The sequence below is a fragment of the Acinetobacter sp. WU_MDCI_Abxb74 genome, from assembly GCF_025513915.1.
GTDB lineage: Bacteria > Pseudomonadota > Gammaproteobacteria > Pseudomonadales > Moraxellaceae > Acinetobacter > Acinetobacter calcoaceticus_C.
Window position 1 is genome coordinate 1 of record NZ_JAHPRP010000009.1, and the last position, 57671, is coordinate 57671.

Below are 57671 nucleotides of genomic sequence, written 5' to 3' on the forward strand. Positions count from 1 at the left end.
TATATATGGCATCAATCGATTCATTAATATGCAAAGCAACTTGATTTAGTTATATGTTTAGCTAAAATGAACAAAATTAAAGTAAGACTCAATCAGCCCATCTGTAAAGATTTGGAAAACGCATCGGCAACCAATAAGACCAATGCAAGTATCCATACCAGTTGTGCTGGCGACCATAGCAAGAGTGAACCACCTGATCCCTTCCCGAACTCAGAAGTGAAACCTCTTAGCGCTGATGGTAGTGTGGGGTTTCCCATGTGAGAGTAAGTCATCGCCAGCTCATTATTCTAAAACACCCTCAACTGATGTTGGGGGTGTTTTTTTATGGGCGAAGTAAACTGAAAATGATAGAATAATTTTGGGATGAATTATGATATAAACCAAATACCTTAAAATGATAACAAGAGTATGAATAATGAAATTTGTAGGATTAAAAATATTTGTGTGTATGCTAGCTATAATATTTGTTAGTAAATCTATCTATGCTAATGAAGCTGTAGAAAGTTTATTTAGCACAAAAGCTTTTTTAAATATTTGTGTTAGTTCTAGAGGAAATCCAGAAATAATAAATAAACAAGCAAAAAATATGGGTTTTACTCAAATGCCTGATGAATATGCTGCACATTTTTTAAAACATTATAATGGGAACGCTTGGATGATAAGCTCTTCAGAAGGAAAGTTTGTTATTACTCAAATCGATAACGGCGTATGTTCATTATTTATAAATAAAGGAAACTCAACTGAAATTCAGAAGAGTTTAGAAAGTTGGTTGCCCCCAAAATCTACTGGTTTAACTTATAAAAAGGAAATATCTAAAGATAAAAATTTGACTACAACAAATTATATTATTTCTAAAGATGGAAAGGCTTTAGAGACATGGATATATACTAGTTCATCTGAAAAGAATACTTCACTAGTTGCGGTTATTTCACATCAAATGAATTAATTAAAACAATTTAATGTATAGAAGAGCCAACTTTTATTAAAGGAGCTCTTCTAAAATTGATCATTTCAACTGTCTACGAGCATGTTTTAAAGCAGTGCGAAGACCTTCTTCTAGAGTTGGGTGATAAAAGGGTTTCCCTAAAATATCATTTAAAGTTAAACCTTCACCTATTATCCAACTTAATAGATGGGCCATGTGTTCTGTGGCTTCTGTAAATAACTCGGCACCAAGAAGTTTTTGGCTTTTTCTTTCGATATAAACCTCAATGCCACCCTTATTTTTTCCAAGGACGATAGCTCTGCCTTGTCGTTCATAAGAGGCTTCACCTGTAATAAAGCCTATACCAATGTCTTTTAGTTGTTTAAAACTTTGCCCAACGATTGCCATTTCTGGATCACTAAATACAATTCCTAATGGGGTAAGAGTCTTAATTGAATTGATTTGTGGATAGTTCAAACAGTTATGAACAACTTTCTTCCCCTCATGTGCTGCTTCATGTTGTAATGGTGTTGAGGTATAAGCATCACCGACAATAAAAATTGGATATTGTTCTAATTGCTTGGTTTTTGCATTTATAGGTAATAACTTAATATCTTCAAAAGAATCATCAATATTTTCTAGTTTTAAAGTATCAAGTAAACTTGAACGGCCTGTTGCAGCTAGAACATATTCAGCCTTGAGAGTTTTCTCTTTTTCTTCAAGTTTATAATTTAATATAACTCCCTCAGAATTACACTTAACTTCACTTGGTAGAGTCTCGAATAGAATTTTTAACTCTTTGCCTAATTCTTTTTGCGCAAGTTGTTGAAGTTTCGGGCTAGTCAGTACTCCAATTCGTTTACTGCGAGCAAAAATTGTAGTTTCTACACCTAAACGATGCATTGCTTGAGCAATCTCAAGGGCAATCACACCACTACCAATGACAGCAATAGATTTAGGTAGTGTTTTCAATTCAAATATTTGATCTGTTGTTATAAGCCGATTACCAAGTTCTTCTTTCCAAGCTTTATCGTAATTAGGAGTTGAACCAACTGCCAGAATAAAACTTTTTGATTGGTACTGTTGCCCATTAATTTCTATAGTTTGTGCATCAATAAAATGTGCTTTACCAGAAATTTTATGTTCGGCAGGCCATTGTTCTACATCTTTTAAAGTTGCTTGTGTAAAACGATCACGCAATGTTTGTACGTGCTGCATCATTTGATCAGTATTAATTTTTGCAGATACGTCCAAAGCAACCTCTTGAGCATTTTGAATGTCAAACATTCGATTTGCTGTAGAGATGAGGATTTTACTGGGCATGCAGCCTACACGAGCACAAGTGGTATCCCAAGGGCCATCATTTATAATTAAAATATTATTGGTATGTTTAACGGCTTCTTTATATGCGCTAATACCAGCAGTACCTGCGCCAATGATAATAATATCGAACATTTTCATTAAGCTATTTTAATAGATATTTAGAATATATAGAAAAACCCTCTTGAGCAGAGGGTTTGGTTCTAATTATTTAGCTTTAAAATGTAAATTTTTGCATAAAAGGTGTTTTTATAGTGGTGGAAACAGTCCCATTTTGATTAGTAGATTGACCTTCGATGCTTATACCATTAATGACATGCTTAAAGTTTAATGTAGTTCCATTTAAGCTTTGTTTAAAAGTAAAAATATTTTGTCCTTCCAGATAAATACTGCCATTAAATTTTTGTGCATTCGTTGTTGAAGATTCATTTTCAACACGACTTCCTTCAAGGCTAGTAATATTAGGTAAGCTCAATATTTGGTTACCATTTAAACTTACTTTGTATGTCGCATTGTTTGTATTGCCTGGAGTCGAGTTCACAACAAATGAAATTGGCTCTGCAAAAGGAACATTAGGGTTATCATTGATAAGTACGTTGAAGCCAGAACCACCTTGAACTACGTAGAGATCACCATCAGTTGATGTATTATCTTTATATACGCTCATTGCACCGGTAGTCACTTCTTTTTCAGCTGGTTGGCCTGTCTCTGGATCTTGAACAATAGTAGTTGTAGTGATTTTATAATCACTTGTTGTGGAGTTGATTAATACAAATCTTTTTTGTTTGGTTTGTTCAAGTCCCCATGACTGTTGGAATGGATATGCAAAGGCCCCAGTAATTGTCACATCTTGGAAGTTTTTATCATTATTTTCATTTTGAAAAATATAAATTCTGGTATTTGATTGATAATCCTCTAAATTTGGAGATGTATTATCGCTTGCCAGTTTAATATTTTTTAAATCATCTGCTGTAATATCAAAGTCCCAGTCACTATAACCAGTGAGTAAAGTTTTAATTTCTTCACCTTTAAATACGTAGCAGGCGCGGTAGTCTGTAGTACTCTTAATGAAGCATTTCTCACGATAATGGTCAGAGTACTTGGTAAGATCTACTTTTCGAATATCTAATGTTAACTTGAGTGGACCTTGGGCGAAGGTGTCTAATGCGTGATCAATGTAACCTTTTGATAGATTTTCATTATTAATATCATAGGCACCAAATAAATATTTTCCTTCTTGTTTTACGCTATTTAAAACAGAAGTCGCCAACTCTTGATTTGTTGATGGTGTGGTTGGCGTTGTTGTAGAGCCAGAATTTGAATTTTGGTTATAGTAGCCATCACTGCCACCCCCACCACAAGCTGTCAAAAAAGCAGCCAAAGTAATCCCACATACCCCATGAGTAAGTTTCATCATTATCCCCAATTAAAATGATAAGTTATTTAAAATAATTTTTTAGATTTATAAAATAACATATATTTCATGAGGTTGCTCATTATATTTATGGGGAAGTTAGCTAATTAAATTCGTGTACCCATAGTTACTCCAACGGTAGGTTTTACTTGCATTGAAGAACACGCTGTAAGAATTAAACAACTTAAAAGAGCGAATATAAATTTATTCATAAAAATTAATAAATGATTCAAAAAGATTTAAATAGTTTAGAGCAATATTATTTTTAGTTCTGTTGAATTCGTGCAGAGATATGCAAAATAAGTTATCAAAAACCCTATTTTAAAGAAGAAATAGGGTTTTATAGGATCTTAATTTTTTTAACTTAGTCGTCTAATAAATCCATTTGTTTTGCTAATTGATATAGATTATTTGAACGGTTTCCTGTGCGGCAAAACATAAGTACAGGCTTTGGCAACTCGTTGTAATGATTCGCGAAAGTACGTACATCGAGTTCTGTAATTTGCCCGGCTACAACAGGCTGATAAACATAGTCTAGTCCTACTTGGCGTGCTGCTTCTTCAATTTGAGCACTTGTAGGTTGTTCTGGGCCGCCTTCCATATCTGGTCGATTATTAATAATCGATTTAAATCCTTTTTCTACAACTTGGCCAACATGTTCTGGACCGATTTGACCTGCGAAACCAACATTCTCTGACATTTCGTCACTCCAAAATTTAACAAAACCTCTTATGCTGTATCATAGCATTAAGCTTAACCTGAGATACAAGACACTCGTGTGTTGTTCTGACTGAGAAAGTTATGTCTTATAGCTGAGCTGTAAATTTTAAAATGATCATCAAGTTATTTTAAAATTGGTTATTCATATTCTATTTCAACGGAGCACATATGCACGCTTATATGGTTGAGCCTTTATATGTTCCATGTGGTCAGGAAACGATCGCAGCTGATTTTTATATTCCAAAAACAAATAAGAAATCTGCCGTTATTATTATGGCTCATGGTTTTGCTGCGTTGCGTCAATTTAAATTAGTTCAATATGCACAGCGATTCGCACAGGCGGGTTATGCTGTTATTTTGTTTGATTATCGATATTGGGGGGGGAGCACTGGTAAGCCCAGAGAAATGGTCTCTATTAATTCTCAGTTAGAAGATTGGAAGACAGTTATTCAATATGCTTCGACTTGTAAGCTTGTGGATAATCGAAGGATTGTGCTGTGGGGAACTTCTTTAAGTGGGGGATATGCGCTAAGTCTGGCTTCTGAGTTAAAGAATATTCAGGCGATTTTAGTACAAATTCCTTATGTAGATGGGGCTGAAACTGCCAAGCTCTATCCTTTGCAACGCTATCCTCAAGCATTGAAGTTATCGAGTCAGGACTATATGGGATCAAAAATGGGGCTTAATCCCAAAAGATTACCTGTCGCTGATCAACATAATTTGTGTTTTATGCCTACTGCAGATAGTTATTATGGTTATTTATCGATTGTAAATCCTGACTATTATTGGAGTGGGGAAGTTCCCGCGCGTGTCTTTTTTAATTTGATGAGATATCGCCCAATTCAAGTTGTACGGCAGATTAATATTCCGGTTTTATTTATTGCAGCTCAAAAAGATTCCCTTATTCCTATTGAATCAAGTCGTGAAGCTGCGACAAATATTGCGCCTTTTGTGAGTTATCATGAGTGGGATATGAAACATTTTGATATTTATCACGGTTCATGGTTTGAAAAAGCAGTGATAACCCAATTAGAATTTTTACATCAGCATATAGGAGTGGTGTAAATGATTATTGTATGTGCATCGTGCGGTGCAAAAAATAGAGTTCCTGAAGAAAAAATTCCTGAGCAACCGAGCTGTGGGCAATGTCATCAGCCATTACTACCGCTTACGCCTATTGAGCTAAATGAGCAAAATTTTAGTAACTACATCACGAATAGTGATTTACCTATTTTCATAGACTTATGGGCAGAATGGTGCGGACCTTGTAAAATGATGGCGCCACATTTTGCACAGGTTGCAAAACAGAATCCAGGCGTTATTTTTGCCAAGATTAATACCGAAGAATCTCCTCGCTTGAGCCAAGCTTTTCATGTGAGAAGTATTCCGACACTTGTCTTAATGAACAAAACGACAGAGGTCGCGCGTATTAGCGGCGCATTACGTGCGCCTGAATTGCAGCAGTGGCTTGATCAACAACTTCAAACGAATTTCGGGAGCTAAGGTGTCAGAAGCTTATACCAAACCAGAAGGAATTTTATCCTTACAAACGATTGCCATGCCAGCCGATACAAACTGGAGTGGTGATGTATTTGGTGGATGGATTGTGTCACAAATGGACTTGGCTGGAGCAATTCACGCAGAACGTTTCAGCCGTGGCCGCTGTGCTACGATTTCCATTAATCAAATGACCTTTTTGGTTCCGGTAAAGGTTGGCTTTGTCATTAGCTGCTATACCAAAATCTTAAAAGTTGGAAATACTTCTATTCAAATGCAAATTGAAGTTTGGGATAGTCATGATGACTCTCGTGAACCAATACGCATTACTGAAGGAGTCTTTACCTTTGTAGCAGTTGATGTAAAAGGTAATAAGCGTCAAATACCTGAAGAAGCAAAACAAAAGTTTTTAGCATCTTGTGCATAATAAAAAAGCCCAAATTCAAATTTGGGCTTTTTTATATCTTTATTTCTTACGTTTAGGTAACCATGCCCACAGCATTTGGCACTGGATTGGTTCATTGCCTCCATCATCAATGACAATAACCGGAATCACAAGTTCACCTTTTTCATTATCCGCAATAAACTTTTGCTGTTCAGCGGATAGCGTTGCTGTAGCAGTCAAACCACCTTCAACCACTTTTAAATAATCTACATGCAATGATTTGATTAATAAAATGCGGTTATCAGGAATGTGTAAACCCGTTAGAAAACCTGTTGCAGTTTCAGCTAAAAGAGCCATAGCAGCAGCATGGACTCCTTTAATATGGTTCTGCATATTTTTTTGGTTATCTAAGCGGACAGTAACGTGGTTTGAGTCTACTTCCAGATAGCGAATATTTGCTGTACCCACCATTGGCACGATACGACCAAACGCCTTGCTCCAAAGTGTACTCCGAATACTTTTAGGGAATTTTGAAGTCGCTTTTACCAGTTTTGATAGACGATTGGATTGAGACATGGAATTACCTTAGCTTTGAATGTCACGACAAGAGATTAATCTTTAAAGTTATTAAACTGTAATGGCACACCAAATTGTTGTTCACGTAAAAAGTTCATCACTTGTTGTAGAGTGTCACGCTTTTTATCCGTTACACGAATTTTGTCGCCTTGGATAGAAGATTGCACTTTAACGCCACTTTCTTTAATGGCTTTATTAATTTTTTTTGCAGTATCCGAGTCAAGACCGTCTTTAAGTTTAATTACTTGTACAAAATTTTTGCCTGAAGCAGCAGCTTTTTGCGGGTCTAGAGCTTGTACATCAATTTTACGTTTATAAAAATGATTTTCTAACATGTTGTAAACTTGTTCACACTGGAAATCGCTTTCGGTACTGATTTTAATTTCTTTATTTTTTTCGTTTATTTCGACTGAAACATCATGACCACGAAAGTCAAAACGTGTTGCAATCTCTTTTTGTGTGTTCTGTACGGCATGATTAACTTCAAAAATCTCTAATTCAGAGACAATATCGAAAGAAGGCATAGTTTAGACCTTTACAAAGGGAAAGAATATTTGAGATGCTAAGAGGGTTTTCTTCATTTGCCAAGTGTTGTTTACATCAAAGGAGTGCACAATGATCCGTAAACAAGAAATTACAACATTTGAATTCCCAGAAAATGCTGTTATCTGGGATGTCCGTGATACAAATGCTTATGCAGAAGGGCATGTTAAAGGTGCGGTAAATCGCCCGATTAATGATTTGAATGCTGATATTTTGAACCAGGTCTCTGCGGGTCAGCCGATTTATATTTTATGTGGTGGTGGTAGCAAAGCTCCTCGTGCAGCTGAGACACTAGAAGGATTCGATGCCTCGCGTGAATATGTCGTGCTGATGGGGGGGACACGTGCAGCTCGTGATGCCGGCTTGCCTCTAGAGCAGGGCGCATAAAAAAAAGCACCTTCGGGTGCTTTTTTATGGAATTAAACTACTGTGTTTTGAAATAAGGCTTTTTAGGTTTTACTTTTTTTTGGAATCGTTGCGGATTCAATTTTTGTAATAAGCGGTCCGGTACTGGACAAGCTTCTTCTAACATCTGGGCAATTAAGATCTCACTGCATAGCGGAGCAAATAAGAAGCCCTTAGAACCAAGACCAGCAAAAGTAGCAATTCGGCTATTCGCCTGCATTTTTCCAACGAGAGGAAAATAATCTAAGCTTTGTGCGCGGATAGATGCTCGGCCTTGCCAAGTAGTCGTAGGAGGCAATTGTTGTGCATATTCAGGAAATACGCTGTGGATTAATTCAAAGTTATGCATATGGTCGTCGGCAAGTACTTCTTGATCCTCTCGATTTGGATAAAAAGACGCACCTAAAATCATCTGTGAAGCATTAAGTTGCATACAGTAGCCGCCATAGCTATAAGCTTCCTGTAAAGGCAGCGGAGCAAAAGTATTATCAACCCAGCTTACTTGCCCACGTATTGGTTTTAACTGTGGATAGCTTTCAAAAAAAGTCGTGCTTTGACGCGCACAGCACACAACCACATGGTCTGCCTCTGCAATAACTTCATTGCTAGTCTGCAATTGAACTTTATTTTCAAAAGAAACCAGTGCTGTGATATTGGCAATTTTTAGATCAATTAAGGGATGTTGCAAAATTTCATCACGTAATTGATGTGGTGAAACAGAACCCGCTTCGGTAAGTAAAACACTTGAATATACAGTTTCAAGTGAGTTCGTTGAGTGAGTAACAACCTGAGCTGGATATTGATTTACAAGATCCAGAAGCTCATCTGCATTTTTCAAGGCGATTTGTTGTATTTTTAGTGGGCGAAATGCTTGAAAATTTTTATAAAAATTCAAGGCATGTTGCCAACTTAAGGTCATGAGATGTTCATGGCTTTGTTCAATTGGACATAGTTTTGGATTAAGTAATGCTAAAGGGTTTCCAGAAGCGCCAGATAATGCTTCTGTTTGCTCATATAGGGTGACTTTATGCCCACGTGCTGCAAATGCCCACGCTGTAGTTAAACCTGCTATACCGGCCCCAATAATCGCAATATGCTGTTGTCCCTTACTTAATGAGTGAACTAAGCCTAATGGAGAGGACTCATCATCAGATTGAGGTGGATTCCAGATTGCTTTGAGCATTTCCCGTTTATGCCGAAAACCACGTGGACGTGAAATACTAATGCCGTGTGCTTTTAGCCCACGTTTTAAAACACCCGCGACACTAAAAGAGGAAAATGTACTGCCATAGTCAGAAAGACGGACGATATGGTTTAAAACGTTTTGTTCCCACATGTCTGGATTGCAAGAAGGTGCAAAGCCATCTAAAAACCAAGCATTCACTGCTTTAGTTTTAGCCATGCTTGGGAAAATATCTTGTGCATCCCCTAGCCATAAGTCAATGCTAAAACGCTCTTCAGGGAAACTTAAACGATGACATCCGGCAATAGGTAGCGGATATTGTTCAATTAACTGGTCTGCAAATGGTTTAAGCTCATCCCAGACATTTAAAGCGCGAATGAGGTCAGCTTTACTTAGTGGAAATTTTTCAACACTAATGGCGTGTAAATGGCTTTGATTATCAGGACGGACTTGTTGCCAAAGTTGCCAAAGTGCAAGAATGTTTAAACCCGTACCAAAACCGGTTTCTCCTACACTGAAATATTCAAAATCTTTTAGATTGGCTAAGCGTTCTGATAAGTCGTTACCATTTAGAAAAACATGCCGTGTTTCAAGCAAGCCATTATCTTTAGAGAAATAGACATCACCAAATTGTTTGGAAATGGGAACCTCGATACCATCGATGAGTTCCCAGTCCAGTTCTGCTGTTTGTATACGGTTTGATACGTTCATTTAGTTTAATAGATCGCTTGGATTTACCACTGGCGTCGACGTTTTGTATGAATATAACTAGCAATAAAAAATCCTAGCAATACGCCACCAGCTAAGGTAACCGCGCCATATAAAAACATTTGTGCGCTACGTTCGCTTTGTAAGACTTGAACCTGAACAGAGAGGCTGTCGTTTTTTAACTGTAACTCTTGGTTCTGAGCGAGTGCTTCAAGATTGGCATGTTCTAACTGTTTTAAACGAGATGCTTGATCTTGAACTAAAGCTTTGATTTTTGCATCTTGCTGTTGTTTATTCTTTACGAGCTGTTCTGCTGTAAGTGGTTTTGTTGCGGTCGACGCCGTGGTAGCAGCTGTTGGTAATGTAGCGGCGGGGCTAGCGGCCTGAGTTGAAGGCGCGCTTGGCGGCGGTGTTGCTGGTGTTGCAGCAGGTTCAACTGCTCCAGCAGTTGAACATATCAAACACAAGCCAAGAAAGCTTTTGATTGCAGGGTGCATATGATTACCCTTTTGGAAATGCTTTATTAAACGGTTTTACATCAATATGGGCATAAATGCCTTCTTTGAGAAATGGTTCTTCTTTTAACCATTCATCTAATGCTTCGCGACTGTCGAATTCAACAATCATGGTGCTGCCATAGAAACCTGCTTGAGGATCATTCGGGTCTTTTGGCATAGCTCCCGCTGTAACAAGGCGACCTTCATCATCAAGTTTTTGCAAACGTTCAATATGCTGAGGACGTACTGCTAAGCGCTTCTCTAGAGTTCCTTCGTTATCGGTACAGCTTAGAACAAAAAAAGGCATGTAATCGTATCTCTATAATCAATCAGGAACCACTTTAAGCGTCTGGTGACTTAAAATGTTTACGTAAAATAATGAACTGAATAATGATAAATGAAAACATCACAATCATGTCACCAAATGCAGTGAATTCACCCCAATATTTTCCGCCGTGAAATAAAAATGCAAAGAACACATGCAAACAAGACATTACTACAAACATGGCTGCCCAAGCGAAGTTTAGATTTTTCCAAGCTTTTTCACTTAAGTCTAAAATAGGATCAAATAAACGTCGGATGAGTGGCTTACGGTCTTTACCAAACCAAGGTGAAACCAAGAATGCGCCAGCAAAAACTAAATTTAAAATTGCAGCTTTCAGACGGATATAGAAATCATCACTTAACATGAGGGTGATGCCACCAAAAATGACAGTCATAAACAGTACAAACCACTGTTGTTTATCTAGACGGAATTTTTGGAAAACAAATAGGGCACCATATACCACAAGCATTGAAATAATTAAGCCAGTAGTTGCTACAAGAATATTATTATTATCGGCACCACCAGCAGACCCGATCAGTTTAAGTAAAGGATGCTGTGTGTCGGTTGGATCAACTGTTTTATATAAATAGAAGAAAATAATTAATGGAACAAAGTCCAGAAGTGCTTTCATGTTAGAGTATCTGATCAGGTTTGGTGAATGGCATAGTATAAAAGATGCAAGGCATAGATTTACATACACATAGCAATATTTCTGATGGAACTTTGTCTCCGGAATTACTGGTGCAAGCTGCTATAGATGTGAATTTGCATACTTTGGCTTTAACTGACCACGATACAATGGATGGGTTGCAGCGAGCTAGAATTGCTGCACAAGGTCATGATTTAAAGATCATTTCTGGTACAGAGATTTCAAGTCAGTGGTCACGTCCAACAACCAAAAAGAGTTATGGCGTACATATTGTCGCTTTAAACATGCAAGATGAAGCACCAATTTTAGAAGCATTAGAACAACAAAAAAGAGTACGAGCGCAAAGAGCTAAAGTAATTTGTGATTTATTAGAAAAATGTATTGGTTTTCAGATTTATGAGGATGTTCTTGCTACAGTAGAAGAACAGGCAGATCGGATCACCAGAACGCATATTGCTAAAACATTGGTGGAAAAGAAAGTTGTAACTCGTCCTCAACAAGCATTTGATCGTTTCTTAAAAGAGGGAAGACGTGCTTTTGTAAAGTTTGAAGGATTAGGATTAAAAGAAACAATTGACATGATTCACGAAAGTAAAGGGTTGGCAGTTTTAGCACATCCGACTCGTTATGATTTATCTGCAACTAACGTCCGATATTTAATTGAATTATTCGCAAGTTCAGGTGGAGACGCAATTGAGTTACCTCCACCAATGGAAACTTTATCTACTCGCCAGATGGTTGATCGGATGATTGAGCAATATCAGTTAGCCGTATCAATTGGCAGTGATTTTCATGGTGAAAATATGCCATGGATTAAATTGGGAAATACACCTAAACCCGCTGCTAATCAGCAAGGCATTTGGGAACGTTTCCTATAAGACTTTACAGTAAGTTATTATCTTGAGCCTGAATAGGTGGTGGGGTAGGTTTTCCTAGCGTTCCTAAAAGTTCAATTTCGATACTACGTACCATGGCATCTAAAGGTAAATCATTACTTTGAGTACCGAAAGGCTCTTCAATTTCTGAGCTTAGTGCATCAAGTCCTAAGAATGTATATGCCAAAATTCCAACCAGTAAAGGTGTTGCTAAACCAAGTAATGAACCAAGACTAAATGGCAACATAAAACAGAAAAAATAGACAGTGCGATTGAGCAAAACTGAATAGGCAAATGGAATAGGCGTATTGGCGATTCGGTCACAGCCTGTTTGCACAACGCTTAAATCTGCAACATTTTTATTCATCTGTGCATAGATGATGTCTGAGATTTCGCCTTCTTTAAGCGCTTGCAATAATTCCCAGTGGATGAGGCTTAGGGTGTATTGAGGGGCATTATTTTGCTGATAGAGCTGGGTGAGCGCTTGCTGGCTCATACCACTGGTTTGTATGAGCTCAGTTGGGTTCGCTGTCTGACGACGTAAACGATCACGTAACACATTAGCAAAAACAATCACATGTTGAATGACACGCTCTCGACGGGCCTGAGTCAAAATCCGGCAGTCACGGTCAAAATGGCGTGAAGTTGCAATTAAAACGCCCCATAATTTTCGGGCTTCCCACCAACGGTCATAACATGCAGTATTTTTAAATCCCAAGAAAATAGAAAGTACGACGCCAATAAGAGTAAAGCCAACCAAAGGAATCTCTGGAAAGCGATACAGATTGATATATTCTACGCCACCAATGATTGACGAGATCAACATAACAACACCTAGAGAAGGGAGAATTTTGGGTAAAATCGTCCCTCGCCAAGAGAATAAAACTTTGAAAATACTAGGTTGATCACGAACAATCATTTTATTTTAAGCATCACTATTTTTGTTTCGATCTTCTAGGCTTAGTTAAGCTTTGTCAATATTATTGAACTGATCTTATTGCGGGGTTGAGCAGTTGTTGTTCAGCAAATGAAAAGCTTCCTTCTGGGGAGATAATAAAATGATCTAACAAATGTATTTCGACAAGTTGACAGGCATGTTCCAGTTGTTGAGTTAAGGCAATATCTTCCGCAGAAGGCTGCGCTGAACCAAATGGATGATTGTGTGCGATAACGAGCTGGCAAGCATGTTGTTGTAAGGCGTAGCGTAGGGTTTGATTGACCGAGACAGCACAATGCTGCACTGAACCAAAAAATAGCTTTTTAAAATGAAGCTTTCTTAATTCTGGATCTAAACACAGCACTGCAAAGACTTCTTGTTTCTCGCCTTTTAATTCATAGCGCAAATAATCTAAAACCAAATCAGAAGAGTGGAGACTAAGATAATTTTGCTGAAAGTGATGATCGAGATAACGCCGTCCGAGTTCTTTGACTGCCAGTAATTGTGAATATTTTGTTGCTCCAATTCCATTAAATTGAGTTAACTCACTTAACGATGAATCAAATACTGCATTTAGGCTACCAAAATGTTGAATGAGTAAACGTGACAATTCGACTGCTGAATGTTGTCGGGAGCCTGAGCGAAGAAAAATCGCCAATAGCTCTGCATCAGAGAGACTTTGAGGACCTTGTTGCAATAACCGTTCTCTTGGCCGCTCTTGTTCGGGCCAATTTTTAATAGAAGTATTCATATTCCCCAGCACAATTCGCTTAAAAATTTATTTTGTTTGCCCAATCAATCTTGGGTCTGCGCGTATTTAATGCTATTGTGAGCGCCACTGCAACAGTAAGGTATCCTGTTCGTGAGCTTTGATCTAAGTGTTATTCCTCATAAAAACATTGTTTTAGCTGTTACTGGCGGAATTGCTGCCTATAAAAGTGCCATTTTAGTCCGTCGCCTTAAAGATTATGGCTTTGACGTGCGTGTAGTTATGACACATGGTGCTCAGGCATTTATTACCCCACTAACTTTTCAGGCCCTTTCTGGTAATCCTGTCCATACTGAACTTTTAGACCCTGCGGCTGAAGCTGGCATGGGACATATTGAATTAGCACGTTGGGCTGATTTATTACTGGTTGCGCCTGCAAGTTGCGATACTTTGGCAAAGTTTGCGCATGGTTTAGCAGATGACTTGCTCAGTACAGTGTTTTTGGCAACAAAATCTCCTGTGTGGGTTGCACCTGCCATGAACCAGCAAATGTGGGCTGCTAAAGCAACACAACGAAATTTACAAACCTTAGTCGAAGATGGCGTACATGTGATTATGCCGGATGCGGGTGAGCAGGCGTGTGGTGATGTCGGTTTAGGCCGTATGCCAGAGCCAGAAGAAATTGCAAGGCAAGTGGCTGGCTATTTCCATCAGGCTCAACGTGCAATCGCTGAAAAATTTGGGTTGTTGGCTGGAAAGCGAGTGGTTATTACTGCGGGGCCAACGCGTGAAGCGATTGACCCTGTTCGTTATATCTCGAACCACAGTACCGGTAAAATGGGCTTTGCTTTAGCTGCTGCTTGTTACGCTGCTGGTGCACAAGTGACGCTAATTGCTGGACCTGTAAGTTTAGATACACCGAATGGTGTAAAAAGAGTAAATGTTGCCTCAGCACGACAAATGCTAGATATCAGCATGAACTCGTTAGAAACAGGCTGTGATATCTTCATTGCAACTGCCGCAGTCGCAGACTATCGCGTCGCAGAAGTTGCCGAGCATAAGATTAAGAAGGCAGGGGATGAGTTGAATGTTTCCCTTGTGAAAAATCCAGATATTGTGGCAACCATTGCGGGTCAGGAAAAACGTCCATTTATGGTGGGCTTTGCAGCCGAAACACAAAATGTTGAAGAATATGCGGCAGGAAAACTGGTCGCTAAAAAACTAGATATGATTGCATGCAACGATGTGTCACGTGCAGATATTGGTTTTGCTTCTGATGAAAATGCCATGACGGTTTTCTTTGCTGAAAACTACCACATGAAAAAGCGTGAGTTAGAGAAAGCATCTAAACAAGAAATTTCTCAACAGTTGGTTGAAGCAATTTCGGATGCATTGCGCCGTAAATAATATGTTTTAAATAAAAAAACCGCGATTAATTCGCGGTTTTTTTATTTGTCTTACTTTAGACAACTTAAGGAATTTCATCTTCAAATTCAGGTTTAACCTGAACGATGAAGTCCTGACGGTTAAGTCCACGCCATAAGGCAAAAGCTGTACCGATATAAATTGAAGAATAAGTACCTACAAAGACACCAACAAACATTGCAACAGCGAACCAGTGTAGACCATCACCACCTAAGAACATCATTGCTAGAACGACAAGCAATAAGGTCATTGATGTATGAATGGTACGACGTAAAGTCTCGGTTAAAGCAATATCGATGATTTCGCGAGGAGTCGCACCGCGAATTTTACGGAAATTTTCACGGATACGGTCTGACACTACAATGTTATCGTTCAGCGAGAAACCAATAACAGCAAGTACCGCAGCTAAAACCGTAAGATCAAACGGCCACTGGAATAATGCAAAAGCACCAATAATAATGATGATGTCGTGGAATAATGACATTACGGCACCCATTGCGAGTTTAAACTCGAAACGGATAGTCACGTAAATCAACATTAAGATAAGTGCAAGTGCAACCGCACCAGCAGAACGAACATAGAGTTCGTTACCTACTTGACCACCTACAGAGTCCACTTTATGAACTTCGGCAGCATTATTTGGTAACTGTACAGCCTGAGTGATGGTATTAGTGAGGTCTTCAACCTTAACTTCTTGTACAGGCATGCGCACAAGTAAGTCTTTATTACTACCCAGTGTCTGTACTACAGCATCTTTAAAGCCAGCTTTAGCAAGTGCCTGAATAACTTCAGACTGATTTGCTGGTTGAGCATAGTTAAGCTCAGCTGAAACACCACCTGTAAAGTCCAAACCGAGGTTAAGACCTTTAGTTGCAATAAAGAAAATACTCGCTAACGTAATAAGGATCGAGAAGATTGCCGCAGGTTTGGCAATCTTCATGAACGGGATGATTTTTGCATCATCCGGACGACCATATTGTTTTGAATCTTGTTGAGTCACTTTAGTCATTATCGATCTCCTTAAATGCTCAACTTTTTCAAATTACGGCGTTTACCATAAATAATTTGTACAATTGCGCGAGTCACTGTAATTGCAGTAAACATCGAACACACGATACCAATCATTAATGTTACGGCGAAACCTTTGATCGGGCCTGTACCAATTGCAAACAAAATGAATGCAACGAGGAACGTCGTTAAGTTCGAGTCAAAAATGGTGTTATAGGCTCGATCATAACCGGCCACAATGGCCTGTTTGGGCGATGCGCCCCAGAGCATTTCTTCTCGAATACGTTCGCATATCAATACGTTCGCATCGACAGCCATACCAATGGTAATAACGATACCCGCAATACCTGGTAAGGTGAGGGAAGCCCCGATCCATGACATAACTGTTAAAATCATTGCCAAGTTAACAACAAGAGCAAAGTTAGCAATTAAGCCGAATACACGGAAGAACACTACCATCCAGATTGCAACAAGCAAGAAGCCGATTTGAGTTGATAACACGCCTTTATCAATGTTTTCTTGACCAAGGCTTGGACCAACTACACGCTCTTCAACAAAGTACATTGGTGCAGCCAAAGCACCTGCACGAAGCATTAATGCAAGTTCAGATGCTTCTTGAGGAGAACTTAAACCGGTAATACGGAAAGTTGAACCTAAAACGGCCTGAACAGTTGCAGCATTGATGACTACAGATTCAGTGTATGGAGTACGAACTTCTGTTTGCGCACCAGTTTTAGGATCTATGACATAAGTAATTTTTTGCTTATTTTCGATGAACAATACCGCCATGCGTTTACCAACAGCATTACGAGTTGCATCGGACATAAGCTTGCCGCCAGCACTGTCGAGGGTAATATTTACCTCGGCACCACCAGAGTCTTGGCTAAAGCCAGAGCTTGCATTTTGAACGCGCTCACCAGTCAAGATACGGTTGCGTTGCAACAAAAGTTGACGACCGCTATCTAAGGACTCATAAGCAAAAACTTCTGTGCCCGGAGGCAAAGGTTGACTATTATATTTACCCGTATATGGGTCAATATATTGGTCATTTGAGTCAGACACTAAACGGAATTCGAGGTTTGCTGTACGGCCTAAAACACGTTTAGCTTCAGCTGTATCTTGCACACCCGGTAATTCAACAACAATACGATTGCTACCCTGACTTTGTACCAATGCTTCTGCAACACCAAGTTCGTTAATACGATTACGTAATGTTGTTAAGTTTTGATTCACCGCATATGACTGGATTTCTTGACGACGTACATCAGTATAAGAAAGCTTTAGAGTAGAACCAGTAGAGCTTGCTAACGCCTGTTGGGTATATTCATTCCCATTACGACGTAAAAAATCCATTGCTGCATCACGGTCAGCATTGTCAGCAAATTGAACAGTGATTACATTATTGGTTAATGCAAGACTATTAAATTTGATCTTGTTTTCACGGAACTGACGACGCAAATCGGTGGCAGAGGTTTCCATACGTTGGGCAACGGCTTTGTCCATATCTACTTCAAGTAAGAAGTGGACACCACCACGTAAGTCCAAACCAAGTTTCATTGGTTTAGCCCCAATCTTTTGCAACCATTCCGGTGTGGTTGGTGCAAGGTTTAGGGCAACAACATATTGATCACCTAAGTCACGACGTAATACTTCTTTTGCTTTTAATTGCGCTTCAGATGAACTGACACGCAAGAGGGCAGCATTATTTGTAAAACTATTGTCATGGCTTGCAATATTTGCTGTTTTTAAAATTTGCTCTGCTTTTTGCACCACACTTTGATCAATTTGGGTACCAGCTTTGGCACCGGAAATTTGAACGGCGGGCTCATCCGGATATAGACTAGGCAGTGCGTATAATGTACTGATTACCAGAACAACTAGAATCAGTAAATATTTCCATGCAGGGTAACGCATTCGCTTTCTTCTTAAATGAAAAAGCCGTGCTAAAGCACGACTGTTTTAGGATTAAAGGTTATTTAGAGTGCCTTCAGGTAATACTGAAATTACGCTGGCACGCTGAATTTTTACTTCTACACCACGGCTAAGTTCAACAACTGCATAGTCACCTTCAATTTTGGTCACTTTACCCATTAAACCACCAGCGAACACAACTTCGCTACCTACACCTAAGCTCTCGATTAAAGAACGATGCTCTTTAGCACGTTTTGCTTGAGGGCGCCAAATTAAGAAATAAAAGATTGCAACGAATACGACAATCATCAAGATGTTTGGCAAAATACCTGTAGTTGGGCCAGCTGCCGGTGCTGCATGTGCAGCAGAAATTAAAAAGCTCATTTTGATTTCCTAAAGTTAAAAATATGAGTCAGATACCTGACATAATCCTGATTCGTTTTGCAATTTACCTTGTCTTGAGGTTGAGCGCAAATCGGGCTTATTCATCAACCGGACATGGTGGAACTTCTAAACCACGGCGGGCATAAAAGTCCTGAACAAATTCATCAAATGTGCCATTCTCTAATGCATCACGCATACCTTCAGTTAAACGTTGGTAATAACGTAAGTTATGAATGGTACCGAGCATAGACGCTAACATCTCTCCACATTTTTCAAGATGGAATAGATAAGCACGGGTAAAGTTCTTACAAGTGTAGCAATCGCAATGTGGATCGAGCGGGCTCTGGTCATGGCGATATTTACTATTACGAATACGTACCAGACCATCAGTGACAAAATAATGACCGTTTCGCGCATTACGAGTTGGCATTACACAGTCGAACATATCGACACCGCGGCGCACCGCTTCTACGATATCTTCCGGTTTACCAACGCCCATTAAGTAACGCGGTTTGTCCTGTGGCATTTTGCTTGGTAGATAATCTAAAACTTTGATCATCTCATCTTTAGGTTCGCCTACAGATAAACCGCCAATCGCATAACCATCAAATTCGATTTCAAGAAGGCCATTTAAAGACTCATCACGTAAGTCTTCATACATGCCGCCCTGAATAATGCCAAATAACGCATTTTTATTTTTGAGCTCATCATGATGATGGGTTTTACAACGTTTTGCCCAGCGCAAAGAAAGCTGCAATGATTTTTGTGCTTCCTCATGAGTTGCAGGGTAAGGCGTACATTCATCAAAAATCATGACGATGTCAGAGTTCAAAACCTGCTGAATTTCCATAGAAATTTCAGGTGATAAAAATACTTTTGAACCATCAATCGGTGAGCGGAAAGTAACACCTTCCTCTTTGATTTTGCGCATTGCGCCAAGACTAAAAACCTGGAAACCGCCAGAGTCAGTCAAAATTGGCTTATCCCATTTAATAAAGTTATGTAGACCGCCGTGTTCTTTAATAACTTCAAGACCTGGGCGCAAATATAAATGGAATGTATTTCCTAAAATAATTTGTGCCTGAATGTCTTCGATATCACGCGGTAACATACCTTTAACTGTGCCGTAAGTCCCCACTGGCATAAAAACAGGTGTTTCAACAACACCATGCTCTAAAGTTAAACGACCACGACGGGCGCGCCCCGACTGACCTAATTTTTCAAACTTCATCTAAAAATCCTGAACACGAGCAGAGGCGAAGAAACAGTTCGCTGCTAAAAAGAGAGCTATTTTCCTTGATTCTGCGATGTAGTTCTACTACTAAATGTAGCGGTTATATAAAAAGATGGGAGAAACTAAGAATAGCTTTTATCGCATCGATATTTTAATGAAGGAAATATCTAAAATTTAAACTTATAAAAATTCTAATTCACTGGGTAAAGCTGAACGATATTGCTAAACATATACCCCCTTCTATAGGGGAGATAGGTGTTTAAGAATATCGCTCAGTATTTTAATTTTAACCTTCTAATTTATCAATCAGCATTGCATCGCCATAACTAAAGAAACGATAGCGGCTTTTAACTGCATGCTCATATGCAGCCAAAATGTTGTCGCGATTTGAAAGAGCTGACACCAACATGAGCAGGGTAGATTCTGGTAAATGGAAGTTGGTAATTAAACGGTCTACGATGCAGAACTGGTAGCCCGGATAGATAAAGATTTGCGTGTCGCCAGTCCAAGCCACAATTTTACCGCTATGGGCTTGAGCTGCGCTTTCTAAAGCACGTGTTGCAGTTGTACCTATGGCAATCACTTTATTTCCGCGTGCTTTAGTCGCCAAAATCAAATCTATTGTTTCTTGAGGAACATCACACCATTCACTGTGCATGATATGGTTAGTAATGTCATCAGTACGAACGGGCATAAATGTGCCTGCCCCTACGTGTAAAGTCACAAAAGTTTTTTGAACATTTTTTTGTTCTAACTTTGCTAATAATTCTTCGTCAAAGTGCAAGCTTGCAGTAGGAGCCGCAACACTGGCAATTTTTTCAGGATTATGGAAAACCGTTTGATAGCGTTCGGTGTCTATTTCTTCTGCTTCACGGTTAAAGTAAGGCGGAATAGGTAACTGGCCATATTGCTCAAGCACAGGCAAGATTGGCTGTGAAAACTCAACCACAAATAAGTTTTCGTGACGACCACGTACAATCACAGGAATGTTATTGGCACCAACAAAAAGCTCAGCGCCGGCTTTAGGTGAGTTGCTCGATTTAATATGACAATACGCTGTGGTATGGTTCAGCATGCGCTCAACCAAAATCTCAATAGCACCGCCTGTAGAACGTTTTCCTTTAAGACGAGCTTTCATGACTTTGGTGTCATTGAGCACTAATAGATCACCTTCTTCGAACAGGTCGATAATGTCTGTGAACATGTGATCGTGATATTGACCCTTTGAGTCTAAGTGCAACAACCGCGAAGCACTGCGTGATTCGAGAGGGTAACGGGCAATAAGTTCATCAGGTAATTCAAAGGAAAAGTCAGACAGTTGCATATTTAGAAAAAAACACCGCAAAAATTGCGCCTAGTATAAACTTTTTCGCTTTTTTATGACTGTGCTTCTGGCTTAAATCATGAAAAATGTTTAAATGGTCTAAAAGTGAACGATAATATTCACTTAGGGTTTGACAAGTTTTACAAACGCGCTAATATACGCAACACAAACATACTTCCTCTCCCGAGGTGGTGAAATTGGTAGACGCGGCGGACTCAAAATCCGCTGTCAGAGATGACGTGTCGGTTCGAGTCCGACCCTCGGGACCATATTCAGAATCGTAAGATTCTACGAAAACCCCTAAGTTAACGGCTTAGGGGTTTTTTGTTGGACTAGAACAATATCGATAGAATTTAAGAAATTAATAATAGTTAATAATTTAGTTCCAAGGGAAGGACTCGAATCGTTGTCTATAAACTTAGGCTTCTAATAACCTTTCAATTTCAGGCTCAATGAAGTCCTTAACCAAATTCAACAAGAACTTCATTTATTAAAGTCGAATCAAGACGGATTCTAAGCTCTTTTCAAAGAATATTTTTTAACCACCTTTCTTCTATTTAGAACTCGCATTTGTAATATCTTACAATTCTCTCCCTTAAAAAATTTGTTGTATTTTTCTAAAAAATATTCACTTTATGTATCTAAAAACCTTTAATTGAAACTTCACATTTCTATTTTGAAAAGAAAGTTGCTCTTTTAATGTACTGTGTTAAAGTTTGTAGTAGATCATAATGATTATAAGTAAATTTCTTTGAGAGCGGTTCCGACCCAAAACGACAAAATCTGTGAGGCGGGCAATGACATTCCAACGTTTAGAACTAAACCAAGTTGAGCAGTTAAGTGCTTGCAGAATATCTTTGTTGCTTGGATTAAATGCCGAGCAGAACTATATCGAGCAATTTTTCCGGTTTAGTCTTCGTCTTTTGAAGTGTAAAAAAGCCTTATTAACTTTTAATCAAGAACCTTACTTTTGGCATCGTTGCCCAGATGGTATGTCCGCCATTTCGTTTAAACCTTCAAAACATTTAAAACAGTGCTTTGCTAAACAGCAGGTGATTAATCACTTACATCCTTCCTATCAAAATTTAACCAACTATTTAAAAGAATTAAATATTGAATGTAGTCGGGCGTTAGCAGTACATCTTTTACACCCTGATAAAACCTCTATGGGCTTCGCTGTTTTCTTTGATGACGATGCAGCTACATTTGAAGATGATGATATCCAGTTGTTGCTTGATTACTGTTCTACTTTTATGCAGCAGGTTGAGTTGAAATTTAACTATGAAGAGTTAAACGAACTTTATGAACAACAAGTTGCGATTAACTCAAGTAAAACTAAATTTTTCTCGATTATTTCGCATGACTTACGTGCACCTTTTCATGGACTGCTCGGTTTTTCAGAAGTACTCGCCAAAGAGCGTGAAACTTTAGATGAATCAAGCATTCAAAATATTGCAGACTATTTATACGACACTTCGCAATCGACCTATAACTTGCTCGAAAGTTTACTGACATGGGCGATGGCTGAGGGTGGGCGTTTTGTGTATCACCCGATTAATTTTAACCTTAGACAAGTCAGTAATATCGTTTTTGATGTTTTATATACCTTAGCTTTAAAGAAAAATATTGAATTGGTGAATGCTGTACCAGAAGATTTAAAAATCTATGCCGATATCAATATGATGACCTCAGTGATTCAGAACTTGGTGTCAAATGCGCTGAAATTTACGGATGTTGATGGTTCGGGCAAAGTCTTTATTGAAGCCAAACAAACTGGTGAAAATATTGAAATAACAGTTCGAGACACCGGTCTAGGTATGACCAAGCAACAAATGGCGAATTTGTTCCATCCACGTATTACAGCCAGCTTTAAAGGAACCGCAGGTGAAAAAGGTGCAGGCTTAGGTTTAAGCCTTTGTAAGCGTTTTGTCGAGATTAACCAAGGGCAAATTGATGTCAGCTCTAAAGAGGGTGTAGGAACAACATTTAAGGTTTTATTACCTTCAGCTCAAGAAAGTCATGAGACTCATGTCGAGCATTACTCTTCAGCGGAAGCAAAATTAGTCTAATCCCTTTTCCTACCACTACTCGAACTGCTATAACTAAAAAGAGAGTACGAGGAAAAGAGCTTTTTATATGAATGCGGAGCAGTTACAAAAAACATTGCGTGCTAGTCAGTATGCAGAACAAGTTTTAGGCCTGCATCAGGCTGTTTTAGAGCAAGATTACCAAATAGATCAATTTACTGCACCGCTCTCAACTGAACAGATTTATCAATTTGTACAAACCACATTAGATGGAATGGGCGACGAAACATCTTGGATGCGCGCACTTCGTATTTTGCGTGGCCGTTTAATGTTCCGCTGGATCTGGCAGGATGCCAATCAACTGACCGATGTTGTCACACTCACTCGCGAACTTTCTGATTTTGCCGATGCCAGTATTTGTGCGGCAAAGGCTTTTGCACGTGTGGCACTTGCGGCTAAACATGGTGAGCCTTTCAGTTATTCAGGCAAAGTTCAAGATTTGATAGTGGTTGCCATGGGGAAGCTTGGTGCACAAGAACTTAATCTATCGAGTGATATTGATCTGATTTTTGCTTTTGATGAACAAGGCGAAACCAATGGTCGTAAATGCATTGATGTACAGCAATTCTGTATTTTATGGGGACAAAAATTAATTTATTTGCTTGAACACATTACCGCAGATGGTTTTGTATTCCGAGTAGACATGCGCCTGCGTCCTTGGGGGGATGGCTCGGCATTAGCAATTAGCCATGCAGCTTTGGAAAAATATTTAAGCCAGCATGGTCGTGAATGGGAACGCTATGCATGGATTAAAGCGCGTGTCATAACTGGAGATAAAGAAGGGCAAGAATTGTTAGAAATGACACGTCCCTTTGTTTTCCGTCGTTATGTGGATTACACCGCTTTTGCTGCTATGCGTGATATGAAAGCGATGATTGAACGTGAAGTTCTGCGCCGTCATATTGAGGATGATATTAAACTCGGGGCGGGTGGTATTCGCGAAATTGAGTTTATTGTGCAGGTGTTCCAGCTTATTTATGGCGGCTCTAAACGTGAGTTACAAGATCGTCAATGTTTAGTCAGCCTTGAGCACATCGGCGAAGCAGGCTTGTTAGAAAAACAAGCTGTTTTAGAATTAGAAGATGCTTATCTATTTTTACGCCGTGTTGAACATGCCATTCAAGCCCTCAACGATCAGCAAACTCAGCTATTGCCCGAAGAAGTGGATCTAAGACAACGTATTATAGATACATTAGGTTTTGGTAGTTGGACTGAGTTTATTGAGGTTCTGGATGAGAAACGTCAAAAAGTAAAAGTTCAATTTAAGCAATTGATTGAAGATACCAGCTCTAATGCAGCGACTGAAAATTTTGGGCAGTTAGAGCAGCAATTAGATGAAGTGTTGGATGACAATGCGAAAAATCTGATTCATGAGTTCTGGCACGGGCATGCCCTCAAAAAATTACCTTCAAATGCTGTTCAGCGTTTAAAAACATTCTGGCCGCATTTAATTGAAGTGATCCTACAGTCTGAACAACCTCAAACCGCACTTTTGCGCTTAATGCCGCTGATTGAATCGGTCATGCGCCGGACAGTGTATTTGGTGATGCTGATTGAAAGTAAAGGGGCATTACAGCGTTTAGTGAAAATGGCGACCGTAAGTCCATGGATTTGTGAAGAGCTAACACAATATCCAGTACTGCTTGATGAGTTTTTATCGATGGACTTTGAGTTGCCAAAACGCAAGGACTTAGAAGATTCATTGCGTCAGCAGTTGCTTCGCATTGAGATTGATCAAGTTGAAGACCAAATGCGGGCACTTCGCCTGTTTAAAAAGAGTAATGTGTTAACCGTCGCGGCAAGCGATGTGTTAGCTGAAAGCCCGCTAATGAAAGTATCCGATGCGTTAACCGATATTGCTGAAGTGAGTGTAAATGCAACCCTCCATTTAGCTTATCAGACTGTAGCAAAGCGTCATGGTTATCCATGTGATGTCGATGGTAAACGTTGCTCACTCGACTACAAGGCCTTTGCTGTCATTGGTTACGGCAAGGTAGGTGGAATTGAGCTGGGCTATGGTTCCGATTTAGATCTTGTCTTTATTCATTATCTAGATGAACAAACTGATACGGATGGAACGAAGTCTATTACTGGCTTTGAGTTTGCTATGCGTGTCGCTCAAAAGTTTATGTCTCTGATGACGACTCAGACACTTGATGGCCGTGTCTATGAAATTGATACACGCTTAAGACCCTCCGGTGAGGCTGGTTTATTGGTTACAAGTCTTAAGGCCTATGAGCACTATCAGTTGAAAAGTGCATGGCTTTGGGAACATCAGGCATTAGTTCGAGCACGTTCTATTGCTGGCGATGAGGTACTTTGCCAGAAATTCGAAATATTTCGCCGTGAGATCTTGACTCAATCTAGAGATGAGGCTTATGTTCGTGAAGAAGTATTGAAAATGCGTCAGAAAATGAAAGACCACCTAGGTTCATCTTCTGAACAAAAAAAACATGGTATTTTTCATTTAAAACAGGATGCAGGTGGTATCGTCGATATCGAATTTATGGCACAGTATGCTGTACTTGCGTGGAGCGGGACGAACCCCGATCTCGCCCATTATTCTGATAATGTAAGAATTTTAGAAGATGCTGCTAAAGCAGACTGCTTATCCAGTGAAGATGCCACAGCATTAATTCGAGCCTATCTTAGTGAACGTGCCGAAAGCCACCGCTTAGCCCTTGCGAATCAATCCATGCAAGTAAGCGCAGCGGACTGGCGTAGTACCCGTGCGGTCGTTTGCAATTTATGGCAAAGATTAATAGACCCAACCGCCTCGGTTGAGTTGGATAGTGAATGATTTTATAACAATTTGGAGTGTTCCATGAATTTGGCTGATCGTGATGGTTTTATTTGGCAAGATGGGCAATTAGTTGATTGGCGTGATGCAAAGATTCACGTCTTAACACATACTTTGCACTACAGTATGGGTGTATTTGAGGGTGTCCGTGCTTATGAAACCCCTAAAGGTACTGCCATTTTCCGTCTGCAAGACCACACAAAACGTTTGTTAAATTCAGCTAAAATTTATCAAATGAAAGTACCGTATGACCAAGCAGCGCTTGAGCAAGCACAAATTGATGTCGTACGTGAAAATAAATTAGCTTCTTGCTACTTACGTCCGCTTATTTGGATTGGTTCAGAAAAACTTGGTATTGCAGCTACAAATAACACCATTCATGCCGCAGTTGCAGCATGGGCATGGGGTGCCTACCTAGGTGATGAAGCAATGGCGAAAGGTATTCGCGTTAAAACTTCTTCATTTACTCACCATCATCCAAACGTGACGATGTGTAAAGCAAAAGCGTCTGGTAACTACACATTATCGATTCTTGCTCACCAAGAAGTTGCCCATTGTGGTTACGATGAAGCAATGTTAATGGACCCACAAGGTTATGTATGCCAAGGTTCAGGTGAAAACGTATTCTTGATTAAAGATGGCGTTTTACATACTCCAGATATTGCTGGTGGTGCGCTTGATGGTATTACACGTCAAACTATTATGACGATTGCTAGAGATCTTGGTTATCAAGTTGTTGAGCGTCGTATTACTCGTGATGAATTCTATATTGCTGATGAAGCATTCTTCACAGGTACTGCCGCAGAAGTAACGCCAATTCGTGAATATGATGATCGTCAAATTGGCGAAGGTTGCCGTGGCCCGATTACCACTGAAATTCAAAAGACTTTCTTTGATGCGGTTCAAGGTAAAAACCCGAAATATGAACACTGGTTAACTTACGTAAAATAAGTTAATCCGTTAACATAAAAAGGCGAACTTTGGTTTCGCCTTTTTATTTTTGGATAGGGAGCTTTTATGCATATTGTCTATGTCTCTGATGGTAAGGCAGGGCATCGTTCACAAGCATTAGGCTTGTTTCAGGCGATGCAAAGACAACAGACAGATACAACTTTTGAAGAGATCCTCATTACTGATTTACCTATTATTTCTCTAATTCAGGCACTTTTCTCTTCAAAAAACTCCTTATTTAAACAAGCCCCCGATTTTATATTTGGAGTGGGAAGTCACACTCATTTTCGTGTCTGGTTACTCGGTAAGATTTTTAGAAAAGCTAAAACTATTATTTTGATGAAGCCTAACTTACCAGTGGTTTGCTTTGATTATACTGTTATTCCAGAGCATGACGGCATTCATGCCGATAGCCATGTGATTGTCACGCGCGGCGCATTAAATCCAATTCGTAATGAAAATCGCCATCAGGCAGCCAGAATTTTAATCGCATTAGGCGGTTCATCAAAACGACATCAATGGAACCAAGACAAAGTATTAAGCAGTGTTCAAAAAATTGTTGAGCATAATCCAGACGCTGAAATTATTCTGACGACTTCACGCCGAACGCCAACAGAATTTATCGATATTTTAAGGCAGCAAAGCTTTGCCGGGCATTTAAAAATATTTCCAGTTGAGCAAACACCTCAAGGCTGGATTTTTGAAGAAATGCAAAAAGCAGAAGCTGTTTGGGTGACAGAAGACAGCGTATCTATGATTTTTGAGGCGCTGACAGCAGGTTGTCGGGTAGGGGTAATGGCAATGGACCGTTTGAAAGACGATCGCATTACCCACTCAGTTGATCAAATGTTAGAATCAAAGTTAATTTCACAGCAGACTTGTGTTGTACAGTTACCACAACCTTATGCTTTTAAAGAAGCAGACCGTGTGGCAACATATCTTTTAGCGAAAAATTAAATTTTTTATTTTGAGTAAATAAATGAAAATATTGCATATTGCGAATTTTGGCTTTAATAAACAAGGCGCCCATTTTTACTGCACAGACCGTAAAATTTCTGCCGGATTAATTGAAAATGGCCATTTCGTTTATGACTTTAGTTTTCGTGACATGGCTCGTATGGGAACCATTTTTAAAACAAAAAAACTGGGTGCCAGTTGGGCCAATAAAGAAGTACTAAAGGTTGTTAATAATATTGAACCTGATCTGGTACTCATCGGACATAGTGACTTAATGAGTCCAGATGTTCTAAAACAGATTAAAGAATCTTATCCAAATACTAAAATTGCATTTTGGTATGTTGACCCGCTTTATCTCGAAAGCAAACTCGATTTCGTAAAAGCATTTTCACCTTATCTGGACGCTATTTTCTGCACAACAGGTGGAGAATATCTACAAAAATTAAAGCAGCCTCATTTAAGCGTAGCCTATTTACCTAATGTGGGCCACCGTAATGTAGAAACGCTACAACAATTTTCAAACACTAACACAGACAAGACTTTTATTTTCTGTGGCGTGGTTTATAAAGAACCTGAGCGTGAGAAGTTCTTAAAAGATTTGGCAGATGCATTGAAACAAGGCCATGTGAACTATCAATATTATGGCTGTTTTGAGCAACTGGGTGTTTACGGTAAAGGTTATTATAAGGTTCTGTCTGAAACAAAAATGGGACTCAATTACTCACGCCGTAATGATGTAACCTTGTATAGTTCTGATCGTATTGTACAGCTCACTGGTAATGGTTTACTCACCTTTAGCCCAAGAATTCCTGGCTTTGAAAAACTCTACACTGAGCAGGAAGTGGTTTACTTTGATGATCAGTTCGACTTGGCCAAAAAGATACAATTCTTTGATCAGAATCCAGAGCAAGCTGAAAAAATAGCGAAAGAGGGATGGGAGAAAACACGCAAATCTTTCAATGCTAAGCGCATCACCCAATTTATGGTTGAAGTGACATTTAAGCAGCCCCTTTCAGAAAATTATGAATGGTCACATGAGGTTTATGCATGATGTGGTTTTTGTACGTTGCGGTAGGCCTACTAGCACTTGCTGCACTGTTATATGTGCTGGGTAATTATACATTTTGGCTTCCGTTTCGTTCGAGCAAACTACCACGTATTGTCATGTTGCATCAGGTGACACCTAAAGATGCGGCCTCTGGCATGAATATGCCTCCTGAAAAGTTTGAACAACTCTTACAGTTATTGACGCGTAAAAGAGCTACTTTTTGCTTTGTCTCTGAGCTTGAACAATATCGTGGTCAAAAGAACGTTGTTGCTTTAAGTTTCGATGATGGATTTATGGATAATTATCTATATGCCTATCCATTACTTAAAAAATATAATGCAAAGGCTACCATTTATTTGGCGACGCAAATTGAAGGAATCGAAAAGCTAACTCATGAGCAAATCCATGAAATGGCAAGTTCTGGCTTCATAGAGTTTGGTGCGCATACACAACATCATGTGAATTTACTTAAGCTTGATGATCAAACCGCTTATGATGAAATGCTTCAATCTAAAAAAGATGTCGAAGCACTAGTTGGAAAATGCTCTAGCTTTGCTTATCCGTTTGGTCGATTTAACGAAAAGCACCAGAAAATGGCGCAAGAGATTGGCTTTAAAAACGCAGTATCGACTCGTAAAAAAATCGAAGCGTACGAAGCACTTAATCAATTTAATATTCCACGTGTCAGCACGCATGGTGCCATGAATGCTCTACAGATGCGTATCGCCCTTGCTAAAGGACGTTATAAGTTATGAATAAAATTCCATGTAGTGTCTATATTGTCACTTTAAATTGTGGCCCTTGGTTAGAGCGGACTTTACAAAGTGTCAGTGATTTTGATGAAGTCATTATATTAGACTCGGGCAGTACTGATAATACTTATGACATTGCACAGCACTTTGAAAATACGCAAATTTCTCATCAAGACTGGCAAGGTTATGCTGGGCAAAAAAGTTTGGCTTTAGCAAAATGCCGAAATGATTGGGTACTCAATTTAGATGGTGATGAAGTCTTATCTAACGAGTTAAAACAAGAAATTGTTGAAACGATTCAACAGAATAAGCTTGATGCATTAATCACACCCATTAATGATGTTTTCTTAGGGGTTCCCAACAGCAAGCATACTAAAAAACATGCGAAAGTACGTTTTTTCCGCAAGTCTAAAGGGCATTATGACCTTGCCAATAAAGTCCATGAAAATGTGATTGTGGAAGGTGAGTCACAGCGTGCGCAACATGATATTTATCATTATGGCGAGTCGAGTATTTTCGTTAAAGTCGAAAAAAATAACCAATATTCCAATTTAAAAGCATTAGAGAAATTCCAAAAAGGAAAGTCTCCAAGCGTTGCAAAATTGGTTTTGGTGATGCCAGTGACTTTTATGAAGTCTTATTTTATTCGCCGTAGTTTCTTAAATGGTTGGCGTGGTTTCGTAAATAGTATGATTAACGCGTTTTATGCATTTCTAAAAGAAGCTAAGCTATTTGAACAGACCATGAATAAAGATAAAAATAAGTAGGCAAGCTATGAAAATTGTTCAGGTATTGGCAACGAGCGGTGGGATTGGTGGTTTAGAGCAGCACACTTTTAATTTGGTTAATGAGCTTGCTTTGAACCATGAAGTGCACGTGATTGCACATCCTTGCTATGTAGACAAGTTTAGCCAACAAGTACATTTTCATGCCGTCGATTTTGCACGTAGCCGCTGGAATATTTTTTTACTTTGGCAACTTAAAAATCTGATCCAACAAATTCATCCCGCTATTGTTCATGCACAAGCGGGAAAGGCGGCTGAGTTGATTGCCCGTATTAAGCCATTTTTATCTGGCCCTAAATTTGTAACGACGGTACACGGTACTAAAAATAATAAATCTGCCTATTTAGCTGGCGATGCGGTTATTGCTGTGAGCCAAGCACTCACACAAGGGATTCCCGAGTCGAAAGCACACGTGGTTTACAATGGGGTTTATCCTCAACCTGCTCTTACAGCTGAAAATAAAGAAAAATTACTTCAATCGATTCAAAAAGATTTTGCTGAACTAGACCCTAGTAAAAAAGTGGTTATGTGTATTGGACGTCTAGAGCCAGTAAAAAATATCAATTTACTGATTGAGTCGATGCAACAGATTGATGCCAATTTATGGATTATTGGTGATGGTTCACTTCGAGCAAGTTTAGAGAAACAAGTCAGTGAACTAAATATTCAAAACCGAGTCGCTTTTCTCGGTTTTAGAACTGATGCACGTGATTTGGTTCAGTTGGCGGATATCGTGGTTTTATCTTCTGACCGTGAAGGTTTTCCATTGGTGATGGTCGAGGCTTTACAGGCCGATAAAGCAATGGCTTCAACCAAAGTCAACGGTGTGATCGAATGGTTGCCAGAACAATATCTGGCAGAAATTGGAGATGCAGAGGGCCTAGCAAGCGCAATTCAAGCTGCACTTAAACCAGCTGCACAAGATGACTTTAGCCCTCTATATGAAAAAGCCAAGGCTGAGCTCACTGTGCCAGCCATGGCTGAGCAGACGCTTAATATTTATAAGCAGCTGTTAAAAACTTAATTATTTTTTGGTGTAAGACGGATGGCGTCAAGTACCACAAAGTTATCTTCGACATTAATAGTATGGCAACCGTCATCTGCGTGATTCCAGTCAGGCAAAACCACTTCTAGCAATTTTTCTTCATAAGTTGTTGGGCTGAGCTGAGTAATCGCTTTTAATTCGATATTCCCACCATAACGTTTTAAAGAATCTTGACTTGGTCGAACCAGTTGCCCTTTATAAATAAAAGGCTTGCCCGCCATACGAAACTGCTGACTGCCTCTGCACACTGGATTCATTGGGTGCTCTTGCCATTCAGGATTCAAAATATCTTCGGTAAAGAATAGATCTAAACGGTCACCAAACTTCTTACAATCACGACGTGTTGAAGTAAAAAGATACCATAAGCCTTCATGATAAAAAGGTGTACTGTCGACTGCTTCGATATTTTCGATTAGATTAGAATGCTTTTCCCATTTCAGTGGAAACTCAGTACATGTCCAAAGCTCAATGGTTTTATTAGCCGAAGTCTCTGGAATCATGTACCAAGTGTCTTTTACTTTGAATATACAAGGATAAGAGAGGTGATAGTCGAGTTTTAAGATTGTCTCAGGTGATGTGTAGGTTCCGTCTTTAAAAACTTCCAAGACCGAAAGAAAGCCCACAGGATGTTCGTCATCAACTTCTTCAAAAAAAATGAAATGACGGCCTTTCTCATAAGCATAAAAGCTATCTGCAAAGGTAAACTTTCTCGGGGAGTGGATCTCAAAGAGTGAATGTAATTGCTCAAGTGTTGTAAAGGGTTGTTCTAGCCAGCCGAAACGCATATACCAATGAGAGTCAAAAGATTTTGCTTTTTTTGCTTGTTGGTATTTGTACCATTTTTTTTGAATTGAACGAATCATGACAATACAAGAAAATAAAAAAGATATATTAACTCTATTTTACATTAGATATGATACTTGCTGTTTAAAAGGGGAATAGCTTAATGAAGATTTATGTTGTAACTATCGAAGATGAAAAATCACCTCGTTTAAGTAAGTTCCTCGGCCAAAATTTTTTCAAGACGAGTAAGGTTGACTACACAAAAGTAGGTGTTAAGGGCGTAGATTTATCAGTAAAACAATATTTTGAAATGGCTGTAAAGGGCCGTTCCCAACCTTTAACACCAAGCGAGCTAGGATGTACCTTATCTCATTTAAAAGCTTTAGAGCTTTTCCTTGAATCGGAAGATGAATATGCATTGATTTTTGAAGATGATGCAATATTGCCCGATGATTTAACCATCGACAAGTTAAAACAAGAATTAGAAAAAACATCTTTACCATCAAATTTACTATTTAGTTTAGGTGGTATTCAAATGAAGGAATGCCTAAAAACAAGAGGTGAATTTAAAGACTATAATTTTTTGAATAAAAAAGTATTAGAAGTAGTTCCAGATTTTTTCCATCGTGCTTGTTATGCATTTGCATATATTGTTGATAGAAAAATGGCTGAAACATTACTTAAATATCATCATAAAATAAGAAAAGCAGATGATTGGAGTTATTTATTTGATTTTGATTCAACTGTTCATATCTTAATGTCATTTATTGTTGATCATCCAGTAATTGAAATTGGAGAAAAAGATCCAATATTAAGCCGATTAGAAAGTGAGAGGGCTAAAACTGAAGATTTAGAAAAAAGTAAATATGGTTATGGGTTGAGAAAAAATTTAGCTAAATTGTCATATAAACAATACTTTTAAATTTTAATAATATTTTTTAATTTAGAGATATTTTATATGACAGCTTTAATTAGTATTATTGTGCCGGCTTATAATGCCTCAAATACTATTCTTGATACGATTAAATCAATCGATGAACAAACTTATAAAAATTTTGAGTGCATAATTGTAGATGATGGCTCTAATGACAGTGCTGAGTTGTGTGAAAATATATCTGATTATTTAGGTAAAGATAAGTATAAATATTTTAAAAAAGAAAATGGGGGAGTGTCGAGTGCTAGAAACTGGGGAGCAAATAATGCCTCTGGTGATTATTTGATGTTTGTTGACTCTGATGACAAAATTGCATCTAGCTATATTGAAAAATGCTTAAATATATTGCAAACACGTCCTGATTTAGCATTAGTGTGTACAAATGTTCAAGAGTTTGAACGCTCAAATAATAAGATTAGCCATAAAATAGTAAGTTTAAAAGAGTTCATTTTTCATAATGCTATTTTTCCATGTATAGCTCTAATGCGGACTGCTGACTTTAAAAAAGTGGGAGGCTATGATGAAAAACTTAAAGTATGTGAAGATTGGAACTTATATATATCTTTATTAAAAAATAACGAAAAATATTTTGTTATTCCAGAATACTTATATTTTTATAGGAAAAGATCAGATCAGTCTAGTTTAACTGATCAAATTGATTGTCAAAAAATTTCAAAAGAAATTGCTTTAAATAGAATATTTGATAACCATAAAGATTTATACAATGATCAACTTGGTTCAATCTGGAATATGGTTGAAAAGAATAATGAAGCTATAAAAATTTCTAAACGGTATAGTAGAAGTGTTAGTCTGATTTTTATCATATCACTAATAAGTTTCTTTATTACATTCTGGAATGGTTCTATTCAATATATTAAAATAACTTTGATTTTTAATATATTTGTTTTTGCAGTATTTCTTTTTTTAAATAATAAATTTAAAAAAGAAATAGCTAAGTATAGGTATTGATAGATTTTAAAAATCAAGAAGAGAATTTTTCTTCACTTTATTTAATTTGATGTATGGCTCTAATAAAGATCTATCTGAACCAATTAGTTTTATAAGATAAGGCATATGTAATGGTCTATAATTTAGTACTAATGATTCAATAAAATGGATGTGAGATTTTTTATTAAAACCGTGATAGATAAAAGCATTTTCATCGCAATTAACTAGTGAAATACTCATATCCATTTTTCTTAAAACTTTTTGACAAGCTACATAAATAACTAGGTATTCAAGTCGACAAATATTTTGAAAATATTCATTATAGTTTGGACATGTTTTTCTAATTTCCTCAATATAGTTCTTAATCCCTAATTTAATGGCATAGGTTAGTTCAATTAACCATTCTTTAAAAAAAGGATTATCTTTCTCAGAAGCTAGGAGCCAACTTTCAATGACTGGGTACTGTTTTACTGTTGTATTGGCATTTCTATAATACCCAAATGCTTTGGTTTTATTGTTATTACATAGATCAATAATCCAATCTAAATTATGATAGAGGATTACACTTGCATCAACCCAAATACCTCCATATTTATATAATAAATATAAGCGTAGTAGATCTGACTTTAATTGAGGAGTGAGTTCTTTAAATTGAGAAAAATCAAGGTCACAGAAATCATTTATATTATTATTGTCTAAAATATGAACAGTATATTCATGATTCAAACTTTTAATACATTCTAGACAACGCTCTACAAGTTCAGGTTTTTTAGAGTCCCAGTATATCCATATGATTTTTGGAATATTAATTTCACCTTCAGATTGAGGATGAAGGGTGATTAGATCTGCTAGGTTGTTAGGTTCAATATTTTTGGTACGCTTATCTATATAGAATTTAAGATGAAACCTTAAAAGGAAAAAAATTTTTCTTGTAGATTTTCGTAGACCCATAACAACCTCAAATGATAAATAGAAATATCTTTTTATTTATCGGCATTGCCTTTTAAAACCATATAAATCAGTGCAACAAAAATAAGCAATGCACCTGCTAAGCTGCTTATGCAGAAATAAAGAATACGTTGATTTGTATTGATATTAAATAATTCATTTGCAAGGATATAGCGCATGAAAAACCATTGAGCAAGAGAGAATACAATTACGATTAAAGCATGTCGACGTACATCAGAGCGCATTGCCATAATGAATTACCAAGGGAGAAAAAGTGGTGATATTATGCCACTGACCTGCCTATTCGCAAAGCATAGCTTACTTAAGTGAATTATGTTATTGATATTAATTGATAAAAAACCCTGCATAAGCAGGGTTTTTTAATTTGAAAATCCAAAAATTATTTAGTTTCTTCAGCTTTTGGCTTTTCACGTAAGCGGATGCCCAAGTCACGAAGCTGATTTGCTTCAACAGGAGCAGGTGCTTGAGTAAGCGGACATTCAGCAGTCTTAGTTTTAGGGAACGCAATAACGTCACGAATTGAAGTCGCGCCAGTCATTAACATCACTAAACGGTCAAGACCAAATGCCAAACCACCGTGAGGAGGAGCACCGTAGCGAAGCGCATTTAGTAAGAAGCTGAATTTCTCTTCTGCTTCTTCATCAGAAATACCAAGCGCTTCAAAAATCGCTTTTTGCATTTCTAATGTATAAATACGAAGTGAACCACCACCAACTTCAGTACCGTTCAATACCATGTCGTAAGCAACAGAGAGTGCTTCACCTGGATTGCTCTTCACTTCTTCTACGCTTGATTTTGGTAGCGTGAATGGATGGTGAACAGAAGTCCATTTGCCATCGTCAGTTTCTTCAAACATTGGGAAGTCAACAACCCAAAGTGGAGCCCACTCACACGTTGAAAGATTCAAATCATGGCCAATCTTCACACGAAGAGCACCCATTGCATCATTTACAACTTTAGCTTTATCTGCACCAAAGAATACGATATCGCCATCTTGCGCACCAACACGTGTCAACAATTCAAGTACGATCGGTTCAATGAATTTTACGATTGGAGATTGAAGACCTTCAATCCCTTTAGCGAGTTCATTAACTTTGATATAAGCCAAACCTTTTGCACCATAGATGCCAACGAATTTGGTGTATTCATCGATTGCACTACGTGGCAATGACGCTGCACCTGGAACACGTAAAGCAACAATACGGCCTTTAGGATCTTTTGCAGGACCTGCAAATACTTTGAACTCTACTTCTTGCATTAAGTCTGCAACATCGACGAGTTTCAACGGAATACGCATATCAGGTTTGTCTGATGCATAGTCACGCATTGCATCTGCGTAAGTCATACGTTGGAATTTATCGAATTTAACGCCAAGAAGTTCATCGAACATCTTCACAGTGAGGACTTCCATTAAGTCCATAATGTCATCGTCACTCATGAACGATGTTTCAACGTCGATTTGAGTAAATTCTGGTTGACGATCAGCACGTAAGTCTTCGTCGCGGAAACATTTTGCGATTTGGTAGTAACGATCAATACCACCCACCATCAACAATTGTTTGAATAATTGTGGTGATTGTGGAAGTGCATAGAAACTACCATTTTGTACACGACTTGGTACTAAGTAGTCACGCGCGCCTTCAGGTGTTGCACGTGTCAAAATAGGTGTTTCAACGTCTAAGAAACCATTATCTTCGAAATAATTACGAATAAGATTGGTCAATTTAGAACGGAAGCGTAAACGATCCAACATTTCAGGACGACGAATATCTAAGAAGCGATATTTCAAACGAATTTCTTCAGAAATATTGGTATTTTCATCATTTAATGGGAATGGTGGAGTTTCAGAAGCGGCAAGAACTTCGATGTCTTTACCTAAAACTTCAATTTGACCACTCACCATGTTGGCATTTTCAGTACCTTCATAACGGCGACGAACACGACCTGTAATTTTTAATACATATTCAGAACGTGCTTTATCTGCAGTTGCAAATGCTTCTGGAGTATCTGGGTCAATAACTACTTGAACGAGACCATCACGGTCACGCATATCAAGGAAAATAACACCGCCATGGTCACGGCGACGATGTACCCAACCGCATAGTGTAACGGTTTGGTCGATTTGGGCTTCAGTTAAAGAGCCACAGTAATGAGTTCGCATCATAATGAAGATTATCCAAACTATATTGGCTGAAAAGACGGATGCGTAAACCGCGCACCGTCAAAAAAAATAAGTTTTCGATTATGCCTTGTTGCATGGTTTGTCACAAGAAGTAGATCAAAAAACCGCAGAAATTAAGCGAAAAATGAGCAATTTGGCAGCAAGATTTCCAAATTATCCCAATCGTTGTTGTCTATCCAAAAATAGGAAAAGTAAGCAACCTAAACTAAATGTGCTGAGCCAACCTTGCATAAACTCATTAATAGAACGGCCAGTGAAATAATAGGTATCGGCATGCCAAACCTCATGCGGAATGTAGCGGGCATAATCCCAAAAAGAAAATAAACCCAAGAACGTCGATAGAATAAACAAAGACCATGCAAAAACTTTAATTTTTATACTGACCTTCCAATGTTGTTTATAGCGCTGATAATAGTGCAGGCACATCCAAGCGAGAAAAGGCAAAGCAAGAGCAGAAGAACCAAGTTGTAAAAGACGATGTAATGGATATGGGCGTCCAAAAAGATGAACAGTTGTTGCTAATACATCTTTAAATACAAAGGTTCGGAAGTCTGCATGAGTTAAGCCATCCCATATTAAATGAGTCGCTATACCGATGATTAGTGCAAGCAATGTTCCAATCAAAAATAAAAAAATACGTTTTAAAGAATTGAGCGCAAGATCATGTTGCACACCAAAAAAACGGTAAATCACTGGACGGTAAAGGAAATACCAAACAGCACAAAAAAGTAAGCCTAATGCAAGGTTAGGATAAATCAGTCCCTTCCATTGGTGAGTCAGCATGCTGGAATGAACTGTAAATAAGCGGTAAAGATCGGGTGTCATACTCCCAATTGCTAAAGCAGCAATCGGTAAAGTGTTTTGGCTAAGCTTAGATAAAGGAGGTGCTATAACGGCATGAGAGATTGTAAAAGGCATTAGAAATCAAAAATTACTCACATCATTCAAACAAGCAGTCTAGCGAATCATCGGTTAATAAATGTTTTTTATTGCAAAAGAATCGAAATGTTATAATATAACAAAACAAGACGCGTAACGATTAGAGAATCACCTCATGTTGTTCTATAAAAATATTTTGACCTTATCCATTTTAGCTGTCATATCCGTTCCATCGTTTGCAGCAGAAAATGAAAATGTTGAAAAGTTAGAAACTATTCGAATTAAGGCTCATCCACTTGAGCAAACTTCACAAGATTTTGCCGTTGCAGATACAGTCGTTGACCAAAAGCATTTATCGCAAGGGGCCGCCACTATTGGGGATGCACTCAGTAGCGAAGTGGGAATTTATGCTAATCAGTTTGGGGCTGGTTCGAGTCGTCCAGTCATTCGGGGACAAGATGGTCCACGTGTTAAGGTGCTTCAAAATTCATCAGAAAATATTGATGTCTCGACCTTGTCTCCTGACCACGCGGTAACTGTAGACCCTGTTCTTGCAAAACAAGTTGAAGTGATTCGAGGTCCATCTACTTTGCTATTTGGTGCGGGAACTGTCGGTGGTTTAGTTAATGTTATTGATAACAAGATCCCTACGCAAATGCCTGAAAATGGTTATGAAGGACAAGTTGGCTTACGTTACAACACTGGAAGTGATGAAAAACTGGCGAGCGCTGGTGTAACGGTAGGTTTGGGCCGCCAAGTGGCTTTACGCGTTGAGGGGTTAACACGTGATGCGAATAACTACATTGCACCAAACTATATTCATGAAGGTGAAAAAGAACGCCGTGTAGACAATACTTTTGCTCAGGGTGATTCAGTTAACGTCGGGTTATCTTGGATTTATGACCGTGGTTATACCGGTATTTCTTATAGCAACCGCCGAGACCAATATGGTTTGCCTGGGCACAGCCATGAATATGAAAGTTGTAGCGCTCATCTAGGTGGAAGACCACATTTGCATTGTGGCGATCATGAGCATGAAGATGGTGAAGAAACTCACGATCATGGACATGAAGAAAATGAGCATGAACATGGCGGCCCATGGATTGACTTAAAATCCGAGCGTTATGATTTTAAAACTGAGTTAAATGATCCTTTTGCGGGCTTTCAAAAGTTACGTGCTCAGGCAAGTTATACTGACTATCAACATGATGAAATTGAAGAAGGGACAATTGCGACCCGATTCCAAAACAAGGGCTATGACGGACGTATTGAGTTAGTACATAACCCGATTGCTGATTGGGAAGGCGTCATTGGTGCACAGTTGGGCCAGCAAAAATTAGATTTAACAGGCGAAGAAGCCTTTATGGCACCGACCACTACCAAAAAGTGGAGCGTATTTGCCTTAGAACATAAACAATGGAAAGACGTACATTTTGAGCTTTCTGCACGTGCAGATCAGCAAGAAATTGATGTAGATGATAACTCTAAACAAGATTTTGATGGTTCTGCATTTTCTTATGCAGGTGCTGCGAACTGGGAGTTTGCGCCAAACTATAAACTTTCTTTTGTAGCGTCACATCAAGAACGTTTACCTTTAGCTCAAGAGTTATATGCAAATGGTGGGCACTTTGCGACCAATACTTATGAGTTAGGAAATGATCAACTCGGTAAGGAAAAATCGAATAATGTTGAATTAGGTTTGCATTATGACAATGACAAACTCGACTATCATCTTCATGTTTACCATAACTGGTTTGATGATTATATCTATGCGCAAACCCTTGACCGCTATAAAGACTTCCGTTTAGTTCAATACACCCAAGATAAAGCGCGTTTCTATGGTGCAGAGGGTGAAATTGGTTATCAAATTACCCCAATGTACAAGATCAGTGCTTTTGGTGACTATGTGCGCGGTAAAATTGATGCAGAAGGAAATGCACCACGTATTCCAGCAGGACGCTTAGGAACTAAAGTCGATGCAGACTTCGGTGATGGTTTTAGCGGTTCTGCCGAGTATTATCATGTCTTTAACCAAGACAAAATCGCGGCATACGAGACTGAAACTGAAGGCTATAACATGCTCAATCTTGGTGTGGCGTATTCTGGGCAATATGGTGTAAAAACAGATTATCGCGTCTATATGAAAGCGAATAACTTGTTAGACGACACGGTTTATCAACATGCATCGTTCTTATCAAATATTCCACAAGTTGGACGCAATTTTACAGTAGGTGTTGATTTTAAATTTTAAGGCTTTAACACGAAACTAAACTTGAAAAATCAATCCAAAAGACCTAATTTGAAAGCATCAAGTTAGGTCTTTTTTATGCGTATTTTTCAGCGAATTCATCAAAAAATAAATTGGTCAGGGCGTCGTTATATGGCGGTATTACTTTGCGTTGTTGCTATTGCATATCTTACATCGGCAATTTACCACACAGTAAAACCATTGCCACAAGGCATCAACTTTAGTGGCAAGCTTAGACATGCCGACGTTAAATTTTTAGCAGATAAAACCTATCTTGATGCAAAAGGGCAACAGCAGCTTGATCAGCACATTTTTGATGAAATCTTGAAAATGATTGATGAGGCGCAAACCACCATAGTCGTGGATATGTTCTTATTTAATTCAGAAGTTGGTGATTCAAAAATAAAGCAAAGACCACTTATGCAAGAGTTAACCGATGCATTAGTGAGTAAAAAAAGACAAAACCGTCAAATCCAAATTGTGATGATTACCGACCCGATTAATTCGGTTTACGGTGGCCTAAAGCCTGAGCATTATCGACAGTTACGCCAAGCGGGTGTTGATGTAATTGAAACCAATTTAGGCCCATTACGTGCATCTAACCCATTCTGGTCCGGCTTATGGTACATCTGTTGCCAGAATATTGGGAATAACCCAGACAAAGGCTGGTTACCTAATCCGTTTGGTGATGAAAAAATTACACTTCGTAGTTATCTGAATTTATTTAACTTTAAGGCGAATCACCGTAAAACTGTGGTAGTCGATACCGATGCAGGCTGGAAATCACTCGTAACTTCGGCAAACCCACACGATGGTAGTTCTAGACATTCTAATGTTGCGTTGGTTGTAACAGGAGCCACAGCGGCTGATGTTCTACAAACTGAAGCAGCGGTTGCACGAATGTCGGGAAGTAGTGCTCCCTCACTCATTTTAGGTGATTTTGAAAAAGACGTAACCAAACCTCAAGTCCAAGTCTTAACTGAAGGTGCGATTTATCAATCTGTATTGAAATTGATTGATTCAGCGAAGCCGAAAGAGCATCTTGATTTAAGTATGTTCTATTTATCTGAACGCAAGATTATTCAAGCTCTAAAAAATGCTCAAGAAAGAGGCGTGGTTGTTCGCGTTCTACTTGATCCAAATAAAGATGCTTTTGGTCGACAAAAGAATGGTATTCCAAACCGTCAGGTGGCTTCAGAGCTACATGCTGTGGGCATTCCAATCCGTTGGTGTGACACACATGGTGAGCAGAACCATAGCAAAATGATATTAAAATATAACGCTCAGCAAGCTGAGTTGATTGTAGGATCGGCTAATTTTACAGCCCGTAATTTAAAAAATTATAACCTTGAAACTGACATGTTGGTTATTGGAAAAGTTCAAGATCAAGTCTTTCAAGATGCTCAAGATTACTTCAATACATCGTGGTCAAATCTGCAAGGTAAACAGATGAGCTTGGACTATGCGAAGTATGCAGATGAGTCGAAAGTGAAATACTGGATTTATCGTTTTATGGAATGGTCAGGATTGTCGACTTTTTAATTCTATTTTTTATATAAACGGTAAGACTCTATGTTCACGACGGAGTCTTACTTAGTTTCATCGTAAGCTTGAAGCTTATTCGCTGCCGTGATTTTGTACAAAATTGGCAAGATGATTGGCGACATGGATGTCGCCGTTTCACTGTGTGGCAGGGAAGCTACATCAGTGAAACAATGGTTTTTGTCACTTTTGACCTTTCAAAAGTGAGGCATTAGCCTATACAAAAGACATTAGAACATCACTGTAAGTAAAGGCTGTGCAATAAGAAGGATAAAACTAAATAATATGATTTTAAGGCGCTGGCGGAATCAATTGATCCAAAGTCTTATCATCTAACTTTTCTAATTCACTCAAATCAGTCTTAATTTTCCACTGTGACTCATCATCTACAGGATTTGGTAAACGTGCCTCAAGCCAGTCACAGACCACATCTGGAGAAAACTCCGGATGATTACATTGAATAATCCACGATAAAAAATCTTTTGCTTCACCGTTCATATAAGGTGGTGGAGAAACAGGAAAGAATAAGGTCGGTAGGCGTTCATTTGTTGATAGGTAGTTTAAAACATGCCCTAATTCTTGAACTGTTTGCCATGCAAGTGGGTGTTCTACATCAATACTGAACTTAAACCACCAAGCATGTTCGCCATCTGCTCCATGAGCCATGATACGGGCTTCTTGTACGGTTGGAACTTTGCAAAAAAATTGATGAAGACGTTCAAAACTGATTTCAGACACAGCAATTGACCTAGCTAGAAAAAAGCTAATGTTAGCATAGATACAGATTCTTCATATTTTCTTTATAGTCATTACAAACCTTAGCAATCTCATCTGTTTTATTCATGGTTTCTCCTTGACTGTCTTTTAATCTAGCTTCATATCAAGATAAAAAGGAAATGGGCCATGAAAAAGCCAATCGTTCTTGTACTTTCGACATTAATGTTGGGTATATCAGCTACCGCGATGGCCGATACAAATCATCGTTGGGATAATAATCATGGTAGAGACCATGACCGATATGAACATCGTGATCGTGATGACCGTCGCCATGATTACCGTAATGATCATCGGGCTCCAAGTTGGTCAAATGCCGATCGTGGAAAGCACTATGGCCGTTATGTTGCATTCAAGCGTGGTGAACGTATTCCTACTCAATACCGCAATAGCCGTTATTATGTTTCAGACTGGCGAGCGAATCGCTTATATGAGCCACCACGTGGATATCATTGGGTTAAAACACCTAACCAATATCTATTAGTCGACTCAAAACATCAAATTTATCGTGTTCGTTAATTCTGAAATAAAGAATATATAAATGGCCTCAATGTTGAGGCCATTTTTTTTATGCTAATTCGTCATCTTGCGGTTGAGGGGGCTTTAAGGTTGTTGGTGTTTTTGCATGTTTTTCTTTCATCACCGAAGGGTAATTCCAAGATGCAAAACGAACGACTAAAATAGATAAAGCTAAAATAAGAATTGAGCCTGTAATAATGACTTGGTCCATATCTGCTTTATGGTCATGTTGGATATCTGAAATGAGTAGACGGGTTAATGCCGTAATCGCAACATAAATAAGAAAGCGTACAGGCATATGATTGGTTTTAAAGTAAATGCCAACCATTGCCCCAAGTTCTAAATATATAAATAACAATAAAATATCATCAATTGAAGCATACTTTTTGATGGTCAAAATTTCAAAAACAGTATTAGCTGCGGACCAAGCTACCATACAGCCAATAATAAATAAGGCTAAATAGTGGAATGCTTCTACGGCATAGTGACCGAAACGGTCTAAAATCCGCTCGTATTTTTTAGGATCAGGCATAATGGGATCTTTTATTTGCTTCAGAATGATTAGAAATTAAAACAAATTCCATGCCAATGGAAATAGTTCGCTTAAAAAGTTTATCTTTATTTAATAAAAAGAAAAAAGTAGAGGAATAAGCTTTGTGTTCATTAATATGGTAAAAATAAATTAAATTTTACTAAGTATGAAAGGATAAAAAATGAAAGCGGTAAAGCTATATCGTTATGGAAATCCTGATGAACTTATTTATGAAGAAATAGAAAAACCACAAATAAAAAATGGGGAAGTTTTAGTAAAAGTTTCAAGAGCTGGAATCAACTTTTCAGATATTTATCAACGTAAAGGTGTAAATCCTTTGCCATCTTTACCTTATATTTTAGGACAAGAAGGGGCAGGTATTGTTGTTGAATCTTTAAGTTCAGAATTTAAAGTAGGCGATAGAGTTGCTTGGCTTGCTTCAAATGGGGCTTATGCTGAATATGTGAGTATTCCCGTAGATAAATTAATTCATATTCCAGAGGGTATTAGTGATGAGATTGCGGTTTCTGGTTTAATGCAGGGACTAACTGCCCATTATTTAGCTTATTCGACTTATAAGGTTAACTCTGAAACAGTTGCGTTGGTTCATGCAGGAGCGGGTGGCGTAGGTGCATTGCTCGTTCAATTATTAAAAAAACAGGGTGCAACCGTTATAACAACTGTATCTTCAAATGAAAAAGTAGTTCAAGCTCAATCTGCTGGAGCCGCCTTTGTAATTGATACGAGTAATCAAAATTTTGTGGAAGTTTGTAGAGAAGTTACGCAAGGCCAAGGTGTAGATGTCGTTTATGACTCTATTGGACTCGTGACTTATGAAGGAAGTCTTTCTGTTGTTAAGCCATTAGGGCTGTTAGTTTTGTTTGGCCAATCCAGTGGAAAAGTTCCACCTATTGATCCAATTGCTTTATCGAAACAAGGATCAATTTATTTAACGAGACCGACATTGGCTACCTACACAGCGACTAGAGAAGAACTACAAAAGAGAGCGCATGAGGTGTTTAAATTAATAGAAGAAAATATATTAAAGGTAAATATAAATAAAGTTTATTCACTTGATCAGGCTTCGCTTGCCCACCAAGATTTAGAATCAAGAAAAACCACAGGAAAGTTACTTTTAGCGCCTTAGGAAATAATCTTTATAAACAAAAAAATGCCTGAAAGTTCAGGCATTTTTTATTTATTATTTAACTGAAATTGAGTTATAAATTAATCTTCACTAAAGCCTCTTTGCTCTATATTTGGAGCATGATAGCCAACAAAAAGTTATCTTAAGTTTGTATGTTGTTGGAGAATATCTTCAAGTGAAATATGACCTAAAAAGTTACCAGTACTCTCAATAGCCTGTTCTTGTTCGATAGCATGTGCAAATTTTACAGCTGCTTGATCTTGTAGTTGCTGATAAAGACGCTGGCAGTTCGGGAAATGATTAATATCAATTACATCATGATATTTCAACCAGCGTGCTATACCCGCGTAGTAGCCATCAACGAAAGACAATTGATCGCCCATTAACCATGTTTGCTCTGTCAAGCTATGCTCTAAAGCAGTAAATGCTTTTTTGACTTGTGTTGCTCCATATTCACGTAATGCGTGAGTGGCTTCTTCCGATGAAGAATGCTCAAGGCTATACCATAAGGGGCTAAATGCGTTGAATAACGTGGTATTTAAGAAAGCTAGCTTCTGATTGAACTGATTAAATTTTTCTGTTCCTTGTTGATAGTGAAAAGTAGTGTTTGAGCTTTTTGCCATGAGATAACTCAAGATCGCCATGCTTTCCGTTAAGACTTTACCATTGTCGTAGAGCAGGGCTGGTGTTTCACCTACAGGATTAATTCGGCGGTATGCCTCGGTATTGCATTGTTCTGGCATCTCGATTCTACATAGTTGATAGGGTAAACCAGACCATTCCAATGCAACAATAGAGCCAAATGAACAACCAGAAGGGATACCATAAAATAAAGTGAAAGTTGACATGATGATTACTCTTGTGTGGTGTGTAGAATCATCTTAAGTCGGCAGAAAAGTTTCTAGTAGTCAGGTATTATGAAACTTATTGTCTACATATATGGACATTGAAGAATGCTACTTAGACAAAATTTGAATGACGTTTTTCTCTTTGTTGTGGCTGTAGAGCATCAAGGATTTTCTGCTGCAGCTAAACAACTCAATTTACCTAAATCCACGATTAGTAAGCGTGTGGCGATATTAGAAAATAAGCTAGGTTTAACCTTAATCCATCGTAGTTCACGTAGTTTTGTACTAAGTGAAGCTGGAAAGCTTTTTTATCAGCATGCTAAAAATGCGGTCGATGAATTTCGCTATGCTGAAGAAAATTTATTAATGCAGCAACAAGAGCCTAGTGGTGTGGTCAGATTGAGTGCTTCGGTGCCAATTGCTCAGTTTCTTTTATCTGATTGTTTACCTGAGCTTGCAGAACGTTATCCTAAATTATTATTACAAATAGAGGTAACTGATCGCTACGTAGATGTCATGAGTGAAAACTTTGATATTGTGATCCGTAGTCATTTTCAATCATTACCAGATTCTGGGTTAATTCAACGTGTGCTGACAAATGACAAGATTATTGCTGTTGCTGCACCTACTTATTTAATGAACACAGCCTCAATTAATTCACCACAAGATTTAGTGGACCATCAAGGATTATGGTCTGATCTGCAAATGAATCCTTGGTCCTTCAAGCATATGTCTGGAGAAAAAGAGATTGTACGACCAAATATTCGCTTTGTGGCAAATGAAGCAGAAGTTTTGAAAGGTGCTGCGAAGCGAGGAATTGGTATTACGCTTTTACCCGAAACATTTTGTATGAATGAACTATCGAATGGAAGTCTAATTCATGTTTTACCAGATTGGTCTGCAGGTAATGTAACGACCAGTTTGCTCATGTTAACAAGACGAGGATTATTACCCAGTGTAAATATTACTGCTGATTTTTTAGTAGAGAAATTAAAAAGATAAGATTTTTTGAGCTTTTGTTGAATTAAAAAAAATGCCTAATTTCTCAGGCATTTTTTATTCAATAATTAATTAAGCTTGGTTTGTGAAGTAGTCTTCACTAAAGCCCATAACTAAGTCAGAACCTGCTTTGATTTTAGCAATACGCGCATCAATATCTGGCAAGATACGTTCAACAAAATATTGAGCTAAAGCAAGTTTGTTTTGATAGAAATCACCAGACTTATCTTTTGCTGCCCCTGCAATTTTCGCAAACATAAATGCAAAGCTGAGTAGGCCAACTGCATGTAAATAATCAACTGCCGCAGCATTTGGGAAATCTACGTTTTCAGCAGCTTGTTCAATAATGAACTGAGTAATAGCTTCAATTTCAGTTGCAGCATCTAAAGTTGCATCTTTAATGAAGTTTAAGTCTGTGTCTAAGTCGTTTGCAAAGTCACGAATTTCAGTGATGTATTCAGCAATGAACGCGCCGCCACATTTAATGGTTTTACGACCAATTAAATCTTGAGATTGAACGCCGTTCGTTCCTTCGTAAATTTGAGCAATACGGAGATCACGGATACATTGTTCCATACCCCATTCACGGATATAGCCATGACCACCAAATACCATTTGAGCATCTAAAGTTGCTTGGAACGCTGTATCTGTGAGGTAAGCTTTAGCAATCGGCGTTAAAAGTGCAACGCGATTATTGGCTTTTTTTACAGCTTCTGCATCAGTTGAGAATTTAGTGATATCGAGCTGTTGACCTACATACACTGCAAAAGCACGAGATGCTTCATTGTTTGCGCGTACGTTTAACAACATACGACGTACGTCACCATGTACCAAAATGCTATCTGCTGGTTTGTTTGGTGATTGAACACCTGCTGCACTACGGCCTTGTAAGCGGTCAGTCGCATATTGTGCTGCATTTTGATATGCAAACTCAGATGCGCCTAAACCTTGAATACCCATTGATAAACGTTCGTAGTTCATCATGACAAACATGGCAGCAAGACCTTCGTTTTCTTTACCAACGAGGTAACCTTTTGCTGCATCAAAGTTCATCACACAAGTTGCAGATGCTTTGATCCCCATTTTATGTTCGATAGAACCTGGTCCAACTAAGTTGCGTTCACCTAATGAACCATCTTCATTTACAAGATACTTAGGTACGATAAAGAGCGAGATGCCACGTGAGCCAGCAGGGGCATCAGGCGTTTTAGCAAGTACCAAGTGAATGATGTTTTCTGCTAAATCGTTGTCACCACCAGTGATGAAGATTTTAGTACCTGTAATGTTATAAGTACCATCTTCATTAGGTTCTGCTTTAGTTTTGATAATACCTAAGTCAGTACCTGCATGTGGCTCTGTCAAACACATGGTGCCTGACCATTCACCTGAATAAATCTTAGGTAAGTAAGTTTCTTTTTGTTCTTGAGATGCATAGCTGCTTAAAGCCATGCCTGCACCCACAGAAAGAAGCGGGTAGAGCATAAATGATGGGTTAGTCGCAAATAACATTTCATCAGAAAGAACGGTGAGCATTTTTGGCATGCCTTGACCGCCCCATTCTTCGTCGGCACCTAAGCCAATCCAACCGCCTTCTGCATATTGACGGAATGCATCTTTAAAACCAGCTGGTGTGAACACTTCGCCGTTTTCATAGCGAGCGCCTTCTTCATCACCAGTACGGTTTAATGGATGAGTCACGTTCTGAGCAAATTTAGCCATTTCTTCTAAAATTGCTTCAGCAGTTGCAGCATCTACATGAGCGAGTTTCTCATTAGACTGCCAAAATTGTTCTGCTTTGAATACATCATTTAAGATGAATTTCATATCAGCTAAAGGAGCATTGTAAATTGGCATAATCGTTCACCTTTTTTGTGCACATTGGCCTGTGCTAGATATCCTGTAAAACGAAATGGATATGGAATTTAAAGTGTAAATTTATCATTGATTTTATAAAAAAAGGACCGTCAAAACTGAGCAGTCCTTTTTCGTTTTTTAACATTGCATATCGCAACTAACTATGGTTAGAAAGCGAAATGTTCAGCATCTAATGACATTAATGGATCGAGACCACCCGCAATCACATCGACATGTGAGCGAACACGTGGCAAGATTTTTTTGAAGTAGAATCGAGCAGTTGTTACTTTTGCATTGTAGAAATCAACTTCGCTAGTACCTTCTGCTAATTTCTCTTGTGCAACAAGTGCCATACGAGCCCATAGGTACGCTAAAGTGATATAACCTGAGAAGTAGAGGTAATCTACAGCAGCAGCACCTACTTCATCTGGGTTTTGCATTGCACGCATACCAATTTGCATGGTGAGATCGCCCCATTCTTTGTTAAGCGCTGTAAGCGGCTCAACAAATTCTTTCATGGCAGCGTTGTCTTTGTTTGCTTCAACAAATTTGTGAACCATTTTGGTAAAGTCTTTCAGCATTGCACCTTGAGTTTGCAATACTTTACGACCTAACAAATCAAGTGCCTGAATTTCAGTTGTACCTTCATACAAGCAAGCAATACGTGTATCACGTACGATTTGTTCCATGCCATGCTCAGAAATGAAACCATGACCACCGAAGACTTGAACACCGTGCTTAGCAGATTCAGAACCAGTTTCAGTTAAGAATGCTTTTGCAATTGGAGTCAGTAAAGACAAGATGTTGTCAGCAAACTTACGCTCTTCTTCTGTTTCGCCTTTTTCAACGATGTCAGCGTATTGAGCAAGTAAGTAAACAAGCGCACGGCCACCTTCAGCAAATGCTTTTTGAGTTAGAAGCATGTTACGAACAGCAGGGTGAACAATAATTGGATCTGCATCTTTTTCTGGAGCTTTCGGACCAGAAAGTGAACGCATTGCTAAACGTTCTTTCGCGTAAGTTAACGCACCTTGGAAAGATGATTCAGAAGCTGCTAAACCTTGAACAGCAGTACCAATACGTGCTGTGTTCATGAAGGTGAACATACAATTCAAACCACGGTTTTCAGGTCCAATCAAATAACCTTTTGCTTGGTCAAAGTTGATGACACAAGTCGCGTTACCATGAATACCCATTTTGTGTTCGATAGAACCACAACGTACCGCATTACGCTCGCCCACAGTTCCATCTGCATTTACATGGAATTTAGGAACGATGAATAATGAGATACCTTTAGTGCCTTTTGGCGCACCTGGTAAACGTGCAAGAACGATATGAATGATGTTCTCAGCCATGTCGTGTTCACCAGCAGAGATAAAGATTTTCTCGCCAGAAATTGCATAGCTACCGTCAGCATTTGGTTCTGCTTTAGAGCGGATAATACCTAAGTCCGAACCTGCATGAGATTCAGTTAAGCACATCGTACCTGTCCAGACACCTGAAACAAGGTTTGGTAAATAAATATCTTTCTGTTCATCAGAACCATGATGTTCTAATGTACGTACAGCACCATGAGACAAGCCAGGGTACATACCCCAAGACCAGTTTGCTGTACCAACCATTTCAGAAATTGCAATACCTAGAGAGTTAGGTAAAGCCTGACCACCGTATTGTTCTTCTGCTGATAAAGACGGAAAGCCAAGTTCAATATATTTTTGATAAGCTTCTTTAAAGCCTGTTGGAGTGGTAACTACACCATCATTCCAAGTACAACCTTCGCGGTCGCCAACTTGGTTTAAAGGAGAAAGTTCATTTTCACAAAAGTCTGCCGCAGCTTCTAAATATTGATCAACCAATTCACGGCTTACGTTACCTTGGAAATCAGGTAATTTTGCATAGTGTTCTTCAGCATTTAATAATTCATGCAAAACGAATTGCATATCACGTAAGGGCGCTTTGTATTGTGGCATATCGGGTTCCTCAATACTGGTGAAACCAGAGTTATAATCTTAATCTATGATAATGTGCCATCAGGCACCTTGGACTATTACATCGTGCAACAACTTGCATAACTGCACAAGCACCTCAGGACCTTTACTTTGTGACTGCAAAGTCAAGAAAAAAATGCTTAAACTAGCTAAGTGCTTTGAGTGTAAACACTTTTGGTTATGTTTATATGATACAAATAGTCAAAATCGTAAATAGTTATGTATAAACAAAAGGCGCCGATTGGCGCCTTTTTTGTATGGTTTTTAGAATTATTTTGCTTGAGCTGATGTTGGAGCAGGGGCGTTAACTGGTGGTTGAGGGCGTTTTGGTTCAAAACGAAGGTTACAGGTACCTTCAATTGTTTTATCGCCAACTTGCACATTTATATTCTGTCCATTCGCCTTGCCATCACATGCTTTTTGGATTTGTTCAAAGCGAGCTTTACGTTCTGAACGGTGTTGTTCCCATGCTGCTTTTTGTTCAGGTGTGAATTCGCGGTGCTTCATACGATGGTGACCCTCACGTGGGCCATCTTGCATCATGCGATGTTCTGGTTTTTGTGGTTGAGTCGTTGATTGACAAGCCGCTAAACTTCCCATAGTTACAATTGCCGCACTGAATAATGCAATTTTTGCCGTCATTTTCATATTTAAAGCCTTTTAATGTTGTGTTTTAAGATGGCTTAAAGATTAGATAATAAAGATGTAGAAACAATGGAGAGTTTTTCTTTTCGTTGTTGGTTACAATGTTAGGGTCTGTTGGTAGTTCATTTTATGAATTGTGTTATAGGCTAAAACCACATAAGGCATGAAGCACAGGCAATGAAATGTCCTTGGCAAGCTTCATAACGAAGATTATGGCAGTTTTAGCCATAACCTTTCAGGACGGGACTATTTTTCAGCATTTCGTCGTTAAGAGTTACTTGCTTAGATCACTAAGCTGCGTATCTCTTGCCTAGAAATACAAGAAAAATAGCCTTCGTCACAATTATCAAATGAAGTACCAGCAGACCCCCCTTTAGCGTAAAAATGAGAGAGTGCTTTTGAACGTTCTACGTGTTCCCATTGCATTACGGTTATTTTTAACAGTCTTGCTCACCACATTGCTTATTGCGACTGCAAGCTTGAGTGTTTTGCACTGGACAATGCAAAAGAACTTCGCCAAATATGTAGCCGACGTTGAAATGCAAAAGCTCGATCGCCTCATTACCAATCTTGGCGATGTCTATACGGTGTACCATGATTGGGGGAATGCGATTCAGGCACAAATTTTACAAATTGAAGGGACCGCAGCTCCAGATGATTATGATCGTCTCTCGCAGTGGTGGCTTCGTCGACAATATGATATTGCGATACAACAGCATTCTTTCGATGAACATGCCCTCATCAATATTTCACCTCAAGTTACGCCGACAAATAAAAATACTATTTTTAGTGATGAAGAGTTAAAAACACTTGAGCAAAATTTACCTTCTCAATATCAACCATTTGAAGGATTAAGATTCCCATTAAGTGCAAATCAGTTTCGGCCAAGTGATGATAAAAATAAGTCAAAGAAGGGCAGCTTAAAAGATATTGAAACTCAAAATGGTAAGAAGCGATTTATTGCTTTGCCTGACCGTTTAGGTTTAAGTTCTCGCTTATCTTTATATGATGCAAATCACCAGTTTGTGGTGGGTGAACCGCCTTCTTCAGATCAGATGTCGTTTCGCCCGATTATCTTAAACAATCAAGTCGTGGGATATTTGGGCTTAAAACCTGTTTTAGATAAAGAAGATGCTTTGAGTATTAATTTCTTTAGTAATCAAAAGCGTTATTTACTCTTAATTTATGCTTTAACCTTGCTTTCAAGTTTAGTTGCAGCGCTATTGATGGCGACTTATTTTAAGAAACCGATTCAGCGTTTATTAAATGCGACAAATGAATTAACGAAAGGAAATTATCAGCATCAAGTTGTTATTAAGCGAAATGACGAATTAGGTGATTTATCTACCCAATTGAACCATTTGGCAGAGATTTTACATCGGCATGAAGAATCACGTCGTCAATGGGTGGCGGATACTTCCCATGAATTAAAAACGCCATTGGCTGTATTGCAAGCACAAATTGAAGCGATGCAAGACGGTATTCGAAAAGCAACGCCTGAACATCTGGAGGCGATGATGCGTCAGGTTTCAAGTCTGAAAAAATTGACCCAAGACCTTGCAGACTTGGCACAGGCAGATGCCCAGCAGCTTAAGTGTTATTTGAGTTCTGTTAATCCGTGGGAAGTTGTATTACAAGAGGTTGAGAACTTTAAACCGAAACTTGAGCAAGCTGGTCTCGAAATTCAAGTTGAAGGAACAAGTTCTCCGCTATTATTAGATCGTGATCGGTTTAAACAGATTATTGTTAATTTAATTAGTAATAGTATTCGTTACACAGAAACAGGTGGCAAAATTCATATTCATACAGCTCAAAATCCACAGGAGTGGACTTTGTATGTGGATGACAGTCCATTTGGTTTAAATGATGAGCAGTTATCGCGTTTAGGTGAACGATTCTATCGCGTCGATGATTCGCGTACGCGTAGTACAGGTGGAACAGGGCTAGGCTTGGCTTTGTCTTGTAAAATTGCGCAAGCGCTTGGTGGTACACTCAGTTTTGAACATTCACCATTAGGTGGTTTACGTTGTGTACTCACTTTTAAAAAGCAGAGTTAAATATAAAAGGAAAAATATCTCATGAAACATGTGATGTTGGTTGAAGATGAAGTCGAATTAGCGCATTTGGTGCGTGATTATCTTGAAGCTGCCGGTTTTGAAGTAAGTATGTTTCATGATGGTCAAGATGCCTATGCGAGTTTCCAGCAACGTAAACCTAATTTAATGGTTCTGGACTTAATGGTTCCACGAATGGATGGTTTGACCATTTGCCGTAAGGTTCGTGAACAGTCAGATTTACCGATTATTATGGTGACTGCCCGTACCGAAGAAATCGACCGCGTCTTGGGGCTGAATATGGGCGCTGATGACTATGTATGTAAACCGTTTAGCCCAAAAGAGTTGGTTGCTCGCGTACAGGCCGTTTTACGCCGTTTAGAACGTAAGGCAGAGCCTGAACAAAATGATTCTTTCCGAATTGATAAAGCACAGCAAAGAATTTGGTATCAACAAAAATCGTTGAGCTTAACGCCAACCGAATTTCGTTTACTTGAGCTATTTTTAGAGCATGTTGGACAAGTCTATTCACGTGCACAATTATTGGATCATATTAATCCAGATAGTTTTGACGTTGCCGATCGTGTGATTGACAGTCATATCAAAAACTTGCGTCGAAAAATTAGTGAAGCGGCTGAAACTGGTAACCGCCATGAGTGGATTCAAGCAGTTTACGGTGTAGGTTACCGCTTCGAATACCCAGAAGAATAAGCACTCACAAAAGTTATTCTGTGGATAACCACAATGTTATCCACAGAAAATGTGGATAGTTTTAAAGATTTTATGGATAAATTATAATCTTTGTCTGATTCAGTACTAATTGCCAAATCTCATCTATATCCGCATTTTTAACGGCGATACATCCTAGTGTCCAATCCTTATGTGGCATATAAGTCGAGCTAAAAGGCATAGATAAAAATGATTTTGGAACTGATCCATGAATCATGATATCTCCACCAGTTGGTTGATTATGTTGCTTGGCATAAGCAATATCTTTCGCATCGGGATAGGAAATATGCAAAGATTTATAATATGCACTTTGTGAGTTTCGCCAGTCTATAGAGTAAACCCCTTCAGGAGTTTTACCATCATTTTCAAAGTGCTTATGTCCTTTAGGATTAAAGCCTAGACGAATAGGATAACGACGAATCACCTCGTTATTATTTTTAAGTAGAAGTATGCGTTGATTTTTAAATACTTCAATTGAGGTGACGGGCTTTGTGTTGATCAGTTCTAATATTTCCTCTGTTGAAAGAGCTTTATGGGATGATGTAAAAGTCGGTAAATATTTTTCATAATTATAAAAGGCGATTCCCAATGGAATCATCAGAAGCGTACAAATAATGATAGGTTTAATTTTCATATATTATTCTTTGGTGTTTAAGGAACTCTCTTAAACTACCATTAAAGCAGCTTAAGAGAACCCTATTAAGAGAGTCTTAGTTCTTAAAGGATTAAGAAGAGCAACTTACCGCTACATCTGGTACGTCACTTGGTAAAGGGCCGAGATCTTCTGGTTTTTCTAAATCTTGCTGTCTGGTATAGGGCTGGTTAAGTAGCTTGAATAAACGATCTACTTCGCTAAAATCATCTCGTTCTGCCGCATCAATAGCACGTTGAGCCATGTGATTACGCAAAATATAGACTGGATTAGCTTGTTGCATATTTACATCAAGTTCATCGGTATCTTGATGTTCACGAATGCTTTGATATTGGTTAAGAAACTCATCAAACTGTCGAATATCAAGGCAATCATCTCGTAGAGTTTTATATTCTTTATTTTGAAGTCGGATAAAGCTCTGAGTGTAATCGAGTTGTTCAGTTTGTAAGATTTTTAAAAAACTAAAACTACAATCAAGACTGTCTTTATGAAAATGGGGAACTCCCATTTTTTGACATAAACCAGTTGTGTAATGTTCCATGAAGGTTGGTTCAAATTGTTCTAAGCAACGCGCTAACTCTTCTTTGAACTGATCCTTTTGTTCAGGCTCAGCGAGAGGGATTAAGTTGTTTAACCACGTCCATAAATTCCAATGACCTATACTTGGTTGATTTTGGTAAGTATAACGGCCTTGATAATCCGAGTGGTTATTGATCCAGTTCGGACGGAAGCGCTCCATAAAGCCATATGGACCAAAATCGAGTGTAGAACCAGTAATGTTAAGATTGTCTGTATTCATCACACCATGAGCAAATCCAACCAACTGCCATTTTGCGATCATGATTGCCGTATTTCTAATAACTGCTTTGGCAAATGCTAAAATTGGTTGTTCTACTTCTTGGCATTCTGGATAGTGCCATTCAATACATTTTTGAGTAAATTCTGGCAGCAACTCTGGAGCGTATTGATTAATCCACTCAAAATGCCCTAAACGGATATGACATTCAGACGTTCTGAGTAGCATTGCTCCTGGTTCTAGTTTTTCACGCTGTACGCCTTGAGCTGAGCTTGTAAATCCTACTGCGTGACTAGAAGCCACTCCTAAAGCATTTAAAGCATGCCCAGCTAAATATTCACGAACGACAGAACGCAACACTGCGCGGCCATCTCCCATTCTTGAATAGGGCGTCGGACCTGCACCTTTAAGGTGTAAGTCTATAGTTTGACCTTTTGTATTTAGTATCTGAGCGATGAGTAAGCCGCGGCCATCGCCAAGTTGACCAGCCCATTGTCCAAATTGGTGGCCAGCATAGACCATAGCCAGAGAAGGGAACTCAGAGAAAGTGCGCTGTCCGCTACAGATTTCAACCCATGCATTTTTTTCGTCTTCTGACCATTGTAGTTCATCTGCCAAAGCGGTATTGAAATGGCCCGCTTTTGCACCACGTAAAGGCGATGGCTGCTGAACATGGAATAATTTAGACGGAAGTGAAGGATAGAGCGGGTTAAATTGCATGGGCTTGGCAAAATAGAGAAAGCAGATTTAACTATACCATAGTTAAAAAGCGGGCATAAAAATAGCTCCCGAAAGAGCTATTTTAGATAAGAACTTATTCTAGTCTGATACTACGTTAGTGTTCTTTTTAATGTTACGCATTAAAGTTTCTAAACACTCACGATGATGACTTAAACGGTGTTCAAGCAATTGGAAATCAACTTTAAGCTTGTGATCCATTCTATGAATCTTTTCAGCCATTGCTGCTTTTTTCACTTGTAACTCTTGTTCTTTAAGTTTTGCCCAATCATTTAAAGTATGGGTAAATGCTTCGTATTCTTGTGCAATACGTTGCTTCATTTGACTAATGTCAGCATTTACATCATGACCATAAATAGCAAGGTCTTGTTCAGCATATTTGAACTTCATCGCTAATTCTGCTTTTTTAATATTAAAGCTTGGAATACGACGTAAATTTTTAGCTAAACCAAGTTTCGAACATGACCAGATCAACCATTTAGTTGGGTCATATTGCCACCATTTCACGCCATTACGATAGTCGTACTGGAAGATATGGTGATAGTTGTGGTAACCCTCGCCCCAAGTAGCAATCGCTAACCAGAAATTATCACGTGCAGTGTTTTCGTCTGTATAAGGACGGTTACCCCACATGTGGCAAAGCGAGTTAATAAAGAAAGTGACTTGATGGCTAATGATTAATCGCAATAGGCCACCTATGAGGACTACACCCCACAAATCACCAGTTGCCCAACCAATTAAGCCTAAAATTCCAACATGAACTGCAACTACGAGTAAACCATAGTACTTATGTTGAAACATCACCAGTTTATCGTTCAATAAGTCTGGCGCGTTTTTAAAATCTGGCTCAGATGGTGAATGATCGCGGATCATCCAACCCATATGGGCATACCAAAAACCACGCTTAATTGAATATGGATCTTCATCAACATGATCAACATGTCGATGGTGTGTACGGTGACCAGATGCCCAGAACAAAATACTATTTTGCACGGCAAATGTTCCACCAATCATTAAAAGAATTTTAAGTGGTAACGACGCTTCATAAGCTCGGTGAGCCCACAGGCGGTGATAACCAGCAGTAATCCCCATACTACTTAGAGCTAAAAGAAAAAATAAGCTTACCCATGCGCTTACACTAAAATCATAATAATACGCATAAATCGGGATTATGATTGCAGCAAGAATTGGTAAACCAATTAAGGTAATGCTAGCGGTCCAGTTAATTGGGGCTTTGAGTGGGGCGGAAGTCATATCCGGCAGCGCTCCTAGAAACCTTGTCAGACAAGGTACAAAGACAAAACGACATAGCAAAACCAATCATCAAGATATATTGCTATTCTATCCTTCATATTAGCACGTGCTTAGTGAGAATCACTAACATTATTGTACAGATGTATTGAAAGAACGGTAACAGATTTAAACTATGTCACAGAGTTTTTCAAGTAGGAGAAGTTGTTTAATGAACGTACAACGATTGAAAAAAAAGAACGGCATTGATATTGCAAGAAAATTATCATTGAAGTGTATCT

The 57671-nt window shown here is 38.6% G+C and carries 56 protein-coding genes, 1 tRNA gene and 1 rRNA gene (1 of these 58 running past the window's edge); 27 read left to right on the top strand and 31 right to left on the bottom strand.

Annotated features, from left to right (window positions below):
• Positions 1 to 165 precede the first annotated feature (165 nt).
• Together rrf and KTH84_RS19075 are read left to right on the top strand one after the other, a co-directional pair.
• Positions 166 to 280 (top strand): 5S ribosomal RNA (gene rrf, locus KTH84_RS14325).
• Between the two features lie 135 nt (positions 281 to 415).
• Positions 416 to 946 (top strand): NMCC_0638 family (lipo)protein, encoded by a 531-nt coding sequence (locus KTH84_RS19075; RefSeq protein WP_410374404.1) that lies wholly within the window; start codon positions 416 to 418, stop codon positions 944 to 946.
• A 60-nt stretch (positions 947 to 1006) separates the two neighbouring features.
• Here KTH84_RS19075 and KTH84_RS14335 read toward each other — a convergent pair whose 3' ends face one another.
• The 4 genes from KTH84_RS14335 to KTH84_RS14345 form a co-directional block, all read right to left on the bottom strand.
• Complete coding sequence (locus KTH84_RS14335) at positions 1007 to 2380, bottom strand: dihydrolipoyl dehydrogenase (protein WP_262473750.1); 1374 nt, start codon at positions 2378 to 2380, stop codon at positions 1007 to 1009.
• An 82-nt stretch (positions 2381 to 2462) separates the two neighbouring features.
• Positions 2463 to 3659 carry a hypothetical protein gene (locus KTH84_RS14340; protein WP_262473752.1) on the bottom strand — a complete coding sequence of 399 codons (1197 nt, stop codon included), beginning with the start codon at positions 3657 to 3659 and terminating at the stop codon, positions 2463 to 2465.
• Positions 3660 to 3766: 107 nt separating this feature from the next.
• Positions 3767 to 3871 carry a lipoprotein gene (locus KTH84_RS19080; protein WP_371864353.1) on the bottom strand — a complete coding sequence of 35 codons (105 nt, stop codon included), beginning with the start codon at positions 3869 to 3871 and terminating at the stop codon, positions 3767 to 3769.
• Between the two features lie 152 nt (positions 3872 to 4023).
• On the bottom strand, positions 4024 to 4359 hold the full coding sequence (locus tag KTH84_RS14345) for a TIGR01244 family sulfur transferase (protein WP_005036085.1): 336 nt from the start codon (positions 4357 to 4359) through the stop codon (positions 4024 to 4026).
• A 188-nt stretch (positions 4360 to 4547) separates the two neighbouring features.
• On the opposite strand from KTH84_RS14345, the gene KTH84_RS14350 reads away from it, so the two are divergent.
• The 3 genes from KTH84_RS14350 to KTH84_RS14360 are packed head-to-tail and all read left to right on the top strand — an operon-like array spanning position 4548 to position 6303.
• On the top strand, positions 4548 to 5444 hold the full coding sequence (locus KTH84_RS14350; protein ID WP_262473754.1) for an alpha/beta hydrolase: 897 nt from the start codon (positions 4548 to 4550) through the stop codon (positions 5442 to 5444).
• Positions 5445 to 5882 (top strand): thioredoxin TrxC, encoded by a 438-nt coding sequence (gene trxC / locus KTH84_RS14355; protein ID WP_262473756.1) that lies wholly within the window; start codon positions 5445 to 5447, stop codon positions 5880 to 5882.
• 1 nt (position 5883) lies between these two features.
• The gene (locus KTH84_RS14360) at positions 5884 to 6303 is read left to right on the top strand and encodes an acyl-CoA thioesterase (protein ID WP_042898600.1); all 420 of its coding nucleotides are present in this window, start codon (positions 5884 to 5886) and stop codon (positions 6301 to 6303) included.
• Between the two features lie 39 nt (positions 6304 to 6342).
• Here KTH84_RS14360 and KTH84_RS14365 read toward each other — a convergent pair whose 3' ends face one another.
• Complete coding sequence (locus KTH84_RS14365; RefSeq protein ID WP_262473760.1) at positions 6343 to 6837, bottom strand: DUF4442 domain-containing protein; 495 nt, start codon at positions 6835 to 6837, stop codon at positions 6343 to 6345.
• A gap of 35 nt (positions 6838 to 6872) precedes the next feature.
• Positions 6873 to 7361, bottom strand: a complete 489-nt coding sequence (locus KTH84_RS14370) for a YajQ family cyclic di-GMP-binding protein (RefSeq protein WP_004638746.1) — start codon at positions 7359 to 7361, stop codon at positions 6873 to 6875.
• A 91-nt stretch (positions 7362 to 7452) separates the two neighbouring features.
• Between KTH84_RS14370 and KTH84_RS14375 the strand changes: the two genes are divergently transcribed.
• Positions 7453 to 7767, top strand: a complete 315-nt coding sequence (locus KTH84_RS14375; protein ID WP_004638747.1) for a rhodanese-like domain-containing protein — start codon at positions 7453 to 7455, stop codon at positions 7765 to 7767.
• Between the two features lie 37 nt (positions 7768 to 7804).
• Here KTH84_RS14375 and mnmC read toward each other — a convergent pair whose 3' ends face one another.
• From mnmC to KTH84_RS14395, 4 genes are read right to left on the bottom strand one after another with little or no spacing between them, the layout of a single operon-like run.
• Positions 7805 to 9679 carry an FAD-dependent 5-carboxymethylaminomethyl-2-thiouridine(34) oxidoreductase MnmC gene (mnmC, locus tag KTH84_RS14380; protein WP_262473761.1) on the bottom strand — a complete coding sequence of 625 codons (1875 nt, stop codon included), beginning with the start codon at positions 9677 to 9679 and terminating at the stop codon, positions 7805 to 7807.
• 23 nt (positions 9680 to 9702) lie between these two features.
• Positions 9703 to 10173 (bottom strand): hypothetical protein, encoded by a 471-nt coding sequence (locus tag KTH84_RS14385; protein WP_262473762.1) that lies wholly within the window; start codon positions 10171 to 10173, stop codon positions 9703 to 9705.
• Positions 10174 to 10177: 4 nt separating this feature from the next.
• On the bottom strand, positions 10178 to 10480 hold the full coding sequence (locus KTH84_RS14390) for a YciI family protein (protein WP_005309522.1): 303 nt from the start codon (positions 10478 to 10480) through the stop codon (positions 10178 to 10180).
• Between the two features lie 34 nt (positions 10481 to 10514).
• On the bottom strand, positions 10515 to 11129 hold the full coding sequence (locus KTH84_RS14395) for a septation protein IspZ (RefSeq protein ID WP_262473763.1): 615 nt from the start codon (positions 11127 to 11129) through the stop codon (positions 10515 to 10517).
• A 44-nt stretch (positions 11130 to 11173) separates the two neighbouring features.
• Between KTH84_RS14395 and KTH84_RS14400 the strand changes: the two genes are divergently transcribed.
• A complete protein-coding gene (locus KTH84_RS14400) occupies positions 11174 to 12025 on the top strand; it encodes a PHP domain-containing protein (protein WP_262473764.1) in 852 nt (283 codons plus the stop codon).
• A 4-nt stretch (positions 12026 to 12029) separates the two neighbouring features.
• Here KTH84_RS14400 and KTH84_RS14405 read toward each other — a convergent pair whose 3' ends face one another.
• Positions 12030 to 12941 (bottom strand): bestrophin family protein, encoded by a 912-nt coding sequence (locus KTH84_RS14405; RefSeq protein ID WP_262473766.1) that lies wholly within the window; start codon positions 12939 to 12941, stop codon positions 12030 to 12032.
• A gap of 61 nt (positions 12942 to 13002) precedes the next feature.
• On the bottom strand, positions 13003 to 13722 hold the full coding sequence (radC, locus tag KTH84_RS14410) for a RadC family protein (RefSeq protein ID WP_262473768.1): 720 nt from the start codon (positions 13720 to 13722) through the stop codon (positions 13003 to 13005).
• Positions 13723 to 13821: 99 nt separating this feature from the next.
• Between radC and coaBC the strand changes: the two genes are divergently transcribed.
• Positions 13822 to 15075: a bifunctional phosphopantothenoylcysteine decarboxylase/phosphopantothenate--cysteine ligase CoaBC gene (coaBC, locus tag KTH84_RS14415; protein ID WP_003655128.1), complete on the top strand. Its 1254-nt coding sequence runs from the start codon at positions 13822 to 13824 to the stop codon at positions 15073 to 15075.
• A 64-nt stretch (positions 15076 to 15139) separates the two neighbouring features.
• Here the strand turns inward: coaBC and secF are convergent, their stop codons facing one another.
• From secF to queA, 5 genes are all read right to left on the bottom strand, one after another.
• Positions 15140 to 16105: a protein translocase subunit SecF gene (gene secF, locus KTH84_RS14420; protein ID WP_262473923.1), complete on the bottom strand. Its 966-nt coding sequence runs from the start codon at positions 16103 to 16105 to the stop codon at positions 15140 to 15142.
• A gap of 8 nt (positions 16106 to 16113) precedes the next feature.
• Positions 16114 to 18015, bottom strand: coding sequence for a protein translocase subunit SecD (secD, locus tag KTH84_RS14425; protein ID WP_262473770.1), 1902 nt, complete (start codon positions 18013 to 18015; stop codon positions 16114 to 16116).
• A gap of 51 nt (positions 18016 to 18066) precedes the next feature.
• Entirely contained in the window at positions 18067 to 18396 is a 330-nt protein-coding gene (gene yajC / locus KTH84_RS14430; protein WP_003655131.1) for a preprotein translocase subunit YajC, read from the bottom strand.
• Positions 18397 to 18493: 97 nt separating this feature from the next.
• The gene (tgt, locus tag KTH84_RS14435; protein WP_262473772.1) at positions 18494 to 19627 is read right to left on the bottom strand and encodes a tRNA guanosine(34) transglycosylase Tgt; all 1134 of its coding nucleotides are present in this window, start codon (positions 19625 to 19627) and stop codon (positions 18494 to 18496) included.
• A gap of 289 nt (positions 19628 to 19916) precedes the next feature.
• Positions 19917 to 20954: a tRNA preQ1(34) S-adenosylmethionine ribosyltransferase-isomerase QueA gene (gene queA / locus KTH84_RS14440; protein ID WP_262473773.1), complete on the bottom strand. Its 1038-nt coding sequence runs from the start codon at positions 20952 to 20954 to the stop codon at positions 19917 to 19919.
• Positions 20955 to 21136: 182 nt separating this feature from the next.
• On the opposite strand from queA, the gene KTH84_RS14445 reads away from it, so the two are divergent.
• From KTH84_RS14445 to KTH84_RS14485, 9 genes are all read left to right on the top strand, one after another.
• Positions 21137 to 21223 (top strand) — tRNA-Leu (locus KTH84_RS14445).
• Between the two features lie 528 nt (positions 21224 to 21751).
• Positions 21752 to 23023 (top strand): sensor histidine kinase, encoded by a 1272-nt coding sequence (locus KTH84_RS14450; RefSeq protein ID WP_262473775.1) that lies wholly within the window; start codon positions 21752 to 21754, stop codon positions 23021 to 23023.
• 67 nt (positions 23024 to 23090) lie between these two features.
• Entirely contained in the window at positions 23091 to 25841 is a 2751-nt protein-coding gene (glnE, locus tag KTH84_RS14455) for a bifunctional [glutamate--ammonia ligase]-adenylyl-L-tyrosine phosphorylase/[glutamate--ammonia-ligase] adenylyltransferase (RefSeq protein WP_262473777.1), read from the top strand.
• A gap of 24 nt (positions 25842 to 25865) precedes the next feature.
• The gene (locus tag KTH84_RS14460; protein WP_042897555.1) at positions 25866 to 26792 is read left to right on the top strand and encodes a branched-chain amino acid transaminase; all 927 of its coding nucleotides are present in this window, start codon (positions 25866 to 25868) and stop codon (positions 26790 to 26792) included.
• Positions 26793 to 26858: 66 nt separating this feature from the next.
• Positions 26859 to 27749 (top strand): mitochondrial fission ELM1 family protein, encoded by an 891-nt coding sequence (locus KTH84_RS14465; RefSeq protein WP_262473778.1) that lies wholly within the window; start codon positions 26859 to 26861, stop codon positions 27747 to 27749.
• 22 nt (positions 27750 to 27771) lie between these two features.
• Entirely contained in the window at positions 27772 to 28800 is a 1029-nt protein-coding gene (locus KTH84_RS14470; RefSeq protein ID WP_202743511.1) for a glycosyltransferase, read from the top strand.
• A complete protein-coding gene (locus KTH84_RS14475) occupies positions 28797 to 29552 on the top strand; it encodes a polysaccharide deacetylase family protein (protein WP_262473793.1) in 756 nt (251 codons plus the stop codon). The genes KTH84_RS14470 and KTH84_RS14475 overlap by 4 nt, the downstream gene beginning before the upstream one ends.
• Positions 29549 to 30316, top strand: coding sequence for a glycosyltransferase family 2 protein (locus KTH84_RS14480; RefSeq protein ID WP_262473795.1), 768 nt, complete (start codon positions 29549 to 29551; stop codon positions 30314 to 30316). Before KTH84_RS14475 ends, KTH84_RS14480 begins: the two co-directional genes overlap by 4 nt.
• Positions 30317 to 30323: 7 nt before the next feature.
• Entirely contained in the window at positions 30324 to 31358 is a 1035-nt protein-coding gene (locus KTH84_RS14485) for a glycosyltransferase (RefSeq protein ID WP_262473797.1), read from the top strand.
• Here KTH84_RS14485 and KTH84_RS14490 read toward each other — a convergent pair.
• Positions 31355 to 32242: a hypothetical protein gene (locus KTH84_RS14490; protein ID WP_262473799.1), complete on the bottom strand. Its 888-nt coding sequence runs from the start codon at positions 32240 to 32242 to the stop codon at positions 31355 to 31357. The genes KTH84_RS14485 and KTH84_RS14490 overlap by 4 nt on opposite strands.
• 83 nt (positions 32243 to 32325) lie before the next feature.
• Here KTH84_RS14490 and KTH84_RS14495 point away from each other — a divergent pair, with 83 nt between their 5' ends.
• A complete protein-coding gene (locus KTH84_RS14495; protein ID WP_262473801.1) occupies positions 32326 to 33084 on the top strand; it encodes a glycosyltransferase family 25 protein in 759 nt (252 codons plus the stop codon).
• 36 nt (positions 33085 to 33120) lie between these two features.
• Positions 33121 to 34065 (top strand): glycosyltransferase family 2 protein, encoded by a 945-nt coding sequence (locus KTH84_RS14500; RefSeq protein ID WP_262473803.1) that lies wholly within the window; start codon positions 33121 to 33123, stop codon positions 34063 to 34065.
• Positions 34066 to 34071: 6 nt separating this feature from the next.
• Here KTH84_RS14500 and KTH84_RS14505 read toward each other — a convergent pair whose 3' ends face one another.
• The 4 genes from KTH84_RS14505 to KTH84_RS14520 all read right to left on the bottom strand — a co-directional run bounded on the left by KTH84_RS14505 (position 34072) and on the right by KTH84_RS14520 (position 38113).
• On the bottom strand, positions 34072 to 34995 hold the full coding sequence (locus KTH84_RS14505; RefSeq protein WP_262473804.1) for a capsular polysaccharide synthesis protein: 924 nt from the start codon (positions 34993 to 34995) through the stop codon (positions 34072 to 34074).
• Between the two features lie 32 nt (positions 34996 to 35027).
• Entirely contained in the window at positions 35028 to 35243 is a 216-nt protein-coding gene (locus tag KTH84_RS14510; RefSeq protein ID WP_042897543.1) for a hypothetical protein, read from the bottom strand.
• 149 nt (positions 35244 to 35392) lie between these two features.
• On the bottom strand, positions 35393 to 37177 hold the full coding sequence (gene aspS, locus KTH84_RS14515; RefSeq protein ID WP_042897541.1) for an aspartate--tRNA ligase: 1785 nt from the start codon (positions 37175 to 37177) through the stop codon (positions 35393 to 35395).
• Between the two features lie 171 nt (positions 37178 to 37348).
• Positions 37349 to 38113, bottom strand: coding sequence for a DUF4184 family protein (locus KTH84_RS14520; protein WP_262473807.1), 765 nt, complete (start codon positions 38111 to 38113; stop codon positions 37349 to 37351).
• 136 nt (positions 38114 to 38249) lie between these two features.
• On the opposite strand from KTH84_RS14520, the gene znuD reads away from it, so the two are divergent.
• On the top strand, positions 38250 to 40325 hold the full coding sequence (gene znuD / locus KTH84_RS14525; RefSeq protein WP_262473809.1) for a zinc piracy TonB-dependent receptor ZnuD: 2076 nt from the start codon (positions 38250 to 38252) through the stop codon (positions 40323 to 40325).
• Positions 40326 to 40400: 75 nt separating this feature from the next.
• On the top strand, positions 40401 to 41864 hold the full coding sequence (locus tag KTH84_RS14530) for a phospholipase D family protein (RefSeq protein ID WP_262473810.1): 1464 nt from the start codon (positions 40401 to 40403) through the stop codon (positions 41862 to 41864).
• A 291-nt stretch (positions 41865 to 42155) separates the two neighbouring features.
• Here the strand turns inward: KTH84_RS14530 and KTH84_RS14535 are convergent, their stop codons facing one another.
• Positions 42156 to 42602, bottom strand: coding sequence for a hypothetical protein (locus KTH84_RS14535; RefSeq protein ID WP_133971791.1), 447 nt, complete (start codon positions 42600 to 42602; stop codon positions 42156 to 42158).
• A gap of 165 nt (positions 42603 to 42767) precedes the next feature.
• On the opposite strand from KTH84_RS14535, the gene KTH84_RS14540 reads away from it, so the two are divergent.
• The gene (locus tag KTH84_RS14540) at positions 42768 to 43157 is read left to right on the top strand and encodes an RcnB family protein (protein ID WP_202743502.1); all 390 of its coding nucleotides are present in this window, start codon (positions 42768 to 42770) and stop codon (positions 43155 to 43157) included.
• 49 nt (positions 43158 to 43206) lie between these two features.
• On the opposite strand, the gene KTH84_RS14545 is transcribed toward KTH84_RS14540, so the two are convergent.
• Positions 43207 to 43689, bottom strand: coding sequence for a phosphate-starvation-inducible protein PsiE (locus KTH84_RS14545; protein WP_133747719.1), 483 nt, complete (start codon positions 43687 to 43689; stop codon positions 43207 to 43209).
• Between the two features lie 181 nt (positions 43690 to 43870).
• Here KTH84_RS14545 and KTH84_RS14550 point away from each other — a divergent pair, with 181 nt between their 5' ends.
• A complete protein-coding gene (locus tag KTH84_RS14550; protein WP_262473813.1) occupies positions 43871 to 44836 on the top strand; it encodes a quinone oxidoreductase family protein in 966 nt (321 codons plus the stop codon).
• 137 nt (positions 44837 to 44973) lie between these two features.
• Here the strand turns inward: KTH84_RS14550 and KTH84_RS14555 are convergent, their stop codons facing one another.
• Positions 44974 to 45684 (bottom strand): glutathione S-transferase family protein, encoded by a 711-nt coding sequence (locus KTH84_RS14555; protein WP_202743500.1) that lies wholly within the window; start codon positions 45682 to 45684, stop codon positions 44974 to 44976.
• Between the two features lie 123 nt (positions 45685 to 45807).
• On the opposite strand from KTH84_RS14555, the gene KTH84_RS14560 reads away from it, so the two are divergent.
• The gene (locus tag KTH84_RS14560) at positions 45808 to 46686 is read left to right on the top strand and encodes a LysR substrate-binding domain-containing protein (RefSeq protein ID WP_262473924.1); all 879 of its coding nucleotides are present in this window, start codon (positions 45808 to 45810) and stop codon (positions 46684 to 46686) included.
• Positions 46687 to 46755: 69 nt separating this feature from the next.
• Here KTH84_RS14560 and KTH84_RS14565 read toward each other — a convergent pair whose 3' ends face one another.
• From KTH84_RS14565 to KTH84_RS14575, 3 genes are all read right to left on the bottom strand, one after another.
• A complete protein-coding gene (locus KTH84_RS14565) occupies positions 46756 to 48537 on the bottom strand; it encodes an acyl-CoA dehydrogenase C-terminal domain-containing protein (protein ID WP_262473815.1) in 1782 nt (593 codons plus the stop codon).
• A gap of 167 nt (positions 48538 to 48704) precedes the next feature.
• A complete protein-coding gene (locus KTH84_RS14570; RefSeq protein ID WP_262473817.1) occupies positions 48705 to 50507 on the bottom strand; it encodes an acyl-CoA dehydrogenase C-terminal domain-containing protein in 1803 nt (600 codons plus the stop codon).
• Between the two features lie 288 nt (positions 50508 to 50795).
• A complete protein-coding gene (locus KTH84_RS14575; RefSeq protein WP_262473818.1) occupies positions 50796 to 51173 on the bottom strand; it encodes a hypothetical protein in 378 nt (125 codons plus the stop codon).
• A gap of 395 nt (positions 51174 to 51568) precedes the next feature.
• Between KTH84_RS14575 and baeS the strand changes: the two genes are divergently transcribed.
• Positions 51569 to 53227 carry a sensor histidine kinase efflux regulator BaeS gene (baeS, locus tag KTH84_RS14580; RefSeq protein ID WP_042897527.1) on the top strand — a complete coding sequence of 553 codons (1659 nt, stop codon included), beginning with the start codon at positions 51569 to 51571 and terminating at the stop codon, positions 53225 to 53227.
• A gap of 21 nt (positions 53228 to 53248) precedes the next feature.
• Complete coding sequence (locus KTH84_RS14585) at positions 53249 to 53935, top strand: response regulator (protein WP_003655179.1); 687 nt, start codon at positions 53249 to 53251, stop codon at positions 53933 to 53935.
• A gap of 70 nt (positions 53936 to 54005) precedes the next feature.
• Here KTH84_RS14585 and KTH84_RS14590 read toward each other — a convergent pair whose 3' ends face one another.
• The 3 genes from KTH84_RS14590 to KTH84_RS14600 form a co-directional block, all read right to left on the bottom strand.
• Positions 54006 to 54587, bottom strand: coding sequence for a murein L,D-transpeptidase family protein (locus KTH84_RS14590; RefSeq protein WP_262473820.1), 582 nt, complete (start codon positions 54585 to 54587; stop codon positions 54006 to 54008).
• A 91-nt stretch (positions 54588 to 54678) separates the two neighbouring features.
• Complete coding sequence (locus KTH84_RS14595) at positions 54679 to 56121, bottom strand: protein adenylyltransferase SelO (RefSeq protein WP_262473822.1); 1443 nt, start codon at positions 56119 to 56121, stop codon at positions 54679 to 54681.
• 99 nt (positions 56122 to 56220) lie between these two features.
• Positions 56221 to 57393 (bottom strand): acyl-CoA desaturase, encoded by a 1173-nt coding sequence (locus KTH84_RS14600; protein WP_042897523.1) that lies wholly within the window; start codon positions 57391 to 57393, stop codon positions 56221 to 56223.
• Positions 57394 to 57601: 208 nt separating this feature from the next.
• Here KTH84_RS14600 and KTH84_RS14605 point away from each other — a divergent pair, with 208 nt between their 5' ends.
• On the top strand, positions 57602 to 57671 hold the 5' portion of the coding sequence (locus tag KTH84_RS14605; RefSeq protein WP_262473823.1) for an META domain-containing protein. 464 nt of this gene lie beyond the right edge of the window; the window shows 70 of its 534 coding nt (coding positions 1–70); it begins with the start codon at positions 57602 to 57604; its stop codon lies beyond the right edge, outside the window.

Bases quoted from the DNA above. Each gene is read 5' to 3' on its own strand.
- KTH84_RS19075 (WP_410374404.1), top strand. From the start codon at position 416: ATGAAATTTGTAGGATTAAAAATATTTGTGTGTATGCTAGCTATAATA.
- KTH84_RS14335 (WP_262473750.1), bottom strand. From the start codon at position 2,380: ATGTTCGATATTATTATCATTGGCGCAGGTACTGCTGGTATTAGCGCA.
- KTH84_RS14340 (WP_262473752.1), bottom strand. From the start codon at position 3,659: ATGAAACTTACTCATGGGGTATGTGGGATTACTTTGGCTGCTTTTTTG.
- KTH84_RS19080 (WP_371864353.1), bottom strand. From the start codon at position 3,871: ATGAATAAATTTATATTCGCTCTTTTAAGTTGTTTAATTCTTACAGCG.
- KTH84_RS14345 (WP_005036085.1), bottom strand. From the start codon at position 4,359: ATGTCAGAGAATGTTGGTTTCGCAGGTCAAATCGGTCCAGAACATGTT.
- KTH84_RS14350 (WP_262473754.1), top strand. From the start codon at position 4,548: ATGCACGCTTATATGGTTGAGCCTTTATATGTTCCATGTGGTCAGGAA.
- trxC (WP_262473756.1), top strand. From the start codon at position 5,445: ATGATTATTGTATGTGCATCGTGCGGTGCAAAAAATAGAGTTCCTGAA.
- KTH84_RS14365 (WP_262473760.1), bottom strand. From the start codon at position 6,837: ATGTCTCAATCCAATCGTCTATCAAAACTGGTAAAAGCGACTTCAAAA.
- KTH84_RS14370 (WP_004638746.1), bottom strand. From the start codon at position 7,361: ATGCCTTCTTTCGATATTGTCTCTGAATTAGAGATTTTTGAAGTTAAT.
- KTH84_RS14375 (WP_004638747.1), top strand. From the start codon at position 7,453: ATGATCCGTAAACAAGAAATTACAACATTTGAATTCCCAGAAAATGCT.
- mnmC (WP_262473761.1), bottom strand. From the start codon at position 9,679: ATGAACGTATCAAACCGTATACAAACAGCAGAACTGGACTGGGAACTC.
- KTH84_RS14385 (WP_262473762.1), bottom strand. From the start codon at position 10,173: ATGCACCCTGCAATCAAAAGCTTTCTTGGCTTGTGTTTGATATGTTCA.
- KTH84_RS14390 (WP_005309522.1), bottom strand. From the start codon at position 10,480: ATGCCTTTTTTTGTTCTAAGCTGTACCGATAACGAAGGAACTCTAGAG.
- KTH84_RS14395 (WP_262473763.1), bottom strand. From the start codon at position 11,129: ATGAAAGCACTTCTGGACTTTGTTCCATTAATTATTTTCTTCTATTTA.
- KTH84_RS14400 (WP_262473764.1), top strand. From the start codon at position 11,174: ATGCAAGGCATAGATTTACATACACATAGCAATATTTCTGATGGAACT.
- KTH84_RS14405 (WP_262473766.1), bottom strand. From the start codon at position 12,941: ATGATTGTTCGTGATCAACCTAGTATTTTCAAAGTTTTATTCTCTTGG.
- secD (WP_262473770.1), bottom strand. From the start codon at position 18,015: ATGCGTTACCCTGCATGGAAATATTTACTGATTCTAGTTGTTCTGGTA.
- yajC (WP_003655131.1), bottom strand. From the start codon at position 18,396: ATGAGCTTTTTAATTTCTGCTGCACATGCAGCACCGGCAGCTGGCCCA.
- tgt (WP_262473772.1), bottom strand. From the start codon at position 19,627: ATGAAGTTTGAAAAATTAGGTCAGTCGGGGCGCGCCCGTCGTGGTCGT.
- queA (WP_262473773.1), bottom strand. From the start codon at position 20,954: ATGCAACTGTCTGACTTTTCCTTTGAATTACCTGATGAACTTATTGCC.
- KTH84_RS14450 (WP_262473775.1), top strand. From the start codon at position 21,752: ATGACATTCCAACGTTTAGAACTAAACCAAGTTGAGCAGTTAAGTGCT.
- glnE (WP_262473777.1), top strand. From the start codon at position 23,091: ATGAATGCGGAGCAGTTACAAAAAACATTGCGTGCTAGTCAGTATGCA.
- KTH84_RS14460 (WP_042897555.1), top strand. From the start codon at position 25,866: ATGAATTTGGCTGATCGTGATGGTTTTATTTGGCAAGATGGGCAATTA.
- KTH84_RS14465 (WP_262473778.1), top strand. From the start codon at position 26,859: ATGCATATTGTCTATGTCTCTGATGGTAAGGCAGGGCATCGTTCACAA.
- KTH84_RS14470 (WP_202743511.1), top strand. From the start codon at position 27,772: ATGAAAATATTGCATATTGCGAATTTTGGCTTTAATAAACAAGGCGCC.
- KTH84_RS14475 (WP_262473793.1), top strand. From the start codon at position 28,797: ATGATGTGGTTTTTGTACGTTGCGGTAGGCCTACTAGCACTTGCTGCA.
- KTH84_RS14480 (WP_262473795.1), top strand. From the start codon at position 29,549: ATGAATAAAATTCCATGTAGTGTCTATATTGTCACTTTAAATTGTGGC.
- KTH84_RS14485 (WP_262473797.1), top strand. From the start codon at position 30,324: ATGAAAATTGTTCAGGTATTGGCAACGAGCGGTGGGATTGGTGGTTTA.
- KTH84_RS14490 (WP_262473799.1), bottom strand. From the start codon at position 32,242: ATGATTCGTTCAATTCAAAAAAAATGGTACAAATACCAACAAGCAAAA.
- KTH84_RS14495 (WP_262473801.1), top strand. From the start codon at position 32,326: ATGAAGATTTATGTTGTAACTATCGAAGATGAAAAATCACCTCGTTTA.
- KTH84_RS14500 (WP_262473803.1), top strand. From the start codon at position 33,121: ATGACAGCTTTAATTAGTATTATTGTGCCGGCTTATAATGCCTCAAAT.
- KTH84_RS14505 (WP_262473804.1), bottom strand. From the start codon at position 34,995: ATGGGTCTACGAAAATCTACAAGAAAAATTTTTTTCCTTTTAAGGTTT.
- KTH84_RS14510 (WP_042897543.1), bottom strand. From the start codon at position 35,243: ATGGCAATGCGCTCTGATGTACGTCGACATGCTTTAATCGTAATTGTA.
- aspS (WP_042897541.1), bottom strand. From the start codon at position 37,177: ATGATGCGAACTCATTACTGTGGCTCTTTAACTGAAGCCCAAATCGAC.
- KTH84_RS14520 (WP_262473807.1), bottom strand. From the start codon at position 38,113: ATGCCTTTTACAATCTCTCATGCCGTTATAGCACCTCCTTTATCTAAG.
- znuD (WP_262473809.1), top strand. From the start codon at position 38,250: ATGTTGTTCTATAAAAATATTTTGACCTTATCCATTTTAGCTGTCATA.
- KTH84_RS14530 (WP_262473810.1), top strand. From the start codon at position 40,401: ATGCGTATTTTTCAGCGAATTCATCAAAAAATAAATTGGTCAGGGCGT.
- KTH84_RS14540 (WP_202743502.1), top strand. From the start codon at position 42,768: ATGAAAAAGCCAATCGTTCTTGTACTTTCGACATTAATGTTGGGTATA.
- KTH84_RS14545 (WP_133747719.1), bottom strand. From the start codon at position 43,689: ATGCCTGATCCTAAAAAATACGAGCGGATTTTAGACCGTTTCGGTCAC.
- KTH84_RS14550 (WP_262473813.1), top strand. From the start codon at position 43,871: ATGAAAGCGGTAAAGCTATATCGTTATGGAAATCCTGATGAACTTATT.
- KTH84_RS14555 (WP_202743500.1), bottom strand. From the start codon at position 45,684: ATGTCAACTTTCACTTTATTTTATGGTATCCCTTCTGGTTGTTCATTT.
- KTH84_RS14565 (WP_262473815.1), bottom strand. From the start codon at position 48,537: ATGCCAATTTACAATGCTCCTTTAGCTGATATGAAATTCATCTTAAAT.
- KTH84_RS14570 (WP_262473817.1), bottom strand. From the start codon at position 50,507: ATGCCACAATACAAAGCGCCCTTACGTGATATGCAATTCGTTTTGCAT.
- KTH84_RS14575 (WP_262473818.1), bottom strand. From the start codon at position 51,173: ATGAAAATGACGGCAAAAATTGCATTATTCAGTGCGGCAATTGTAACT.
- KTH84_RS14585 (WP_003655179.1), top strand. From the start codon at position 53,249: ATGAAACATGTGATGTTGGTTGAAGATGAAGTCGAATTAGCGCATTTG.
- KTH84_RS14590 (WP_262473820.1), bottom strand. From the start codon at position 54,587: ATGAAAATTAAACCTATCATTATTTGTACGCTTCTGATGATTCCATTG.
- KTH84_RS14595 (WP_262473822.1), bottom strand. From the start codon at position 56,121: ATGCAATTTAACCCGCTCTATCCTTCACTTCCGTCTAAATTATTCCAT.
- KTH84_RS14600 (WP_042897523.1), bottom strand. From the start codon at position 57,393: ATGACTTCCGCCCCACTCAAAGCCCCAATTAACTGGACCGCTAGCATT.